The sequence below is a fragment of the Oceanicaulis sp. MMSF_3324 genome (assembly GCF_030733545.1).
Taxonomy (GTDB): domain Bacteria; phylum Pseudomonadota; class Alphaproteobacteria; order Caulobacterales; family Maricaulaceae; genus Oceanicaulis.
Genome location: NZ_JASHIU010000019.1, coordinates 1 through 40,595 on the forward strand (window position 1 = coordinate 1; position 40,595 = coordinate 40,595).

Genomic DNA, 40,595 nt, shown 5'->3' on the forward strand with positions numbered 1-40,595 from the left:
ACCCCTTACCGTCAAGGGCATGAGCGCTAAGACACCTGACATCAATGATCCGAGGATCGCCCGGGCGCGGGCGATGCGGGAGGCGGGGGGGCGGAAACCGCCAAGATCGCGCGCGCCTGCGGCGTGACGGTGAGCCGCCAGCGCCCCGCCTGCCCCGCCCTTGTGTCATCCCGGACGCGCAGCGCGCCGGGATCCGCCGGAAACGCTCTGTTCTGATCGCAGAGACGCCTGCACCAGATCCCGGCTCAAGGCCGGGATGACGGGTTCAGATATTAGGGATTAAACGGAAGCAAGCCGTTAGACAGCCTGGCTGGCACAGGAAGCCTCTTGGCGTTCAGGTGTTCCAGAATTTTGGCCTCATGATGAGGCGCCCAACCATCATGGTTGCCTGCCTCACACCGATCACAGACATAGATGTCATAGGCGTCTAACGAGAAGCCCTCATACCTATGCGGTCCAAATTGGTACTCCTCCCCGCATACAGGGCAGAGTTCCATATGTTTGAATGGCATTTCCATCTCGCATTCTTTCTGTTGCGTCTCAATTATGCTTCAGGCCCGTCCGGCGGGGCCCAGCCAAATCATTGTAAACGCCAGTCTGGAGTGTCTAACGGCTCGGGAGCCTGACATTCGCATCCAGGGTTGCTTTTCTGAGCGGGCGCCGTGCGTCCCTCTCCCCTTTTTTTAGGGGAGAGGACAGGTGAGGGGTGAGCGGCGGGTCAGGCCTGAAGCGCCGCGCGGTTGAAGCGCACCCCCTCACCCGACCTCTCCCCCTTGTCCAAGGGGGAGAGGGGAAAGACCGTCATCCCATTCTGAAGTCCCGAACGCGCGCAGCGCGAGCCGGGACCTCCATCAAGACACGGCGCCTCATGCGGAGGGAGGCCCCGGCTCAAGGCCGGGGTTTCAGTCCGAGGGGAAGCGCTATCCCCCACCCCGCCCTCACCCCCTATCCTCAAAGCCATGAGCGCTGAGACACCTGACATCAATGATCCGAGGATCGCCCGGGCGCGGGCGATGCGGGAGGCGGGGGCGGAGACCGCCGAGATCGCGCGCGCCTGCGGCGTGACGGTGAGCCACCAGCGCCCCACCTGCCCCGCCATTGTGTCATCCCGGACGCGCAGCGCGCCGGGATCTGCTGGACACGCTCTGGTCTGATCGCAGAGACGCCTGCACCAGATCCCGGATCAAGTCCGGGATGACGGGGGAATGATGCGGAGCTTGTCCCAACCTCTCGGCCTTCGGACTTGATCCGGAGGCGCATGCGGCGGATCGGCTGGGCTGGGTCCCCGGGTCAAGCCCGAGGACCGAGGGGAGAGTCTTATTCTCTTCCCCCAAGCACGCGGGGGGCCAGAGCCGGATGTGCTAGCGCGTGATGATCTCTGGGTCCCCGCCGGAGTTTACCCTCAACTCGATTGGGGGCAGGGAAAGAGGGAGAGAGTGAGCGAGCGCCGTGCGTCCCTCTCCCCTTTTTGAGGGGAGAGGACAGGTGAGGGGTGAGCGGCGGGGCAATGCCTGAAACGCAACGAGGGTGAAGCGCACCCCCTCACCCGGCCTCTCCCCCTTGTCCAAGGGGGAGAGGGGAAAGACCGTCATCCCATTCTGAAGTCCCGAACGCGCGCAGCGCGAGCCGGGACCTCCATCAGGATAAAGCGCCAGACGCGGAGGGAAGCCCCGGCTCAAGGCCGGGGTTTCAGTCCGAGGGGAAGACCTATCCCCCACCCCGCCCTCACCCCTTACCTTCAGGGGCATGAGCGCTGAGACATCTGACATCAATGATCCGAGGATCGCCCGGGCACGGGCGATGCGGGAGGCTGGGGCGGAGACCGCCGAGATCGCGCGCGCCTGCGGCGTGACGGTGAGCACCATCTATCGCTGGGCCGAGGCGCATGGCTTTCGCGTCCGGGATCTGGAGGCGGCGGCCTGGGACGCGGCGGGGCGGGGTTTGGGCACGGCGGCTGCCTCTCCCTGTCATTCACCGGTTTATCCGGTGAACCCATGCCGTGACCTGGCCTCCCCTCAACCGGAATGGATCCCCCGCACAAGGCGGGGGATGACAGAGGGTGAGGGTTTTGAGACGGCCCATGACTCCCCGGATCAAGTCCGAGGACCGAGAGGGGGAGTTTTCCCCCATGCTGAATTCCCGGCCCAGAAGCTGCTATCGTGCCGGGACCTCCATCAGGACACGGCGCCTCACGCGGAGGGAGGCCCCGGCTCAGGGCCGGGGTTTCAGTGTGGGATGACGAAAGAGGATGAAGCCCACGAAGACGCCCCCGAAATCACCGCCGAGCAATGGGGGCAGATGGCGCGGAACCTGAAACAGCGCGCGCTCGCTCTGACCGAGGCGGGGCGCTTGCGACAGGCCGAGCAGGCGCTGCGCCTGGCCGAACGCTATGACCGCATGCGCGCCAGTGCGCCGCCGCCGAAGAAAAACGACGGCGTGGACTATCATGCGCTGCTGGAAAAGAAGCTGACCCGCCTGCAGCAGCATCTGCGCCAGCAGGCCGGGCTGAAGGAGGGCGAGGATTTCAGCCCTGAGCAACGCGCCGACGCCCAGCGCGGCCTCCAGCCCAGACCCCGGTCCTGGTATGAGGATCGCAAGCGCGATGCGGATACCGGCAGGGTCCGGCGTCCGGACGCGTCGGGCGGCGGCGCTGCATAAAAGCTTAACACATTGTGAAAACGAGTTTTCAGGTCCGGAACTCTCCCTATAGTGGGTCTTGATCAGGGGCGCGCAATCTGGAGGGGAAGAATGCGGCATTCACTTATCAAGGTCGGGCTGTGCGCGTTTGCCATCAGCCTGTCGGGCGGTCTGGGCGCCTGGGCGCAGGACGACGCGTCAGCTGTCGCGCAGGCCGAAGCGGCCCGCCTGCTGGAGCTGCGCGCGCGGCAAGGTCTTGATGAGGAGACGCTGACACGCTTCGGGATGCGGCTGGAGACCTGCCGGCATGACGCCGCCGCGGCGTGCGCCCGGTTGCAGGCCGAGCTGGAAACCCTTGACGCATCGGGTGACGGCGCCCCGCCCCTGCGCCTGGTTCGCAGCGAAACCCGCCTCCTGCCCGGCTCGGATGGCGAGATTGCGCAGGCGGAGGCTGGCCGCTCCGAAGCGCAACGGGCGCACCCGCAAGAGGCCGACACCATTCGTCCGGTCGTGGACTTGCTGACCGCCACGCCGGACGTGCTCGATGTGGATGCAGGCCAGACCACCCTCCTGATCGATTACGTAGTCTCCGATGAGGGCGGGTCCTTCCTGGACCTGATGCTGCTGGATCTCGAGCACATGACCGACAGGTCCGTTCCGGACATTACGGGCGGGGTGTTCATGCCCACTGGCGCGCGCACATCGGGTCAGGCGCGGATCAATCTCGATGCCGGGGTCATTCCCGGCGACTATCGCGTCCGTCTGGTGGTGTTCGACGGGGCGGGCAACGGCAATGATCTGAGCCAGCCTGCGCCTGAAGTGACCATCATCAACTCAAGCGCTGACGCCGACGCTCCGGTGCTGGACTCCCTCACCATCACGCCCGATCCGCTGACGCTGGAGCAAGCCGACGGGGAATTGACCCTGTCCTATGAGGTGCGGGATGTGGGCTCCGCCGGGCTGGAATATCTCTCCTTTGGTCTCTACCAGATCGACAGCCCGACCTCTTCGGGGGCCGTCGCGCACACCTATGTCAACTTCACGGGCGAAAGCCAGGCGGAGGGCGAGTTGACGATGACCGTTCCCGCTGGCGCACGACCGGGCGAGCATTATGTGAGCGTCTACCTGAATGACCAGGCGGATAATCGGCTCTTCCTCAATCATGAGGACCCGGAGCCCTACCGCGTGCTGACCCTGATCAACGACCATGCCGACCTGCTGTCGCCCACCGTGAACCGGCTCACCGTGACGCCGGACGCCGTGGAGACCTCGGATCTGGGCTCCACCCTGCTCGTGGAATACGAGCTCGCAGATGAGGGCGGGTCCGGTCTGAAACATTTCTACATGACCTTGTCCCAGGCCGAGGCCCAGAAACGGCAGACCATCTACCGGTCCTCGCTCATCGAGTTTGATGGCGCACAGACCGCACGCGGCCAGTTCACCTTCCGTCTTCCGCCGAATTTTCCCACTGGCGCGTATTATGTGGGCGCCACGCTGCGTGACGAGTTGAACAATGCGGCCGGTGACGGGAACAGCATCGGCCTCGCAACCACCCAGCTGATCTGGGTGAACGAGCCGGGCAAGCGCGCGTTCGGTCCCTTCCCCAATGTCGTGGAGCCCGACGGCGAGGGCCGCGACATCTTCCGCGTGACCGGACTTGAATCCGGACCGCCCCAGCAGATCGAGGTGGCGTTCAGAAATCCCGAGATCCCCGGCTTTGACGGCGCTTTCAGCGATTGCGACCTGGCGGTCCAACCGTCGCGTCATTCCGGCGGCGAGTATCTGATCCTGGCTCATGAACTGGCGGCCTGCGGCGTCTTTGGGTCCGCAGACATTGTCTTCCAACTCACGCCGCACGCCTCAGACCTCAATCAGGACATTGACCTGCGACGCTTCCGGCTGAGCGAAACCGGCATGCTCAGCGATGTGGGATCGGATCGCGGCCCGTACTCTGACTGGCATGAGGGAAGAGGCGAAGCCGAGTTCGGACCGTTTGAATGGACCGAGACCCCCGGCAGCGGACGCCTGCACCAGTTCCGGGTGTCAGGCTTGTGGGAAGATCGCCCCCACAGCATGGAGATCGCCATCGCCAAAGCCGCCGTGGACGGTTTCTCCGGGGCGTTCACCGACTGCACGATCGACATCCCTCTCAGTGAGATCGATAACACAGCCTACACCTTCACCGGCGCCGATCTCGCCGCCTGCGGTGATTTCAGGCGTGCGGATCTCAGCTTCCGCTTTGTTGATATCGCCGATTATGGCGAGCCGATCACCCTGACCCGTCTTGTGACCACGGCCCAGGGATCGATCACTGACTTCTCCTTTGACCAGCTGACCGACACGCCGATCCAGCCCGTGTCTCTGTCCGGCGGGCGCGCCCAGGTCGAAGCCGGTCCGTTTGAATGGACGGGCGACGCGACCGCGCCGACCCAGAACCTGTTCCGGATTTCCGGACTGTCCGGAGACCCGCAACAGATCGAGGTCGCCATCAACAACGCCGCCGCCAGCGGTTATGACGGCGCCTATACCGACTGCAATCTGCAGATCCGCCCCAGCCGGGCCGGCGCTCATGACTACCTGATCAGCGCCGCGGACCTGGCCGATTGCGGCCCCTTCGTCCGCGGCGATCTCAGTTTCCGGATCACCGCCGCTGCTACGGACATGCCCGACGGCGTGCGCGTCCGACGGATCGCGGTTGGCGCTCATGGCGATTTGACCGACTTCAATTTTGATCACGCCTTAAGCTCCGCGGCGACGATCCGGGACAGCGGCAACGGCCAGTCAAATGTCGTTCTGGGTCCGTTTGAATGGACCGGCGACAGCACGGTCGGCACTCAGAACGTCTTCAGGATTACCGGCATTGACGGGCTCCCCACGCGGATACAGGCCGCTCTCGCTGACGCCACGTCAGAAGGGTATTCAGGCAGTTATCTGGATTGCGAACTGACGGTTCGACCGGGCCGCGCCAGCGAGAACGATTATGTCATCACCAGCAATGACCTGGCCGATTGCGGCGACTTCGTGCGCGCCAACATCACCTTCCGGGTCCATGCCAATACCGGACAGATCAGCACTGATGTCCGCATGCGGCGCTTCGCCGTCACACGCACCGGCGGTTTGACGGACTTCGGATTCGACAACCAGTAAGGCCTGGAGAGCCATAGCCCCTACGCCGGCAAGCTCACGCGCGCCCGCAGGCCGCCCAGCGGGGAGTCCTCGAGCCGCAGTTCACCGCCATGGGCGCGCAATGTGTCGCGGGCGATGGCGAGTCCGAGGCCCACGCCCTTGCGGTTGGCGTTGCGGCTTTCATCGAGGCGGGAGAAGGGTTTGAAGGCGTCCTCGCGCTGGTCGGCGGGGATGCCGGGGCCGTCATCATCGATGAGGATTTCCAGCCGGGAGCCATTGCGCCGCGCACTCAGCAGCACGTCCCCGGCATGGGCGGCGGCGTTGGAGACCAGGTTGGCGAGCGCGCGTTTCAGAGCGCTCTCGCGCGCGTGGACCAGAAGACCGTCTTCCACTTCGAGCCGCAGATCGACGCCCTCGCGGGCGGCGTCATCGGCGAGGGTTTCGCACAGGGCGGTGAGGTCGAGCGCGTCGGGCTCCTCGCCCGCCTGACCGCGCGCAAAGGCGAGATATTCCTCGAGCGCGGCTTCCATGTCCGCCAGATCGCGGCGGGCGGCGTCGCGCTCCTCGCTTTGCGGCATCAGGGCGAGCTGGAGCCGCAGGCGGGTGAGCGGGGTGCGCAAGTCATGACTGACACCGGCGAGCAATTGCGTGCGCTGTTCGATATGGCGCTTGAGCCGGCCGCGCATGTCGAGGAAGGCGGCGCTGGCGCGGCGGACCTCGCGGGCGCCGGCGGGCTTGAAGCGCTCCACATCCTGACCGCGGCCGAAGGCTTCAGCGGCTTCGGCGAGCTGGCGGATCGGTTTGACCTGGTTGCGGATGAACAGGATGGCGACGGTGAGCAGAAGGCCCGTGGCGAGGAACAGCCAGATCAGGAAGATATGCCCGGTGGTGGCGAACACCCGGTCGCGCGCCGCGATGAAGCGCAGCACGCCGCCCTCCACCTCGACGCGGATGTCCACATAGGCGGGGTAGCGGGTGGTGTCGAACCAGAAGGCGTTGTCCATCTCGTCGCCCAGCGCGGTCCTCAGGGTGCGATCGAGCGCCCGGAAGAAGGCGGTCCGGCGCGAGGTGGGCAGGGCATCGCCCTCGCGATACTCGACGCTGAGATCGGTTGTGGCGAAGGCCAGGTTCGCCAGCGTGTCAAACTGTTCGGGGCCTTCGCGCTCATAGAGCGCGGTGACCAGCGCCACCTCGCCCGCCACGCTTTCACTGAGGCGCGCCGTGGTGGTCTGCCAGTGCTGGTCAAAGAAGGCCCAGGTCACCGCCCCCTGCATCAGCGCCACGGGCAGGACAATGATCAGCAGCGAGCGCTCGAACAGGCCCTTGGGCAGATAGGGTTTCAGCGAAAAGCGCATCCGGCCTAGCCTTCAGCGCCGTCATAGACCGGCTCGGCGACCAGCTTGTAGCCCGAGCCGCGCACGGTCTGGATATAGAGCGGGGCCTTGGGGTCCGCCTCGATCTTGCGTCTGAGACGGGTGATCTGAACATCCACCGCCCGCTCGCCCGCGCCATTGGCGGCCTGTTCAGACAGCGATTGGCGCGACACCGCCTCGCCATTGGATTTGGCGAGCGCGGCCAGGAGCGCGGTCTCCCCGCCGGTCAGGCGCACCGATCGTCCATCCTCGCTCAACTGCCCGCTTTCGATCTCGAACCGCCATGGCCCGAACGCGACGGCTGACGGCCCGCGCGTCTGGGGCAGAGCCCGGCGCAGGATCGCCTGCACGCGCAGGACCAGCTCTTCAGGCTCGAACGGTTTGGCGAGATAGTCATCCGCCCCCAGGCTCAGCCCCTTGATGCGATCTTCGGGCTCACCGCGGGCGGTCAGCAGCAGGATGGGGGTGGCGTCGGTCTGGCGCACGGTTTCGGTCACCTCGAACCCGTCCGCGCCCGGCATCATCACGTCCAGAATGACAAGGTCAAAGCGCATCTGGGCCAGAAGCGAGAGCGCCTTCTGACCATCGCTGGCCGCCGTCACGCGCAGGCCGCGCGCCCGCAGGAACTTCGTCAGAAGATCGCGGATGCGGTCATCATCGTCGACAACAAGGATATGGGCGGCGCGCGGGTCGGTCATGGGAGTAAACTGCCCAAATCCGCCCGTTTTGACCAGTTGTCTGAGTGCGTCTGAAACCGTCGCTAACTCTTCTTGAACGGCGCCGAGATCGCGGTGCCGACAATGGCGACGAGAATGCGCGCAATGAGCGTGAAGAAGAGCAGCAGAATGGCGCCCTCCTCGATCAGCAGGTCGAGCCAGACCTTGTAGCGCACCGGAATGTCGGGCCGAACGATCAGGGCCTCCACTTCCTTGGCGCGTTGAACCATCCAGTCGAGCCCTTCGGGCCACAGCACGCCCATGGCGATGAGCATGATGTAGGACAGGACAAATGACAGAAAAATCGTGAAAGTCGCGTTGGTCGCGCGCGCAAAGATCAGGCCCATATCGGCCTCCCTCAATCCGTGGCGTCAGCCTCCCCACGGGCGACGCGACCGGACTTTAGCATCGCTCTCGCCGATGCGCAGTCCATTTTAAGACTTTATTGACCCTGACGGCGCTTGCGGAGCGCCTGCGCGCCCCGCGCTGTGTTCAGGACCGTCAGAAGGCCTCTTCAGAGGATGAAGACCACGGCAATGATGCCCAGGGCCAGCACTGCGCCGCCCAAGGATGCGTAAAGGACATGTTCTTGCCAGGTCCGACGCTCGCCTTGGCGGGCTTCTGTTTTTTCAGCACGAATAGTCATATCGCCTCCTTTGACTGTGAGTAACGTCAACTAAGGCGATTGGTTCCACGCTCAACGCTCGGGCGCCTGGGTTTCCGCCAGGGACATACGCGGCTTGAGCATATCCAAAGCAGCAACAAGCGCATTCAATTCCACGGGCTTGCTGAAATAGCCCTCGATATCCAGGCTCTCCACGCGTGACCTAGTTTCGACCGTGGCGTCAGCGCTGACGATATACACCGGCACGCGGGATTCACCCGCCTCCCCCGCCCGCAGCCGGCGAATGGCTTCTTCCCCGCCCATGCCCGGCATATGCAGATCCATGAGCACGGCGTCGAACTGCTCGTCGCGCAACAGGTTCAGCGCTTCGTCACCGCTTGCGGCCACGACCGGCTCATACCCGCCCTGACGGACCATTTCGGCGGTCACGTCACGATTGACCTTCTGGTCATCCACAACAAGCACGCGCTTGTCCCGGCCGCCCCGTTCAGAGCTCTGCTTGAGACGCGGCGGCATGGTGACCTGTGCAGCGTCCTCGCTCTTGGCGTCCGGAGCGGGGAATTCGAACCAGAAGCAGGCCCCCTCGCCGGATTCAGAATTCACCCCGATTGCGCCGCCCATCAGCGTGACCAGCTCGCGCGCAATCGACAAACCCAGACCGGACCCTTCATGGCTGCGCGAATGGGACATATCCGCCTGCTCGAACCGGCCGAACACACGTTTTTGCACGGTCTCGCTCAGCCCCGGGCCCGTATCATGCACCTCGACCCGCACCCGATTGTCCGCGTTCAGGCGGGCCTCGACCCGCACTTCGCCGGCATCGGTGAACTTGATCGCATTGCCCAGAAGATTGCTCAGAATCTGCCGCAGGCGGTTGGCGTCGAGCATCGCCAACCGATTCAGCTCGGGCGACAGGGTCAAGCGTAGCGGCAAGGCCTTGCGATCCGCTTCGGGCATATGAGCCTGAACCGTTTCCTCGATGACCTCGGACGGGCGCACCGGCTTTTTGACAAGCTTGAGCTTGCCCACCTCGATCTTGGACAGATCAAGGATGTCCTCAATGATGGATAGCAAGGCCCGGCCGGAGGAGCGGATCGTCTGTACGAATTCCTTCTGGCGGTCGTTGAGATCGGTCAGCGCCAGCAATTGCGCGATCCCCAGCACGCCATTGAGCGGGGTGCGGATTTCATGGCTCATATTGGCGAGGAACTGGGATTTCGCCTCACTCGCCGCCTCCGCGCGCGCCAGCGCGGTCTTGAGCGTGTCTTCAGCCCGCTTGTGGTCGGTCAGGTCCTCGACAATGCCGATCATCCGCACCGGGCGATCATGCTCATCCCGATCCACCACCCGGATGAAGACCTTGATCCAGACGGTGTAGCCCGCCGTGTTGATGATGCGGTGTTCCAGCACGAGCTGTTCGCACTCCCCCCGGACCAGGGACTGGGCCAGCATGTGCACGTCTTCGATGTCATCGGGATGCGTGAACCGGGTCAGCGCATCCACATGGGTTTCCTTGTAGGCCAGCTCCGGCTTGCCCAGGATGGATGCCAGCGTCGCATCCATCTGCAGCGTGCTGGTCTGGGATTCCAGCTCCCAGACGCCCAGCCCCGCCACACGCAGCGCCATCTGAGCCCGCAGGCCCGCCTGGCGCGCCTCCTGTTCAATCCTGAGCTTGTCAGTGATGTTGCGCAGCGTGCCGGATATGCGCGCAGGGCGACCGTCCTCATCGCACAGGACCTCGCCAACCCCCTCGACCCAAAGATAATGTCCCTCCGAGTGCTGAAGCCGGAAGACAAGGGTCTGCTTGTGCGGACCGGGACTGCCGGGCTCGATCACCGGGTTCTTCAGGGTTTGCTGGACGGCGGACAGGTCATCGGGATGCACGGCCGCCAGGAAATCGGCAATCCGTCGCACCCCGGCCGGCGCCGGATTGCCCGTCATCTGGTAATAGCCCGGTGACGCGAAGAGCTGATCGGTCTTGAAATCCAGATCAAAGACCGTCAGGTCCGACCCCTTGATGGCCACTTCGTACAAGCGCCTGTGTTCATTGGCTTCCTGCTCGGCCTTGCGCAAGGGTGTCTGGTCCGCCGCAATGCCGCTCATTTCTTTCGGACGGCCGGTCTCATCCCGGCGTATGACCGCGCCATCCACCTGCAGCCAGACCACTTCTCCATCCGGCCGGATGATACGGTGCGCCAGGCTGATGCGGCCGTCTTCAGAATTCAGCGTCTCATCCAGAGTCGCGGCCACGGTCTCGCGATCCTCGTGGACCATCAGCATCAGCATGTCGGCCCAGGGAAACGGCCTGTCGGTCAGATCCGGACGCCCTAGGAGCGCCGCGAAGCGCTGGTCGAGATAGATGACCTGCTCATCTGTGGTGTACCACCAGCGCCCCATATGGGCGCTGTTGATGGCCACTTCGGCGGTCAGTCGGGCCTTGAGCGCCCGCGATTCCGCTTCTGCGATCTCGCTGACATCGACCAGCGTGCCGACCATGCGACGAGGTGCGCCGGCTTCGGCCTTCTCCGCCTGTCCATGGGATTCCACATAGATCCAGTGCCCGTCCGTATGACGCACCCGAAGGCGTTCGCGGAGCGGTGTGCCATCCTCGAGATGGCGCCAGATCGCCGTCTGATACCGCTCCCGGTCGCCGGGATGCATGAAATCGAGCCCGGATTTGGAGGTGGGCGGCTGATAATCCTCCGGCAGGCCCATGATTTCCAGAAGACGGTCGGACCAGTACAGCGTCTCTTCGTCCGCATTCCATTCCCAGATGCCGGCGCCGGTGCCTTCAATCGCCAGCGCATAGCGCGATTCAGAATGCTCCAGTTGCGCCTTGGTCGCCCGGGCCGCCTCGTTCTGGCGCCGCGCCTTGATGAAGGCGCCGATCGTATTGGTGAGCGGGGTCAGGAATTCGGCGAGTTCGGCGTCATATCCACCCTCACGATTGGCGACCCCGGCAATGCCCAGCAATTCCTCCCCGCTCATCATCGGCAGCGCCATGAAAGAGCGCATGGCCGGGTGGCCGGGCGGCAGGTTCACATCCAGCGTCTGCCCCTTGGCGGCGTTGGCGATGACCGGCTTTTGATCATGCAGGACGCGCGCAAACAGCAGGTCGGGATTGACGAACTCCATCACCCCTTCCTGGCCGGACAGCTGGTACAGGGCGCGTGAATCCTCGTCCCAGCTGATATCGGTCATGGCCCAGGAACGCAGCCAGGGATTGACCCCATCCCCCTGACCGACGACCTCGCCGACAAAGCCGTATTCGGACTCGGTGATCTCCAGCAGGATGTGAAGCAAGCGATTGAACGAGGCGTGAGCGGTCTGCTCGCCCCCTATATAGATGGACTGAACATCTGAAATCGCTTCCAGAAGCTTGCGACTCCCAGCATCCGAAATCATGTCTCGCGCCATCCATCTTTCCCCGTACGGGCTAAGGCTGGTTTGCAGCTTGACCTAAGGGTGTCAATGACTGGTGAACTGCAAACCATCAGACTTTCTCTCGGGGCCGCATCGCGCTATATGCCTGCAGGCAGGCGCTTCAAGCGCTCGCTCTAGCTTCTCGAGAAGGATCGTCCCATGGCAGCTCTTGTCGCCCTCGGCCTCGCTTTCGGCATTTTCGCGCTTCTGAACCTGATCGACAACAAGCGTCTGGACTAGGGCTCCCGCGCGCCCGGCGCGCCGGAGACATAGGTCCCCATGCCCGACATTTTTCTGTTCAGCCTGATGGTGCTTGGCGGCATCGTCGTCCTTCTGACGGGCGGCGATATCCTGGTGCGTGGCGCGACCGCGCTCGCCAGCAAGGCTGGCGTGCCGCCGCTCCTGGTCGGGCTGACCATTGTCGCCTTCGGCACCAGCGCGCCGGAAATGGTGGTCAGCGCCGCCGCTGCGGTTGAAGGCGCGCCCGGGCTCGCCATCGGCAATATTGTCGGCTCAAACATCGCCAATGTGCTGTTGGTGCTGGGCCTGCCCGCCCTGCTGGCGCCCATCGCCTCCACCGCCAAGGGGGTCAAGCGCAACGCCCTGATCGCGCTTGCTTTCACCGCCCTGTTCATAGCGCTCTGCTTTGATGGCGCGCTGTCGCTGATCGACGGCGCGATTCTGGCGGCCGGGATTGTCGGCTACATCACCTTCCTCGCCCTGACGGCCAAGGGTCATCAGGACGACCCCATGCTCGCCGAGCTGACCGATATCGAGCATATGGACGGTCTGCCCCAAAAAGCGCCCATGGTGGCGCTCTTCCTGCTGGGCGGCCTGGTCATGCTGCCCATCGGCGCCCAGCTCATCGTGGATGGCGGCGTGGGCATCGCCACCCTGTTCAATGTGCCAGACGCGGTGATCGGGCTGACCATCCTGGCTTTCGGCACCTCCCTGCCCGAGCTGGCCACCGCGCTCGTCGCCGCCCTGCGCAAGCAGGCGGACATGGCGATCGGCAATGTGGTCGGGTCGAACATCTTCAATATCTGCGCCGTGGGCGGGATCACCGGCGTCGCCGCCAGCCTGGCCACGGGCGAACCGGCCCCCGTAGACGCCCAGTTCGTCCAGCTCGACTTCTGGGTCATGGCCGCCGCCGGCCTCGCCATCTTGCTGTTCGCGCTTGCGCGTCGCCCTATCGGACGCCTGTCAGGCCTTGTCATGACCTTGGCCTATGTGGGCTATATCGCGACGCTGGTGCTGATGAACCCGCTGACCCTGCCGGCCTGATCCGGCGCATCAGCCTTTCCTCCGACCTGCGAAAAAAATGGCCGACTGCGCGAAGCAGCCGGCCAGATGGGAAGGTTCATCCGCCTTGCGGCGGGCGCTCGGGGAGGAGCGAGGATCACTCTGGATGGACGCTGTGTCCTGAAAAGGACCGCAAAGCGGAAAGGTCGAGGCCTGAATAAGGCCCGCCTGCCGCAAGCCTGTCAGTGCGTTCATCTCATCAGATACAAACAGGGCCGGTCGCATCGCGACCGGCCCTGAAGCGCACGCCGGGGGAGCGTGCCGAGGGTGTGAAGCGCTGTGGCGATTAGTGCGCGTCGCCGTGGTCTTCAGCCGGCAGGGTCGCCGACCAGGCTTCGAACTCACCTTCGTCCAGGCCGCCGTCAGCATTGACGTCATAGGCGGCGAATTCGTCTTCGGTGAGCTCCGGCGCAACAGCTTGCGCTTCGGACAGGGTGATCACGCCGTCGCCATCGGTGTCGACCGTGTCAAACATCGGGGCTTGGGCGAAAGCCGCGCCTGCAAAGGCAGTGGCGGCGATCGTGGAAATCAGCACTTGGCGTTTCATCAGTCTCTCTCCTTGCTCTAGGCCAGTCCCTGACAAGGCGTCTGAGGGCCGCCTCGTCATCTGGCAGGATCGAATATGATGGGCGCTTGTGACCGCAGATGGCCGAAAAGAGGGAAATCTGGCGTGTTTTTAACGGCGTCTTCCCGCCGGAAGTCTGGCTAAATTGTGAACGTCTGTTCATTCACGGCGCAGGCGCGAGATGGGTCACCTTGGTCTGGAAGGCGTCTTCATTGCCCTCAAGAATCAACGGGAAGGCGCGCGCGATCGCGTCGAGCAGCGGGCCCAGCCACTCGCCCTCGGCCTTGGAGAAATCGCCCAGCACCCAGTTGGTCACCTGGTTCTTGTCGCCGGGATGGCCAATGCCGATCCGGCCGCGCTTGAAATCACCCGCAATGTGCGCCTTGGTCGAGCGCAGCCCGTTATTGCCGGCATGGCCGCCGCCGGTTTTCAGACGGAACTTGCCTGGCGCCAGATCCAGCTCGTCATGGAAGACCAGAATGTCGGCCGGATCGATCTTGTAGAACCGCGCCGCCTCCGCCACCGACCGGCCCGCCTCGTTGTAATAGGTCTGGGGTTTGAGCAGCAGCACCTTCTTCGGCCCCTGCCCGGTTTCCACCACGCCTTCCGCTGTCTGGCCCTGGAAGCGCGATTTCCAGGGACCCAGCCGCCAGTCCTCGGCGATGGCGTCCAGCGCCATGAAGCCCACATTATGACGGTTGCCGGCGTATTTCCCGCCGGGATTGCCCAGACCCACGATCAGATGCATGGCGCGCTCCACAAATGAAAAAGGCGGCTGGGACATGAGGTCCGCCAGCCGCCTTTTAAGTCCGTCGCGGACGAAGGAAAGAGGATTACTCCTCGTCGCCCTCGGCCTCGGTCTCTTCGGTGTCTTCACCCTCTTCGTCCTCGCTGGCGCGGGATGCGCGCGAGCTCTGGATGGTGGCGATGGTGAAGTCGCGGTCGGTGATCGACGGCGTCACGCCTTCAGGCAGGGTCACGGACGAGATGTGCACGGAATCGCCGATATCGTAGCCGGACAGGTCCACATCGATCTGATCGGGGATCGAGCCCGCCGGCACGTCCACTTCGATCGCGTGACGCACGACATTGAGAACGCCGCCGCGCTTGAGGCCCGGAGACTTCTCGTCGTTGTGGAATTGAACGGTCACTTCGACGGTGATGACGGTGCTTTCGTCAACGCGCTGGAAGTCGATGTGCACCGGCTCGTCGCGAACCGGGTGGAATTGCACGTCGCGGGTCAGCACGGACTGCTTTTCACCCTTGTGATCGATGGTGATCATCTGGGCGAGGAATTTGCCCGAATTGATCGCCTTGACCACTTCGTTGTCTTTCAGCGCAATCGCGACGGGACCTTGGTCGCCGCCATAGAGAACGCCCGGCACAAAGCCGTTGCGGCGGGTTTCACGTGCGCCGCCAGTACCCGTGCGCTCGCGCACTTCTACGGAGAGAACAATATCGCTCATGGTCCGGTCCCATACGAAATCGGTTTAAACGCAAGCGCCGCCGGTTTTGGCGGCGCGCGCTTCGTTCAGTCATTCAAGACTGAGTAAGAACTTTCGAGCCGCGGGCTATAGCGGATGCTTGCGGGGAGCGCAAGCGATCCGCTGACTCTTCCGCGGCGCGTCTCCAGCCTAGTCGAACAGCTTGGAGACAGACTCGTCATTGGCGATCCGCCGGATCGCCTCGCCCAGCAGCGGCGCCACGGACAGCGAGCGGATATTCTTGCCCGCCGCCACCTTGGCCGTCACATCAATGGAATCAGTGACAACCAGCTCCTTCAGGACGGAATTGGAGATGCGCTCCACTGCCTTGCCCGAGAGCACCCCGTGGGTGATGTAGGCGGACACTTCCTTGGCGCCCTGGTCCTTCAGCGCCGCAGCGGCGTTACACAGCGTGCCGCCGGAATCGATGATGTCATCAAAGATGATGCAGCGGCGGCCTTCGACATCGCCGATGATGTTCATCACCTCGGACACGCCTGCCTTGGGGCGGCGCTTGTCGACGATGGCGATGTCCGCGCCCAGGCGCCCGGCCAGCGAGCGCGCGCGCACCACGCCGCCCACATCCGGAGACACGATCAGAAGATCGTCCACATCGTAGTGCTTGCGGATATCATCCTCGATCACCGGCGTGGCGAACAGGTTGTCGGTGGGAATGTCGAAGAAGCCCTGGATCTGACCCGCATGCAGATCGATGGTCAGCACCCGGTGGGCGCCGGCCTCGGCGACCAGGTTCGCCACCAGCTTGGCGGTGATCGGCGTGCGGCCGCCGGTTTTGCGGTCCTGACGGGCATAGCCGAAATACGGGATGACGGCGGTGATCCGGTTGGCGCTGGCGCGGGCCAGGGCGTCCATGCAGATCAGCAATTCCATCAGATGGTCATTGGCGGGCTCGGAGGTGGGCTGGATGATGAAGACATCCTGGCCGCGCATATTCTCGTCGATGCGCACAAACAGCTCGCCATCGGCAAAGCGTTCGATCTCCACATCCGACAGAGGCGCATCAAGATAATCGGCGATGGCCTTGGCCAGTGGCCGGTTGGCGTTGCCGCACATCAGTTTCATGATCTGGCCTTTCCCGAGTTTTGAGCCGCGGCGCGCTCATAGCAGGATAAACGCGAGCGGCAAAGCGCCGGAGCGCCCGCTTCACTGTCATGATGATCAGGACGTGAACGGATCAACTCCCCCGACACGCGCACCGCGTATACCGGTACTGAAACACTCCCTTAAACAGAACCGCCGAGGCTGGCAGGTGAGCCGGGCCAGTTCAGAGGTGTTCATGCAATCGCTTCACGGCTTTATGCCCCATGGAATGTGCTATCTCTGGCGCGTGGACATCCTGCTCATGCACGTCACTGCAGATGTGCTGATCGGCCTGTCTTATTTTTCCATCCCCGTCGTGATCTGGCTGATTGCCCTGCGTCGCCCGGACATCCTGTTCCGGCCGGTCGCCTATCTCTTCATCCTGTTCATCATCTTCTGCGGCGCGACTCACCTGTTCTCGATCTACACGATCTGGACGCCCGCCTATTTCACCGAAGGCGTGCTCAAGCTGGTCACCGCCATCATCTCGGTGGCCACCGCCGTCACGCTCTGGCCCCTGCTGCCCAAGGCGCTCGCCATGCCCAGCAGCGCACAGCTGAAACGGAGCAATGACTCATTACGCGACGAAGTGAGCCTGCGCATCGGCGCAGAGCGTCAGCTGAAACAATTGACCAATTCGCTCGAACGCCAGGTCAAGCGCCGCACCGCCGATCTGGAACGCTCCAACGGCACGCTGAGGGACTTCGCCGCCGGCGCCTCGCACGACCTCAAGGCCCCCGCCCGACAGATCTCGCTTCTGACGGATCTGGCCCAGCGCGAGCTGGGCGCGAACTCCAACGAGAAGGTGCTGGGCTATCTTCACGACGTGAAGTCCAAATCGCGCGACATGCTCATGCTGATCGATACGCTTTTAAGCTATTCCGATCTTGTGGAGACCAAGGCGGTGTCGAGCGCCGCGCCGCTGCGCCCCCTGCTCGAGAAACTGCTGGACGCCTATTATCCCAAGACGCCCATCCGGCTGAACATCAAGGAAGACCCCGTTCTGGTCGGCGACGAGACCTTGCTCTCTCACCTGTTCCGCAATCTCGTCGACAACGCTGTCAAATATTCCGACAAGTCGGAGATCCATCTCACCGTTGACGCTCGTAATACCCAGGAGGGCCTGCTGGTGCGGTTCGCGGATAACGGGCCCGGCATTCCCGAGACCCAGATGGACGGCGTTTTCAAGATGATGCAGCGTTATCGCAGCGACGTTCCCGGCTCTGGCGTCGGCCTCGCCTTCTGCGCCCGCATCATGGAAGCCCATGACGGCAAGATTTCGGTCGACCGCCATTACGAGGGCGGCGCGCGATTCCTGCTTCACTTCCCCCCAGCCGAGGAGCCCGCCGATGACGAGCCTGATCATTGAGGACAGTCAGATTGACGCCACCCTGATCACGAGCGCCCTGGAAGCGCGCGGATATGGCGATCTGAAAGTCTTCGAGCGGGCTGAGGACGCGCTGGCCTTTATCCAGGGCGATTCGCCGCGTCCCGATTTCTGTCTGGTGGACAGCCGATTGCCCGGCATGTCCGGCGCGGATTTCATCAGGCTTGTGAAAAGCTGCGCCAAGATGGTCGGGGTGCCCTGCATCAGCCTGTCCACCTCCAATCTCAAGGACGAGATTCGCGTTGCGCTCGATGCGGGCGCGGACGGTTATTTCATCAAGCCCTCAGACCTGGACGCCTATGAGCAGGTGATCGCAGACATCATCAGCGCGCATCTCAGCGCGCCCGCTTGAACGGCGCGATCCCCGGCGCAGGCGGCAGGCCTTGGGCGCTGAAGGCGGCGAGCTTGAACAGCGCTCCCATGTCCTCGGGCGAGACAAGACGATGCATCTGGCGTTTCAGCTTGGCCTGACCCGCTTCATCCACCGACCGCGCCAGCACCGCGGCGCGCTGCTCGATGCCCAGCTCGGTCAGGAAATCGCCCTGGGTCATGGGCCCGAAGGCTGACAGCCCCGCATCTTCCCCCAGGCGCAACAACCGGTCAAAATCCACCCAGGCCGTCAGGTCCGCCGTGCCCGGCGCGTCCAGCGGGTCCACCTTCTGATGGGCGCGAAGCGCCTGCAGCGTGTCCCCGGTCTCCGGCTTTGAAGACCCGTAATCGACAAACAGGGCATAGCCCGGATCACGCGCAAAGCGGGCCGCAAGCTGCTCGACCTGTTGCTGATCGCCGGGGCGCAACTCCACCAGCACACCATCCGCCGCCTCGCGCAGCTCCGGCGCCATGAAACCGATATCGCCTTCGCCCAGCACGGGGCCCAGCGCAAAGACAAAGCGGGTCTCGTCCTCAGGGTCGAGCGTGACCACGCGCTCGCGCCACTCGCCCTTGTGACGGATGGCCTGGCGCACGGGCAGGCAGTCAAGAAACTCATTGCCGATCACCACGGCCGGACCGGACGGGGCCTTGTCAAAGGACTTCGCCCAGCTGATCGGAACCTGCGCATTGGCCAGGGTTTGCCCCTGCACCATTTTCAGCGCGGGGGACGCCTCGACCAGGGTCACGTGCACGGCGTCCAGAAAGCCGGGCGCGGCGCGGCCGGCGCGCAGCATGTCGCTCATCATCCGCCCCGTGCCCGGACCCAGCTCGATCAGCTCAAAGCGCGAGGGCGCGCCCATCTGCATCCAGCATTCGGCCGCCCATAGCCCGATCAGCTCGCCGAACATCTGGCTGATCTCGGGCGCGGTGATGAAGTCATTGGCGGCGCCGAGCGGGTCTTTCGTGGCGTAAAACCCCGCCATGGGATGAAACAGGGCCTCGGTCATGAAGGCGGCCACCGACAGCGCGCCTTCCGAGCGGATGCGGTCACGCAGGCGCTCGGAGATGATCTGCGCGGGGCGAAAGTCGTCATCGCTCATGGGTCAGTCCTTGTCGTGGGCTCAGGCCGGGCGTTCGCCCACCGCCGGACGCTGGCGGGCGCGCCAGATCAGATAGGCGCCCAGCGCGATCATGGGAATGCACAGCACCATGCCCATTGTCACATAGCCCTGCAGCGCTTCGGGCATTTGCCGGTCCGGCTCGCGGAACAGCTCCACAAAGGCGCGGAACACGCCATAGCCGGCCAGGAAGGCCCCGGTCAGCAGCCCCGGTCGGCTGAGCGCACGGAAGCGGTAGATCAGGACGGTCAGGATGACGAACAGCACCAGGCCTTCCAGCGCCGCCTCGTAAAGCTGGCTGGGATGGCGCAACTGACAGGTCGGATCGGCGGCGAATCGCATGGCCCAAAGCAGGTCCGGCGCCGGGCGTCCATACAGCTCGCCATTGATGAAATTGGCCATGCGGCCAAAGAACAGGCCGATCGGCGTCGCCGCCGCCACCGCATCAGAGACCCGCAGGAGCGGCGCCTTGTGCGCCCGCGCGGTCAGCACCATGGCCAGCGTCACCCCGATCAGGCCGCCATGAAAGCTCATCCCGCCATCGGAAATGCCGGTGACGACCCGGACCGGCGTCTCCCAGATCATCGAGGTGTTGTAGAACAGGACATAGCCCAGCCGGCCGCCCGCTATGACGCCGATCATGATCCACAGCACCAGATCGTCCACGAAGGCGCGGGCATAGGGCGGTGTCTGGGTCTTCGGCGTCGTGCCCCACAGCCGGCCCTGCTTGATCAGGTGCAGCACCCAGAACAGGCCGCCGAACAGGCCGGCGATATAGGCGAGCGCATACCAGCGGATCGGGAAGGGACCGAGGATCCAGACCTTGGGTATGGTGAACAGGACCGGATCTATGAGGTCAAAACTGGCGGGGCATGCGCCTATCATGAAAGGCTCCAGAAAAATAATTTGGCCGACAGGACCGGCTGTTAACTGTCAGGCGACGCGGCGCCGCATTGCTAAGCCGGCCCGTCGACGCCTATATGGGTCTTCATAGCAGAGCACACGGTGATGTCATGCAGTCACGCAATCCCATGTTCGCAGATCTCGCAGATCTGATGACCGACGCTTTCAGCGCCGCCCAGGCGGCCGGCGACGAAGCGCGCGCGGTGTTCCGCGCCCAGGCCGAACGGATGGCGTCCGAACTTGATCTTGTCAGCCGCGACGAGTTTGAAGCTCTGCGCGCCGAAGCGGACGCCAGCGCCGCCCGGCTCGAATCGCTGGAGGCCCGCCTGGCCGAACTGGAAGCCCAATCGGTGAAAAAGCCGAGCCGGGCCAAGTCCACGGCCAAGACGTCCACAGCAAAAAAATCCGCTGAATAAACCACTTATCAAATCCCCACCGCAGAGCGCTTGCACCCCGAGGACGGGGCGGCATACCGTCCGACATGGGCGGCGAACTGAGTCGCCAGGCGCTGCGAGGGGCTAGAGGACCACATGGATCTCACCACCCAGGAAACCGTCATTGCGATGGATCCGCTGGAAAGCATCGAGCAAGCCGTTCTGACGGCGCAATACGCCTATGAGCGCGATGACCTGGAACTCCACATGGCGGTGCCGGGCTCCTGGCGCGATCATCAGATCTGGTTTTCCTATCGCCCGGACCTCGACGTCATTCACATGTTCGCGGCCCTCGATCTGAAGGCGCCGGACAGCCGCTACAAGGATGTCTGCGAACTGGTGGCGCGCCTGAACGAACGCCTGTGGATCGGCCATTTCGAGATCTGGCACGAGGACGGCACGCTGGTCTTCCGCCACGCCCTGACCCTGCCGGAGGCGGAGAATGTCTCCGTCGCCCAGGCCGCCACCATGATCGAGGCGGCCAAGGAAGCGGGCGAACGCCTGTATCCGGCGTTTCATTATCTGCTGTGGAGCGGTAAAAGCCCGCTCGAAGCAGTGGCCGCCGCCATGTTCGACACGGCCGGCGAAGCCTGAGGATACGGACCCCCGACATGGCAGACACACAGGGCCGGATCGGCCTGCTCGGCGCAGGCCGCATGGGCTCCGCGCTGGCTTCGGGCTGGCTGCGCAAGACGCGCGGCGGCGTCAGCGCCGACAAGATTGTTCTGATCGACCCGCGCCCCGGCGTCGGCGCGCAAGCGCTGATCGAGCAATACGGCGTCACCTGCGCCCCGGCCCTGACCGGCGATATCGCCAGCACGCTCGACACGCTGGTTGTTGCGCTCAAGCCCGATCTGGTGCGCACGGCGCTGTCCGCCATCAGTGACGACCTGCCCGCTGACGCGCTGGTGGTTTCCATTGCGGCAGGCGTGCCCCTGCGCACCCTCGCCGCCGCCCTGCCCGGCCGTCCCATCGTGCGCGCCATGCCCAACACGCCCGCCGCCATCGGCGAAGGCGTTTCGGTCTGCGTGGCGAACGAAGCCGCCGACACCAGGGCTCTGATCCGTCAGAGCGAGAAACTGCTCAAGCCCGCCGGGCTGGTGGAGTGGATTTCCGACGAGCGGATGATGGATGCGGTCACCGCCGTCTCCGGCTCGGGCCCGGCCTATGTCTTCCTGTTCACCGAAGCGCTGGCTGCGGCGGCGGAAGCCGAAGGCCTGCCGCGCGCGCTGGCGGTGACGCTGGCCAAGCAGACCGTCATTGGCGCCGGCGCCATGATGAAAGCAGGGCTGGGCGAACCTGATGAGCTGCGCCGGAACGTGACCAGCCCGAACGGGACCACCCAGGCGGGTCTGGATGCGCTGATGAGCGGCGGCGGCCTGCCGGGGCTGGTGCGCAACGCCGTTGCGGCCGCCGAACGCCGGGGCCGCCAGATGGGCGCGCAGAGCGCAGGCGATTAGGCCCGCGCTGCGCCTATCCCTACAGATAGTTCAGCAGGCTGATCTGGCTGAGGCGTGAGAAGGTCTGGGCCGAGACCTGCACAGCGGTCTGGGCCTGCTGGAAACGGGTGGCGGCTTCGGCCATGTCCGCATCCTCGATGTCCGCAACCATGATCTGCAGATAGTCCGAGCGCTTCTCGTGCCCGGTGATGGAGCCTTCGATCTGCTTCTGACGCGCGCCGTTTTCCGCCATCGCCGTGTTGATGGTGTCGAAAGCGTTAATGATGTTGGCGAGTTCGGTTTCCAGGAAGGTCTGCTGCGCATCGGTGATCTGACCATCGAACGGGCCGTTCGGACCGGCATTGAAGTCGGCGATCCGCTCGATCGAGGCCATCAGCTCGGTCCCCACCTCCGACGCCGTCGAATTGAGATCGATGGTGATGGTTTCCTCGATCTTGGTGGTCTGACGATCCGCGGCGTTCTGGAAGGTCGCGGAGACATCGGGAACCGCCGCCTGCAGATCGGCGATGGAGTTCGCGGTGAACGGCACGGCATCCGTGCGCCGACCGCCGAACAGGAAAGAGCCGTTAAAGCGCATGTTCAGCGCCGCCGAGGCCCGGTCGAACACTTCCTGGACCTTGTCCATCATGAACGAGCCGTCATTGGTGGTCAGCGCCGTCCGCAGATCGGTGGCGGCGGTCGTCAGCTCCTGATAGGCGAGATCCTGAACCTCGAGCCGGTTCAGAACACGCTCGTTCGCCCCGACAAAGGATTCGCTGCGCGCCTGCGCGGCGCGGGCGGCGATGATCGTCTCCGCGGAATTGGCGTAGCCCTTCAGGTCCGGCGCCTTCTTGCCGCTGGCGAGCTGTTCGCGGGCGTCATAGGCTTCTCGCTGGGCCCGCATCAGATCGCTCAGGGCGGCCTGGTTTGCGGCCTGGGTGGATATTCTCATTCTAAGCTCCCTTCCCGACCTAAACGATGTTGAGCAGCGTATCCGACATTTCGCGGGCGGCCTGCAGCAGGCGCGCGGACGCGTTGTAGGATTGCTGGAACTGGATCATGCGGGCGAGCTCTTCATCGAGACTCACCCCTTCCACGTCTGACCGCTTGATGTCGGCGGCCTCCTTGACGGATTCCGATGCGGTCTGGGACCGCTCGGCGGCGGCGGCGACAGAGCCGACCTTGCCTGCGACCCGGGCGCCGTATTCGACCAGGGTGGACATGCCCCCTGTCATGCTGCCGGCATCGTCAAAGCTGCGCTTGACCTGCCCGGCCGAGGCCAACTCCTGGCCGCCGCGATTGTCACCGGCGGTGACCACGATATCGCCCGGCGCCGTGCCGCCATCCACATCCAGCTTTGCCATGGAGAGCAGGGTGGAATCCGACCGGATCTCCGGGCTCACCTCAAAGCCTTCGGAGCGGCTCATGCGCGCGCCGTCAGACAGGCCGAAAATCGTGGTGAAGGACTTGCCGGTGCCGGTGCGCACGCTGGTGTCGCCCGTGACGACCACCTCATAGCGCTCGAACCCGGCATTGGGCGTGAAGCTGACCTCGCCATTGCCGTCCATGGCGAACGAACCGTAAGCGCCCAGGCCCGTACCGGCAGCGTTGAGCGCATTGAGCTGGTCCTGGATGCTGGCGCCGGCCACGTTCACATCGATATCGGCCGTGCGCGCCCCGTTCGGGCCCAGCACCTTGAAGCTCATCACCCCGCCCGGGGCGAGGCCGTGGGCGCTGGTCGCGGTCAGACCGGTCTCGAAGAAGGCCGGGCGGTCGGAATCCACAATGTCATTCAGGCCGAAATAATGCGAGAAGCCCCGGCCGCCGATCGAGGACGGGTTGGTGCTGTCCTGGGCCAGGGCAATGCCGTGATTGGCGTTCGCCGCATCAATGCTCAGTCGGCCATTGGTAAAGCTGGCGGTGCCGTTCGCGCCCAGCGCGGTGTTCAGCTCGTTGACGAGATCGGTGATCGAGTTCGCCGCATTGCCGTCAACGGTGAAGCCGGCGCCGGTCACGGTGATGTCGATGTTCTGGACCAGCGTGCCGTCATTGTTGACCACAGCCAGGCGCGCCGCGCCCGAGCCCTGCAGCACATCCGCGCCGACCAGGCTGGTGTCACGTCCCGTCAGGGTGTTGGGCGGCGGATAGGCGCTGGCGTCATTGTGCGCGGCGTTGAGCGCATCGGCGGCGCCGGAGGCATATTCCGCCAGCGAGGCGGCGAGTTGAGGCAGGTCTTCATCACGCAGGTCAATCAAACCGCGCAATTCGCCCGACGTGATGTTCTGGGTGAGGTCCACCCGCGCGCCGGAGGCGGACACGACCGCCGTGATCTCACCATAGTCGAGCCCGTAATTGCCGGTCCCGGCAGGCGTGTATTCCAGCTCCAGCCGGGAATTGTCCAGCAGCGCCACGCCATCGGCCGTGGAGACGAAGATCCGGCCATCCTGCTGACGCTGGGTGCGCACATCGATATAGCTCGACAGCTCATCCATCAGCTCGACCTGACGGTTCGCCGCACCGCTGGTATCCGCCGAGCTGGCGTTCAGCGACTGGGCCTGCACGTTCAGATCCTGCATTTCCTCCAGGATCTCGTTGATGCGGCCAATGCCCGCGCCGATCTTGTTATCGGCTTCGTTGCGCAAGGTGCGGATCTCGACCGACAGGCGCTCGGCCTCATCAAAGAAGCTTTGCAGCTCGGACGCGGCGCTGAGACGCGATACCGCCTCGGCGCTGTCCGCCGCGGCGGCGCTGAGCGAGTCAAAGGCGGTGTTCAGGCGACCGAAGAGCGAACCTTCATCGCTGGTGCTGCCGAACTGGGCCTGCAGACGGTCCAGCGAGGAATAGCGGGCTGACGCTGCGGAGAAATCGGAATTGGCGCGAATGGAGGCGGCGAGCAGGTATTCGTCTGTAATGCGCTCGACGCCGCGCACGTCCACGCCCATCCCCTGCCCCGCAACATTGCGAGAGGTGATGGCCAGTTCGGTGCGCGCATAGCCGGGCGTGTTCACGTTGGCGACATTGTTGGACGCCGTGCGCAAACCCAGTTGCGACGCCTTGATGCCGGACAAGGCGTTGCCGATGACAGAATTGAGCGCCATGTGCGCCTCCAATACCGCTCCGCCGGGGCGTTTTTGCCCATAAGGCGGCAGAATTTTCCTAGCCAACACCTGGATAGCGATACTGTCAGCCCGACCGCGGTTCCCAATAAATACCTTTATTTTAAAGGCTTTTCTTGGCCCTGCCGGAATGACGCCTGTTCGCGCCTGCCTGCTGGCTGTGTGTAGACCCGCAAGCAACGGGCCAAACGTAAAACCGCGCCCGGCGCCCGGCAATTGTGTCATCCGGCATGGGGGAGAATCTGCCGGTCGGCGCCGATTTCAAACCCTAACAACAAGTTTACTTGCTGAATTAATTGACTTTTTTGATTTCACTGAATTGGCACGCCCTTTGAAGGGAAAGCGCGACCACATGGCTGGACAAAACGTCCCGCCCCTTCGACGCAGCAAAACGCGGCGCATCAGCTTGATGATTTGCGGAGCCCGACGCTCATGCCGCTCGACCGTCTGCCCCCGGCCCCTGCGCCGACTGCCCCCAGCCCGAAACGCGCCCCACGCGCGTCGAGCGAGGGTGCGCAGGCGTTCAACCTGCCCGAGGCTGAAAACCGCAAGTCTGCTTCACCCTCCAGGTCCGAAGCCAGCAAAAGCGACGCCGCCAAGTCATCCCAGAGCCCGTCCAGAGAGGGCTCCGACGCCAAGGCGCGCGAAGGCGCGGCGGATGCACAGGCGCAACAGGCCCAGGCGGCGGAGGCTGCCGCTCAGGACGGTCGCGAAGCCGCGCTGACGATCAATGACCTGTTCAGCCAAGCGCTCAAGGGCGACTCCAGTGCGTCGCCAGACGCTACGAGCGGATCGTCTTCCCAAGCCGCCCCGGCGGTTGGCGATGCGTCTGCAGATGCCGCCGGCTCCAAAGCGGGGGCAAATGGCAAGGCGGCGGAAGCCGCAGCCAAGGCTGGCGCTGAGGCCCAGCCCGCTCAGGGTGACTCCAAGGCCGGGGCTGACGGCGCCAAGGCTGACGCCAATGGAGCCCCCAAGGACGCCGCATCCACGACCGGCAAGCCGACCGAGGCTCAGGCGGCGACGGCCGCCCCTGCATCTGCATCTTCAGCAGACCAGTCCGATATTGCGCCTGAAGAGACCGTCGCCGTGAAACCGGCCGCCAACGCCAAGTCCGAGACGACGGCCCAGGGCAAGAGTACAGAGACTGTAAACCAGGGCGCGACCGCCCAGCGCCCGGTAACTGACGCACAGTCCGGCGCTGCGGACGATGACGCGGCACAGGATGTCGAAGTCAGCGCGACGCGCACGCGGGCGAACGCCGAAGCGCCAGATACCGGCAAGGCGCAATCGTCGACGACCGAGACCGAGACGCAATCATCTTCCGAGACCGGCAAGGCCCGAGGCGAGCAGGATGCGTCCGCCAAGTCCCGGAGCGAAGAGCCCAAGGCCCAGCCAGCCGCGACGCCCTCAGCGAGCCGCGAGGCTGAAGCCCAGGCCCAGGACGCCGCAGCCGCAAAGCCGCGCCCACAAGCGGAGACCCAGGGACAGACACAGTCTGCCAGCGTTGCAGCGGATGAAGCTCAGGCCGCTGCCGCCGCACAGGCCGCGTTCAAGGATGGAATGCGCGCAGACCGTCGCCCTGACTCAGACCGGGCGCCGGGCATTCAGAACAAGATCCGAAACGCCGACAAGAGCGAGGCCGGATCGAGGCCCGCTGCGCCCCAGGGCGGCCCTGAAGCCAGCGCGCCCAAATCCGCGAACGTGGAAACCGGCGCTGCGCCGTCCGCCAACCGTTCCGTTCAGCCGCCTTTCGCGACCCTGGCTGCATCCGCGCCTGTGGATCCGTTGTCCTGGCTGCTTCAGGACAGCCTGATGACGGGCGAGGCGCCGGTGGAAGCGCCGAGCGACACCTCTGACGCCGAGCTAGACATGAGCACGGTGCGGGCCGAGCCGCGCCTGGAAGCCGCACGGCCGTCCCAACACCCTCAAGCGCATGCGGCCTCACGCTTTGCGCCCACCACCACCCAGACGCTGGCCGCCCAGATCGCCCGCAAGTTCAACGATGGCGGGCGGGTGTTCGACATCCGTCTTGATCCGCCCGAGCTGGGCCGGGTCGAGGTGCGCCTGGAGCTGGGTCCGGACAACAAGGTGTCCGCCGTACTGAGCGCAGAGCGCGCCGACACCCTGTCCGAGCTGCAACGCTCCGCCCGCGATCTTGAGAAGGCGCTGACCGATGCCGGCCTCGAGCTTGGCGAGGACGGGCTGTCCTTCTCGCTGAGCGAGGACAATGGGGCGTTTGACGGCTTCCAGCAGGAGTCGGACGGCTCCGCTGACGGCTTCTCCGCCCGCAACCAATTCACGCTGGAGGTCGAGACCGACCTGCCCGGCGCCCCCCTCACGGACGCGTTGTACGGCTTCGCCGTTAGCCAGCGCGCCGGCGTCAATCTGATCGCCTGAGCAGAAGAGCGAGATCATGACCGAAGTCAACGCAGCCGCCCAAGCCGCCCAGGCGCAACAATCGCAAGGCCAATCCAAGCTTGCGACCGCCGACCTTGCGGAAAATTTCGACACCTTCCTGGTGCTCCTGACCGAGCAGCTGAAGAACCAGGATCCGCTGGATCCGCTGGAATCGGAGCAATTCGTCCAGCAGCTGGTCCAGTTCTCCTCGGTGGAGCAGCAGATCGCCTCCAATGAATCGCTGGAAGCGCTGCTGTCCCTGCAGCAGAGCGACGCGCAGCTCAAGGCGCTCGAGTTCATTGGCAAGGACGCCACGGTGAACACCCGCTACAACCTGCTCAAGGATGGTGAAGCCACCTGGGAGTATGGCCTGGCTCAGGAAGCAGACAGCGTGGAGCTGCTGATCTTCAACGAGCGCGGCGAGCAAGTTCGCCGCCTGCAGGGTGAGACCAGCGAGGGCGTCCATGAAGTCGTCTGGGACGGCAAGGATGAGGGTGGAAACGCTCTGCCTGAAGGCGTCTACGAGATCGAGGTCATCGCCAAGGACGCTGATGACAACGCTATCGATGCCGCCACGCGCATCAGCCACCGGGTCACCGGCGTGGAGATGAGCGGCGGCGAGGCACAGGTCAGCTTCGGCCGCGGCGAGCTCGTCTTGCCCGCCAGCCTGGTGACCAGCGTCCGCGAGGCCGCCAACACCGCCGCCAACACGAACAACGGCTCACCGGACGAAGAGTCCGAGGCCGCCGCTTAACCCCGATAACGGGGAAACCGGAGCCCGAACCGCTCCGCAACAAAATCGAGGCTCTCCGCCAGAAGGACCGGGAGCCCTGGCTAAAACGATGGGAAGCAAATCATGAGTATCAACTCAGCCATGGCCGCCGGTGCATCCGGCCTGATCGCCAACTCTTCGGCGCTCGCGGCGATTTCCGACAACATCGCCAATGTGAACACCGTCGGCTACAAGCGCGTGGATACGATCTTCACGCCCAACTACAAGATCGGCGGCGGCGGCGAGACCCGCTACGCCTCTTCGGGCGTGAGCTCGAACTCGCGTCTGGACGTGAACTCGTCCGGCCTTCTGACCCCGGGCGTGAACGCCACCGACATGGCGATTGACGGCGACGGCTTCTTCGTCGTGCGCCCCAGCCCGACGGCAGGCGGCTCTTCTGACGCCGTACTGTTCACCCGTTCGGGCGGCTTCCAGACCGATTCCTCGGGCTATCTGCGCAATGACGCCGGCCAGTATCTGTACGCCTGGCCTGTCGCGGCAGATGGCACCGTCAACCAGAACCCGTCCAATGTGGACACGCTGGAAGCGGTGAACCTGTCCAATATCGGCGGCACCGCCAACGCCACCTCCAGCGTGCGCATCAACGCCAACCTGCAGGCCAGCACCACGGCGTCCGCCGCGGCGGCGACCTATGACGCCACGGCCTCGGGCACGAACATGGCTTCGGGCACGGTGACGCCGGACTTCCAGCGCACCATCCAGATCTACGACACCCAGGGCGGTGTCCGCTCTGTGACCATGTCCTTCCTCAAGCACGCCACCAACGCCAACCAGTGGCATGTGGAGCTGCACGTGCAGCCCGCCTCTGACGTCACCACGGGCGCGCCCCTGATTGATGGCCAGATCGCTACCGGCATCGTCGCCTTTGACACCAATGGCGAGATTGTTCCCGGCGCTCCGACCACCCTGCCCACCACCTTGCCGTTTGAATCCTCGGACGCTGCAGGCGCTGTCGGCGCAGGCGCGGTGCGCTGGGCCGCATCAACGGGTGTTGGCGCGCAAACCATCGACCTGGATCTGGGCACAGCCGGCACGCCGGGCGGCATCACCCAGTTCAACTCGCCTTCCAACCTCGACTCCACCGTGGTGGATGGCGCGATCTTCGGCGCTTTCGCCGGTGTGGAAGTGAGCGATGACGGCTTCCTGTCCGCTCGGTTCACCAACGGCGTGGTGCGCCGCGTCTATCAATTGCCGGTCGCGACCGTGTTCAACCCGAACGGTCTGGCCTCGGTCGGCGGCGCGAGCTTCCAGATCACCGAGGACTCCGGCGCCTTCACCCTGAACGCCCCCGGCTCGGGCGCCTCGGGCACCATTGCCGCGAAGACGGTCGAGAACTCCAACGTCGATATCGCGACCGAATTCTCCAATCTTATCATCACCCAGCGGGCCTATTCGGCCAGCTCCCGGATCATCACCACGGCCGACGAAATGCTGGCCGAGGCGATCCAGATGAAGCGCTAACCCACCGCCGTCCCACCGGCCGACTGACACCCCGGCGCTTCGGCGTCGGGGTGAATTTTTTCTAAACAACTGATTTACCGCACTTTTACCCTGCGCTTTAGGCTCACCTTAAGAGGCCTTCGCTATAACCCTCCTCATTAAGGACCCGCGTTAGACGGGTCTTCTTACAAGGATGGGTCGGATGGAACGTCGAGCGAAGAAGGAAAACTATGTCATCGGTCCAGATGGCAGCCCTTTAACCGTGGCCGATTTGCCGAGCCCGGATACCAAGCGTTGGGTTATTCGCCGAAAAGCTGAAGTGGTCGCCGCCGTACGGGGCGGACTTCTCAGCCTGGATGAAGCCTGTGATCGCTATCGGCTGACCGTGGAGGAATTCCTCTCCTGGCAGCGCTCAATCGACCGGCATGGCCTTGCCGGACTGCGCACCACGCGCATTCAGCAATACCGCCAATAGGCGGTTCGCCCCCCTCTCTTTCAGGCCTGCTTTCAGCGCGGCGAGCTTCAGTTCGCCGCGCTGATCGTGTTTTTTGATTCAACGCGTTAAGACCTCGTTTACGCGGATAGTGGGAAAAACTTGCCTAGCCGCTACAGGGAGCGGCGTTTTCCTGATTCGGAAATCAGCAAGGGCCCAGCGTGAACGCGTTACTGGAACAGCTTTCTCGATTCGGAGTCGGTCGACTGGCCGCCATTCTCGGCCTCACCGCCGGTGCGGCCGCGGCTCTGGTGTTTTTCACCATGAGCATGAACTCCAATGGCCAGGCGCTGCTGTTCTCCGGGCTCGGCCCGGCGGACGCAGCGGCGGTCAGCGAGCGCCTGGATCAGGCCGGCATCACCTATGAGCTGCAGGAAGGCGGCTCGGCGGTCTATGTCAGCACCGACCAGGTGGACGAGGCGCGCATGCGGGTGGCCTCGGGCGGCGCGCTGAGCTTTGGCTCGGTTGGCTATGAGATCTTTGACGAGACCGATGCGCTGGGCACCACCAGCTTTGTCCAGAACGTCAACGCCAAGCGCGCCCTGGAAGGCGAGCTGGCCCGCTCCATCAACACCCTGAACACGGTATCCGCCGCCCGCGTGCACCTGGTGCTGCCCGAACGCCGCCTGTTCTCCCGCGAGCAACAGGATCCGTCCGCCTCCGTCGTGATCAGCGTGCGCGGCGATCTGCCAAGCTCCCAGATCGCGACGATCCGCAATCTCGTCGCTACCGCCGTGCCGGGCTTGCAGGCCAACCGCATCACCCTGGCCGATGACCAGGGCCGCCTGCTGGCTGCGCCCAGTGATGCGGAAGGCGATGTCATCGGCGCCATGCTCGATGATCGCCAGAACGCCATCGAACAGGATCTGCAGGAAAAGATCCGCGATCTCGTGGAAGGCATTGTCGGTCCCGGCGGCGTGCGCGTCGCCGTCACCGCCGAACTGAACCGGCAGAGCCAGACCCGCACCCGGCTGGAATATGACCCCAACGGCCAGGTCGAGGTGAGCCGCCGCGCCGTGGAGGAAAGCCGGGCCGAGCCCGTCACCTCCGGCGGCGTCTCGGTCAGCGAGAACACGCCGGACGCCGAAGCGGGCGCGGATGGCGAAGCCCCGCTCATGGCCACCAGCCAGAGCTCGACCACCGAACGCAATTACCAGAACACCCAGGAAGAAACCGTCTCCATCATCCAGGCGGGCGATCTGGAGCGCCTCGCGGTCTCGGTTGTCCTCGACGAAGTGGCGACCGTGGACGAGGAAGGCAATCTGACCTTCGAACCGCGCAGCGAGGCCGAGCTGACCCAGATCCGCAATCTGGTCGCCGCCGCCGTGGGCTTTCCCACCGGCACGACGCTGACCGATGGCGACCAGATCCTGGAAGTCACCTCCATGCGCTTCAATCGGCCCGACCTGACGCTGGGCACCCCGGCGCCGGAAGGCTTCTCGCTGGCGCGTCTCGACTTCATGCGCATCGCCGAAATCGTCGTGCTGTTCGTGACGGCCCTGCTGGTGATCCTGCTGGTCGCCCGGCCGCTGGTGCAGGGCGCGATCGGCAATGTCAGCAGCCGCCCCGCCCTGGCGGGCGCTAGCGCTGGCGGAGGCGGCATGCCGGAAAATGTGCAGGCGCTGCTGGGCAATTCCGAGGGCGGCCAGATGATGCTGCCCGAGGGCGAGTCCGCCGATGACCATATCGACGTGGCCCAGATCGAGGGTCAGGTGAAGAAATCCTCCGTGCGCAAGGTCGCCTCACTTGTGGAACAGCATCCTGATGAATCCATGAGCATCCTGCGCACCTGGATGCACGACGGGGAGGGTTGAGATGGCTGAAGCGCCTGCTCCTCGTGGTCGGAAGATCGACGATCCCGCCAATATGAGCGGGGCTGAAAAGGCCGCCGTGATCCTGCTGGCGCTCGGCGACGAGCAACGCCAGCTGTGGGAAATGATGGATGACGAGGAAATCCGCGTCGTCTCCCAGGCCATGGTCAATCTGGGCAATGTGACCTCGGGCGCGGTCGAAAAGCTGATCATGGAGTTCGTCGGCTCCATGTCGTCCACCGGCTCCATCGTCGGCTCGGTCGATCAGGCCCAGCGCCTGCTGTCCTCCTTCCTGCCCGAGGACAAGGTCGACCAGATCATGGAAGAGCTGCGCGGTCCCGCCGGCCGGACCATGTGGGACAAGCTCGCCAATGTGAACGAGGTGGTGCTGGCGAACTATCTCAAGAACGAATACCCGCAGACGGTCTCGGTGGTGCTCTCCAAGGTGCGTCCCGATCACGCCTCGCGCGTGCTGGCCGCCCTGCCCGAGGATTTCGCCATGGAAGTGGTGACCCGGATGCTCCGGATGGAGCCCGTCCAGCGCGAAATCGTGGAAAAGATCGAAGAGACCCTGCGTTCGGAGTTCATGAGCAATCTGGCGCGCACCTCAAAGCAGGACAGCCACGAGCTGATGGCGGACATCTTCAACAATTTCGACCGCCAGACCGAGAACCGTTTCCTCGCCTCTCTGGAAGAGCGCAATCGCGATTCCGCAGAGAAGATCCGCTCGCTCATGTTCGTCTTCGAAGACCTGGGCAAGCTCGATCCGCAAGGTGTTCAGACCCTGCTGCGCGGCGTGCCCAAGGACCAGCTGGGCCTGGCGCTCAAGGGCGCGTCCGACACGCTGCGTGACCTGTTCTTCTCCAACATGTCCGAACGCGCGGCGAAAATCCTGCGCGAGGACATGGCGTCCATGGGCCCGGTGCGCCTCAAGGACGTGGATGGCGCGCAACAGGCCATGGTCAACCAGGCCAAAGACCTCGCCGCAAAAGGCGAAATCCTGCTGTCCGAAGGCGGCGGCGAAGACGAGCTGATTTACTAGGAGCCCATGGCGAATGACTGACGGCTTCAAGAAATTCGACTTTGACCGGGAGTTTGACTCCGACGGCCGCATTCTGCGTGAAGGCGACACCTTCAAGCGCGTCTATACCGAGGACGAGATGCAGATGGTGGCCGAGCAGGCCGCCGAAGCCGCGCGCCAGGTCGCCGAGATCGAGGCCCAGGAAGCCGCTGCTGAAGCGGCCGGCCAGGTCGTGCATCAGGTCGCCGGACTGCTGGGCCGCCTGCAGGCGGAATCCGAAGCCATGCGCCAGGATGCAGCGCGCCTTGCGCTGGCCTCGGCCCGCATCATCGCTGGCGCTGCGCTCGAGCAGTATGGCGAGGAAACGCTGAAGGACTGCATCACCGAAGCGCTGGCCGATCTGCGCAGCGAGCCGCGCGTGGCCGTCCGGGTGAACCCGTCCATGTCCGACGCGCTGGCGGAGATCCTGGAAGGCGAAGCCGCGCAGAACGGTCTCGAAGGCGCGCTGATCGTTCGCGCCGACAGCGACATCGCCCGCACCGACTGCGTGCTGGAATGGCGCTCGGGCGCCATTGAACGCACCACCGCTGACATCGAATCCCGCATCGAGCAAGCCGTGAAGAACTGGCTCGCCCAGCCCCGAGAGGGCGATGCGGATCTCACCCCCGATCAGGCCGCCATGGGCGGTCAAGCCTCGGCCTGAAGGAGTTAGACCATGAGCGACGACGATCTGAACCTCCCCGATCTGTCTGACGGCCCGGATGTGGTGAACCCCGATCCCGAGCCGATGAACGAGCCCGAAAACGGCGCGGCCCAGGCCCTGATCGACGAGGAGGTCCGCACGGCGGTGGACCTGGCGCCCGTCTTTGACGTGCCGGTCAACATCTCCGCCGTTCTGGGCAAGGCCCATGTGGATGTGAACTCGCTGCTGCGCCTGACCTCGGGCTCGGTGCTCGAGCTCGACCGCAAGGTCGGCGAAGCCATCGACATCTACGTGAACTCTCGCCTGGTGGCGCGTGGCGAGGTCGTCGTCGTGGACGACCGGCTGGGCGTGACCATGACTGAAATCATCAAGGACGGGGACACCGGCTGACCCCGGCCGCCCATAGGAAAGGAAACGAACGATGCGCGTTCTGATCGTTGGAAGCCTGGGCGGCCAGTTGTCCGCCGCCACCAAAATCGCCATGGACCGCGGGGCGAAGGTCGCCCATGTGGACACCATCGCGCAAGCGACCGCCTATTTGCGGGCCGGCAAGGGCGCCGACCTTCTGATGGTGGACGTCAATCTGGATGTGGGCAGCCTGATCGCCGCCAACGAGGCCGAACGGATCATCGTTCCGGTCATCGCCTGCGGCGTGAATGTGCGCCCCGAAGCCGCTGCCGGCGCCATCAAGGCCGGCGCCAAGGAATTCATCCACCTGCCGCCAGAGCCCGAGCTGATCGCGGCCGTGCTGGAAGCCGTCTCCGACGATGACCGCACCCTGATCGCGCGCGATCCGGCCATGCTGGACGTGGTGCGCCTGGCCGAGCAGATCGGCCCGTCTGACGCTTCGGTGCTGATCACCGGCGAAAGCGGGGTCGGTAAGGAAGTCATGGCGCGCTATGTGCACAAGAAGTCCAAGCGCGCGTCAAAAGCCTTCGTCTCGGTGAACTGCGCCGCGATCCCCGAAAACCTTCTGGAATCCGAACTGTTCGGCCATGAGAAAGGCGCCTTTACCGGCGCGCTGGCCCGCCGGATCGGTAAGTTCGAGGAGGCCGATGGCGGCACGCTGCTGCTCGACGAGATCAGCGAGATGGATGTGCGCCTGCAGGCCAAGCTGCTGCGCGCGCTGCAGGAACGCGAGATCGACCGGGTGGGCGGCTCCAAGCCCGTGAAGGTCAATATCCGCGTGCTGGCCACCTCGAACCGGGATCTGCGCGAGGCGGTCAAAGAGGGCCAGTTCCGCGAAGACCTCCTGTTCCGCCTGAATGTGGTGAACCTCGCCATTCCGCCGCTGCGCGAACGCCCCGAGGACACCCTGGCGCTGGCCGATCATTTCCTGAAGAAATACGCCAAGGCCAACGGCGTGGACTATCGCCCGCTGTCTGACGCCTCCAAGGCCCAGGTCGTCGCCCGCGCCTGGAAAGGCAATGTGCGTGAGCTGGAAAACGCCATGCACCGGGCCGTCCTGCTAGCCAGCGGGGACGAGATCGAACCTGAAGCCATCCGCCTGCCGGACGGCTCGCCCCTGCCCGCCAGCTCGGCCGGCGCCTCCATGGCGCGTCAGGCGGCGCAAGCGGCGGACGAAGCGATCAATCTTGTGGGCAAGACCGTGGCCGAAGTGGAGAAGGATCTGATCCTCGACACGCTCGACCATTGCCTGGGCAATCGCACCCATGCAGCGAACATTCTGGGGATTTCGATCCGCACGCTGCGCAATAAGCTCAAGCTTTATGGCGAACAGGGGGAGGATATCCCCGGACCGGGCGAGTCCCGGGTCGCCGGATGACGCAAAGCCCGGTTCTGAACGGACCGGGCGCTCTCGAAACGCTTTTGACGTGATGAGAATCCGGGCACTCAAATCCCAGGGCGGGGCGCAGAAGCGGCCAGCCTGTTAACCTTACCAGAACGGGCCCTTTTTATATGGCTGACGCCAACGCCTCTTCCCAAAGCGGGGTCGACTTCGCCCAGATCGCCAAGCGGCTGGCGCGGGGCGATATCGCGATGGGTCTGGGGGTTCTGGGCCTTCTGGTCATGCTGATCCTGCCTTTGCCCAAGGCGCTTCTGGACGTGATGCTGGCGGTGTCGGTGAGCTTTTCCGTGCTCATCCTGATGACAGCGCTGTTCATCAAGTCGCCGCTGGAATTCACTGCTTTCCCGGCCATCCTGCTGGTTGCGACCATGCTCCGACTGGGGCTGAACGTGGCTTCCACCCGCTTGATCCTGTCGGAAGGACAAAGCGGCACGGCGGCGGCGGGCGACATCATCGAAGCCTTTGGCAGCTTCGTGATGCAGGGCAATTTCGTCATCGGGATCATCGTGTTCATCATCCTGGTGATCGTGAACTTCGTGGTCATCACCAAGGGTTCGGGGCGGATTGCGGAAGTCGCCGCCCGCTTCACCCTGGACGCCATGCCCGGCAAGCAGATGGCGATCGACGCCGACCTGTCTTCGGGTCTAATCAACGAGGATGAAGCCCGCAAGCGCCGCAAGGAGCTCGAAGAGCAATCGAACTTCTTCGGGGCCATGGACGGCGCCAGCAAATTCGTGCGCGGCGACGCCATGGCGGGCATCCTGATCACCTCGATCAACCTCATCGGCGGCATGATCATCGGCGTCGCCCAGTCGGGCATGGATTTCGGTTCGGCGGCGAACACCTTCTCGACGCTGACCATCGGTGACGGCCTGGTCTCCCAGATCCCGGCGCTGATCGTGTCGCTGGCCGCGGGCCTTCTGGTTTCCAAGGCCGGCGTGGACGGGGCCGCGGAAGAAGCGGTGTTCGGCCAGCTTTCGGCCAACCCCGCCGCCATGGGCATGGTCGCCGGCACCTCGCTGGCCATCGGTCTGCTGCCCGGCATGCCGCTCATTCCCTTCGGACTGATGGCGGCGGGCGCCGGCGCACTGGCCTGGACGAGTTCGAAGAAACGCGACAAGGCGGTCGAGACCGAGGCGCGAGAGGCCCTCGCCGAGGAGGAAGCCGCCGCGCAAGCGCCCGACCCCGCCGATGCGCCGATCGAGGACACGCTGCATATCGACGAGCTGAAGATCGAGCTCGGCTATGCCCTGCTGCCGCTGATCAATGATGTGGAAGGCCGTCGCCTGACCGACCAGATCAAGGCTCTGCGCCGCAATCTGGCGCAGGACAGCGGCTTCGTGCTGCCCAGCGTGCGCATTGTCGACAACATGCAGATGCCCGGCGAACAGTATGTGCTGCGCGTCAAGGAGATGGAGGCCGGCGTCGGCGAGCTGAAGATCAACCAGATCCTCGCCATGAACCCGTCCGGCGCCCAGGTCGAGCTGCCCGGCGCCCACGTCAAGGAGCCCGCCTTCGGCCTGCCCGCCACCTGGATCGACGAGAGCAATCGCGAGGAAGCCACCTTCCGCGGCTATACGCTGGTGGACCCGGCGGCCGTGCTGGTCACCCATCTGACCGAAATCCTGCGTGACAATATGGCCGAGCTTTTGAGCTATTCGGAAACCGAGAAACTGCTCGACGCCCTGTCGCCCCAGCATCGCAAGCTGGTGGACGAGATCACACCGGGTCAGATCACCCGCGCAGGCATCCAGCGCGTATTGCAGAACCTGCTCAAGGAGCGCGTCTCGATCCGCGATCTTGCCGCCATTGTCGAGGGCGTGGCCGAAGCGTCGGGCGCGACCAACAATCTCGACGCCATCACCGAGCATGTGCGCACCCGCCTGGCGCGCCAGATCTGCTATTCCAACCGCGGCCCGGACGGCAATCTGCCGGTCCTGTCGCTGAGCCCGCAATGGGAGCAGGCCTTCGCCGAAGCCCTGATCGGGGAAGGCGAGCGCCGCCAGCTGGCGCTGGCGCCGAGCAAGCTTCGCGAGTTTGTCGAGGTCGTGCGCGCCGCCTTTGACCGGGCAGGGATGAGCGGGGATGTGCCGGTGCTTCTGACCAGCCCGCATGTACGCCCCTATGTGCGCTCGCTGACCGAACGCTTCCGCCCGCAAACCGTGGTGATGAGCCAGAACGAGATCCACCCCAGCGCCCGGCTCAAGACCGTCGGCCAGATTTAACGTCCTGAAGGAGAGACGGCGCGATGCGCCTGCGCACCTACACCGGAGACAGCCTGAGCCTAGTCATGGAGCAAGTGCGCCGTGAGCTGGGTCCTGATGCGGTGATCATCTCCACGATGGATTCGCCCGAAGGCGGGGTGCAGGTGCGCGCCGCCGCCGAGCGCGGCGCGGTCCAGCCCAAGCCCGAAACGCCCGAAGCCGCCCTGGCCAAGCGCGATCAGGCGCGCGCCACGGCGCGGGGCCAGGCGGATGAAGGGCTGACGCGCATCGCCCGGGCGCTGAGCTGGCATCTGCCGCCCGAGCGCGCCTCCGAAGCGCTGATGGACAGCGCCATGGCGCTCGAGGACGGCGAAGCCACCGCCACCCTCGCCCGTGCGCTCGACCAGCGCTATGGCGTGCATCCGCTGGAAGCTGATCCCGGTCGCCCGGTCCTGCTAGTGGGACCGCCGGGAACCGGCAAGTCCTCCGCCCTCGCCAAGCTCGCCGCCCGCGCCGTCGCCCAGGGCCACGCCCCGGTGCTGATCAGCGCCGATGTGCGCGCCGGCGCTGCAGAACAGATGACGGCCTATGCCGATGCGCTGGACCTGCCGCTGGAATGCGTGACCGGGCCGCGCGAACTCAGGACCGTGCTGGAGCGCCTGCCCGCCGGACCGACCCTGATTGATGTGGCGGGCCTGAACCCGTTTGATCTGGACCAGCTTGATGACATTGCGGCCCTGGCGGACGCCTCTGACGGGGAGATCGTCGCGGTTCTGGACGCTGGCATGACGCCGGGCGACGCCGAGGACGCCGCCGCCCTGTTCAGCTCGATCGGCGCGGGCCGGGTCATCGCCACCAAGCTCGACATCGCCCGTCGCCTGGGCGCTTTGCTGGCGTTTGGTGAAGCCGGACTCGCCTACGCCCAGATTTCCGCCTCCCCCTTTATCGGCGACGGCCTCGCGCCCGCCACCGCCCTGCGCCTGTCCAGACTGCTTCTGGAAGACCCCGGAGAGGAGCTCCCGGCATGACCAATTTCGCCACAGACGCCACGACGGCGCTGAGCGCGCCGCGCCGCGCCGGACCGCTGCTCGCCATCGCGTCAGGCAAGGGCGGGGTCGGCAAGACCACGCTCGCCATCGCCATGGCCCATGCCTTTGCCCGCCGGGGGCAGCGCACCTTGCTGGTGGACGCCGATCTGGGCATGGCCAATGTGGATGTGCAGCTGGGCGTCAGCGCCCATAGCGATCTGGCTTCAGTCGTCGCGGGCGATCTGAGCCTGGCCGAAGCGGTCAATTCCGCCGGCGAGGACAGCTTCGACCTGATCGCGGGCCCCTCCGGCTCCGCCGCGCTGGCGGGGCTTGATCTGGAGACCGTCAACCGGCTGGCCGCGGGCGTCACCGCCGCCGCCATGGCCTATGATCGCACCCTGATCGATCTGGCCGCCGGCGCCGAACGCTCCACCATTCGCCTCGCTGCGGCCGCGGATGATGTCATTGTCGTGCTCAATGACGAACCGACCTCGCTGACCGACGCCTATGCCTTCGTGAAGACGCTGCGCATGCGCGATGAAGGCGCGAGCCCGTTCGTGGTCGTCAACAATGCGCCGGACCACGCTTCGGCCCAGACCGCCTATCAGGGCTTCGCCAAGACGTGTGAGAGCTTTCTGGGCTTCCGTCCGCCGCTGGCGGGGATTGTGCGCCGGGATGCGCACGTGCCGCTGGCGGTGCGCGCACAGACCATGCTGGAAAAGCGCTATCCCGCCTCCGACGCCGCCTCTGACATCGCCAAGCTCGTCCGGGCGCTGGAGCATGGCGTTCCGGTCAAGTAAGATGGCCCACGCCCTGGGGGGCGGACGATGACACGGCCGCATACATGCGGTTGGAACGGGGGGAACGATGGCGGGCAATGACGCCTGGAGCCTGTTATGGGCCGGTTTCACATTCTTTGATCTGTCTTTCATCCTGATGGCGGGGATCGTCGCGGCGCTGGCCATGCGCCGATGGCGGCAGCTGACGGCGGCGGCCCTGATCGCCTACGCCATCGATGTGCTGTTGCGCTTTACGCTGGAATTCATGAGCGCCGGGGACATGCCGGCCAATTTCGCCATGGATCTCGCCTTTGCGCGCATGGACATGCACGCCCTGTCCGCCATGCTCCGCCCGTTCTTGTATTTCGGCACGATCGCCATCCTGTTCGGGATCAAGAAACGCTATGGCGGATAACAGTCCGCTCTGCATCCAAATCACGGCCTGACCGCATCCTGATCTGAAAGCGGCGCCATCGGGGCGCCGCCACAGACAGGTTTGCCATGCTCAACGCCCTCCTCCTCGCCACCGCCATGCTCAGCCCTCTCGCCCCAGACGTACAGCTGGGCGAGAGTGAAGCCGCAAATGCCGCCGCATTGCAGGCGCTGTGCGCGTCACAGACCCGCCGCGAACTGGACCCGGCCGAGTTGCCGCTCGCCCAGTCCAGCCACGTCCAGATCGATTGTGACGGCTATGTCTTCATGGATGCGCACCGCCGGGCCGAATTCGTGTTCGCCGATGACCGACTGACCCATGTCTGGGTGCTCGTCGAAGCCGACGAGCTCGATATGCTCGATGCAGCCTTCACGGAACAATACGGCCCCGCCAGCGTGCGCACAGAGGGTTTCAGCGCCTATTTCGACGCCCGGGCGGCGGTGCGCCGGGATATCCCAGAGGCGCTGTACTACGCTTCAGATGCGGCGCCGCTCTTTGAGGCCTGGTTCAGCAACGCCGGCTGACCCCCGAGATCGGCAGAATCAAAAAGGGCGCGTCCGGC

General features: G+C 64.7%; 35 protein-coding genes and 1 pseudogene. 23 read left to right on the plus strand and 13 right to left on the minus strand.

Annotated elements, in window-relative coordinates; translation table 11 throughout:
* Positions 1-1,746 precede the first annotated feature (1,746 nt).
* The 3 genes and pseudogenes from RBA95_RS14540 to RBA95_RS14050 form a co-directional block, all read left to right on the plus strand.
* Positions 1,747-1,860: pseudogene (locus RBA95_RS14540) on the plus strand (hypothetical protein); the annotation flags it as partial.
* Between the two features lie 375 nt (positions 1,861-2,235).
* On the plus strand, positions 2,236-2,658 hold the full coding sequence (locus RBA95_RS14045) for a hypothetical protein (RefSeq protein WP_306017504.1): 423 nt from the start codon (positions 2,236-2,238) through the stop codon (positions 2,656-2,658).
* A 90-nt stretch (positions 2,659-2,748) separates the two neighbouring features.
* Positions 2,749-5,784: a hypothetical protein gene (locus tag RBA95_RS14050; RefSeq protein ID WP_306017505.1), complete on the plus strand. Its 3,036-nt coding sequence runs from the start codon at positions 2,749-2,751 to the stop codon at positions 5,782-5,784.
* 20 nt (positions 5,785-5,804) lie between these two features.
* On the opposite strand, the gene RBA95_RS14055 is transcribed toward RBA95_RS14050, so the two are convergent.
* The 5 genes from RBA95_RS14055 to RBA95_RS14075 all read right to left on the minus strand — a co-directional run bounded on the left by RBA95_RS14055 (position 5,805) and on the right by RBA95_RS14075 (position 11,882).
* On the minus strand, positions 5,805-7,118 hold the full coding sequence (locus RBA95_RS14055; RefSeq protein WP_306017506.1) for an ATP-binding protein: 1,314 nt from the start codon (positions 7,116-7,118) through the stop codon (positions 5,805-5,807).
* Positions 7,119-7,123: 5 nt separating this feature from the next.
* Positions 7,124-7,834: a response regulator gene (locus tag RBA95_RS14060; protein ID WP_306017507.1), complete on the minus strand. Its 711-nt coding sequence runs from the start codon at positions 7,832-7,834 to the stop codon at positions 7,124-7,126.
* Between the two features lie 62 nt (positions 7,835-7,896).
* A complete protein-coding gene (locus RBA95_RS14065; protein WP_306017508.1) occupies positions 7,897-8,199 on the minus strand; it encodes a hypothetical protein in 303 nt (100 codons plus the stop codon).
* A 167-nt stretch (positions 8,200-8,366) separates the two neighbouring features.
* Complete coding sequence (locus RBA95_RS14070; RefSeq protein ID WP_306017509.1) at positions 8,367-8,498, minus strand: hypothetical protein; 132 nt, start codon at positions 8,496-8,498, stop codon at positions 8,367-8,369.
* A 51-nt stretch (positions 8,499-8,549) separates the two neighbouring features.
* A complete protein-coding gene (locus tag RBA95_RS14075; RefSeq protein ID WP_306017510.1) occupies positions 8,550-11,882 on the minus strand; it encodes a PAS domain-containing protein in 3,333 nt (1,110 codons plus the stop codon).
* A gap of 297 nt (positions 11,883-12,179) precedes the next feature.
* On the opposite strand from RBA95_RS14075, the gene RBA95_RS14080 reads away from it, so the two are divergent.
* Positions 12,180-13,184: a calcium/sodium antiporter gene (locus tag RBA95_RS14080; protein ID WP_306017511.1), complete on the plus strand. Its 1,005-nt coding sequence runs from the start codon at positions 12,180-12,182 to the stop codon at positions 13,182-13,184.
* A gap of 304 nt (positions 13,185-13,488) precedes the next feature.
* On the opposite strand, the gene RBA95_RS14085 is transcribed toward RBA95_RS14080, so the two are convergent.
* The 4 genes from RBA95_RS14085 to RBA95_RS14100 all read right to left on the minus strand — a co-directional run bounded on the left by RBA95_RS14085 (position 13,489) and on the right by RBA95_RS14100 (position 16,334).
* Complete coding sequence (locus tag RBA95_RS14085) at positions 13,489-13,749, minus strand: hypothetical protein (RefSeq protein WP_306017512.1); 261 nt, start codon at positions 13,747-13,749, stop codon at positions 13,489-13,491.
* Between the two features lie 181 nt (positions 13,750-13,930).
* A complete protein-coding gene (gene pth, locus RBA95_RS14090) occupies positions 13,931-14,515 on the minus strand; it encodes an aminoacyl-tRNA hydrolase (protein WP_371933619.1) in 585 nt (194 codons plus the stop codon).
* Positions 14,516-14,600: 85 nt separating this feature from the next.
* The gene (locus tag RBA95_RS14095) at positions 14,601-15,233 is read right to left on the minus strand and encodes a 50S ribosomal protein L25/general stress protein Ctc (protein WP_306017514.1); all 633 of its coding nucleotides are present in this window, start codon (positions 15,231-15,233) and stop codon (positions 14,601-14,603) included.
* A gap of 168 nt (positions 15,234-15,401) precedes the next feature.
* Entirely contained in the window at positions 15,402-16,334 is a 933-nt protein-coding gene (locus RBA95_RS14100) for a ribose-phosphate pyrophosphokinase (RefSeq protein ID WP_306017515.1), read from the minus strand.
* 214 nt (positions 16,335-16,548) lie between these two features.
* Here RBA95_RS14100 and RBA95_RS14105 point away from each other — a divergent pair, with 214 nt between their 5' ends.
* Complete coding sequence (locus RBA95_RS14105; RefSeq protein WP_306017516.1) at positions 16,549-17,721, plus strand: ATP-binding protein; 1,173 nt, start codon at positions 16,549-16,551, stop codon at positions 17,719-17,721.
* A complete protein-coding gene (locus RBA95_RS14110) occupies positions 17,702-18,091 on the plus strand; it encodes a response regulator (RefSeq protein WP_306017517.1) in 390 nt (129 codons plus the stop codon). The genes RBA95_RS14105 and RBA95_RS14110 overlap by 20 nt, the downstream gene beginning before the upstream one ends.
* Here RBA95_RS14110 and RBA95_RS14115 read toward each other — a convergent pair.
* Both RBA95_RS14115 and lgt read right to left on the minus strand, forming a co-directional pair.
* On the minus strand, positions 18,075-19,211 hold the full coding sequence (locus tag RBA95_RS14115; RefSeq protein WP_306017518.1) for a class I SAM-dependent methyltransferase: 1,137 nt from the start codon (positions 19,209-19,211) through the stop codon (positions 18,075-18,077). The two genes, RBA95_RS14110 and RBA95_RS14115, sit on opposite strands and share 17 nt — an antisense overlap.
* Positions 19,212-19,232: 21 nt before the next feature.
* Positions 19,233-20,114 carry a prolipoprotein diacylglyceryl transferase gene (gene lgt, locus RBA95_RS14120; RefSeq protein ID WP_306017519.1) on the minus strand — a complete coding sequence of 294 codons (882 nt, stop codon included), beginning with the start codon at positions 20,112-20,114 and terminating at the stop codon, positions 19,233-19,235.
* A 128-nt stretch (positions 20,115-20,242) separates the two neighbouring features.
* On the opposite strand from lgt, the gene RBA95_RS14125 reads away from it, so the two are divergent.
* The 3 genes from RBA95_RS14125 (at position 20,243) to proC (ending at position 22,026) form a co-directional block, all read left to right on the plus strand.
* Positions 20,243-20,548: an accessory factor UbiK family protein gene (locus RBA95_RS14125; RefSeq protein ID WP_306017520.1), complete on the plus strand. Its 306-nt coding sequence runs from the start codon at positions 20,243-20,245 to the stop codon at positions 20,546-20,548.
* Positions 20,549-20,662: 114 nt separating this feature from the next.
* Positions 20,663-21,160, plus strand: a complete 498-nt coding sequence (locus tag RBA95_RS14130; protein ID WP_306017521.1) for a YbjN domain-containing protein — start codon at positions 20,663-20,665, stop codon at positions 21,158-21,160.
* 17 nt (positions 21,161-21,177) lie between these two features.
* Complete coding sequence (gene proC / locus RBA95_RS14135; RefSeq protein WP_306017522.1) at positions 21,178-22,026, plus strand: pyrroline-5-carboxylate reductase; 849 nt, start codon at positions 21,178-21,180, stop codon at positions 22,024-22,026.
* Positions 22,027-22,045: 19 nt separating this feature from the next.
* On the opposite strand, the gene RBA95_RS14140 is transcribed toward proC, so the two are convergent.
* Both RBA95_RS14140 and flgK read right to left on the minus strand, forming a co-directional pair.
* Positions 22,046-22,957 carry a flagellin gene (locus RBA95_RS14140; RefSeq protein ID WP_306017523.1) on the minus strand — a complete coding sequence of 304 codons (912 nt, stop codon included), beginning with the start codon at positions 22,955-22,957 and terminating at the stop codon, positions 22,046-22,048.
* A 19-nt stretch (positions 22,958-22,976) separates the two neighbouring features.
* Positions 22,977-25,103: a flagellar hook-associated protein FlgK gene (flgK, locus tag RBA95_RS14145; protein WP_306017524.1), complete on the minus strand. Its 2,127-nt coding sequence runs from the start codon at positions 25,101-25,103 to the stop codon at positions 22,977-22,979.
* 450 nt (positions 25,104-25,553) lie between these two features.
* Here flgK and RBA95_RS14150 point away from each other — a divergent pair, with 450 nt between their 5' ends.
* The 14 genes from RBA95_RS14150 (at position 25,554) to RBA95_RS14215 (ending at position 40,557) form a co-directional block, all read left to right on the plus strand.
* A complete protein-coding gene (locus tag RBA95_RS14150; protein WP_306017525.1) occupies positions 25,554-27,518 on the plus strand; it encodes a flagellar hook-length control protein FliK in 1,965 nt (654 codons plus the stop codon).
* Positions 27,519-27,534: 16 nt separating this feature from the next.
* Positions 27,535-28,272, plus strand: coding sequence for a flagellar hook assembly protein FlgD (locus RBA95_RS14155; protein ID WP_306017526.1), 738 nt, complete (start codon positions 27,535-27,537; stop codon positions 28,270-28,272).
* 102 nt (positions 28,273-28,374) lie between these two features.
* Complete coding sequence (locus RBA95_RS14160) at positions 28,375-29,772, plus strand: flagellar hook protein FlgE (protein ID WP_306017527.1); 1,398 nt, start codon at positions 28,375-28,377, stop codon at positions 29,770-29,772.
* 181 nt (positions 29,773-29,953) lie between these two features.
* Positions 29,954-30,226: a DUF1153 domain-containing protein gene (locus RBA95_RS14165; RefSeq protein ID WP_009803057.1), complete on the plus strand. Its 273-nt coding sequence runs from the start codon at positions 29,954-29,956 to the stop codon at positions 30,224-30,226.
* A 179-nt stretch (positions 30,227-30,405) separates the two neighbouring features.
* Positions 30,406-32,058: a flagellar basal-body MS-ring/collar protein FliF gene (gene fliF, locus RBA95_RS14170; protein WP_306017528.1), complete on the plus strand. Its 1,653-nt coding sequence runs from the start codon at positions 30,406-30,408 to the stop codon at positions 32,056-32,058.
* A 1-nt stretch (position 32,059) separates the two neighbouring features.
* Positions 32,060-33,097: a flagellar motor switch protein FliG gene (fliG, locus tag RBA95_RS14175; protein WP_306017529.1), complete on the plus strand. Its 1,038-nt coding sequence runs from the start codon at positions 32,060-32,062 to the stop codon at positions 33,095-33,097.
* Between the two features lie 13 nt (positions 33,098-33,110).
* A complete protein-coding gene (locus RBA95_RS14180) occupies positions 33,111-33,779 on the plus strand; it encodes a FliH/SctL family protein (protein ID WP_306017531.1) in 669 nt (222 codons plus the stop codon).
* Between the two features lie 84 nt (positions 33,780-33,863).
* A complete protein-coding gene (gene fliN / locus RBA95_RS14185) occupies positions 33,864-34,169 on the plus strand; it encodes a flagellar motor switch protein FliN (protein ID WP_371933620.1) in 306 nt (101 codons plus the stop codon).
* A 31-nt stretch (positions 34,170-34,200) separates the two neighbouring features.
* Complete coding sequence (locus RBA95_RS14190; RefSeq protein WP_306017533.1) at positions 34,201-35,565, plus strand: sigma-54-dependent Fis family transcriptional regulator; 1,365 nt, start codon at positions 34,201-34,203, stop codon at positions 35,563-35,565.
* A gap of 134 nt (positions 35,566-35,699) precedes the next feature.
* Positions 35,700-37,814, plus strand: coding sequence for a flagellar biosynthesis protein FlhA (gene flhA, locus RBA95_RS14195; protein WP_306017534.1), 2,115 nt, complete (start codon positions 35,700-35,702; stop codon positions 37,812-37,814).
* A gap of 23 nt (positions 37,815-37,837) precedes the next feature.
* Positions 37,838-38,821, plus strand: a complete 984-nt coding sequence (locus RBA95_RS14200; RefSeq protein ID WP_306017535.1) for a flagellar biosynthesis-like protein (FlhF) — start codon at positions 37,838-37,840, stop codon at positions 38,819-38,821.
* Entirely contained in the window at positions 38,818-39,621 is an 804-nt protein-coding gene (locus RBA95_RS14205) for an AAA family ATPase (RefSeq protein WP_306017536.1), read from the plus strand. The genes RBA95_RS14200 and RBA95_RS14205 overlap by 4 nt, the downstream gene beginning before the upstream one ends.
* Positions 39,622-39,688: 67 nt before the next feature.
* The gene (locus tag RBA95_RS14210; RefSeq protein ID WP_306017537.1) at positions 39,689-40,015 is read left to right on the plus strand and encodes a hypothetical protein; all 327 of its coding nucleotides are present in this window, start codon (positions 39,689-39,691) and stop codon (positions 40,013-40,015) included.
* A gap of 86 nt (positions 40,016-40,101) precedes the next feature.
* Positions 40,102-40,557, plus strand: coding sequence for a hypothetical protein (locus RBA95_RS14215; RefSeq protein WP_306017538.1), 456 nt, complete (start codon positions 40,102-40,104; stop codon positions 40,555-40,557).
* The last annotated feature ends 38 nt before the right edge of the window (positions 40,558-40,595 follow it).

Bases quoted from the DNA above. Each gene is read 5' to 3' on its own strand.
- RBA95_RS14055 (WP_306017506.1), bottom strand. From the start codon at position 7,118: ATGCGCTTTTCGCTGAAACCCTATCTGCCCAAGGGCCTGTTCGAGCGC.
- RBA95_RS14050 (WP_306017505.1), top strand. From the start codon at position 2,749: ATGCGGCATTCACTTATCAAGGTCGGGCTGTGCGCGTTTGCCATCAGC.
- RBA95_RS14110 (WP_306017517.1), top strand. From the start codon at position 17,702: ATGACGAGCCTGATCATTGAGGACAGTCAGATTGACGCCACCCTGATC.
- proC (WP_306017522.1), top strand. From the start codon at position 21,178: ATGGCAGACACACAGGGCCGGATCGGCCTGCTCGGCGCAGGCCGCATG.
- RBA95_RS14125 (WP_306017520.1), top strand. From the start codon at position 20,243: ATGCAGTCACGCAATCCCATGTTCGCAGATCTCGCAGATCTGATGACC.
- flhA (WP_306017534.1), top strand. From the start codon at position 35,700: ATGGCTGACGCCAACGCCTCTTCCCAAAGCGGGGTCGACTTCGCCCAG.
- RBA95_RS14085 (WP_306017512.1), bottom strand. From the start codon at position 13,749: ATGAAACGCCAAGTGCTGATTTCCACGATCGCCGCCACTGCCTTTGCA.
- RBA95_RS14180 (WP_306017531.1), top strand. From the start codon at position 33,111: ATGACTGACGGCTTCAAGAAATTCGACTTTGACCGGGAGTTTGACTCC.
- RBA95_RS14065 (WP_306017508.1), bottom strand. From the start codon at position 8,199: ATGGGCCTGATCTTTGCGCGCGCGACCAACGCGACTTTCACGATTTTT.
- RBA95_RS14160 (WP_306017527.1), top strand. From the start codon at position 28,375: ATGAGTATCAACTCAGCCATGGCCGCCGGTGCATCCGGCCTGATCGCC.
- RBA95_RS14140 (WP_306017523.1), bottom strand. From the start codon at position 22,957: ATGAGAATATCCACCCAGGCCGCAAACCAGGCCGCCCTGAGCGATCTG.
- RBA95_RS14080 (WP_306017511.1), top strand. From the start codon at position 12,180: ATGCCCGACATTTTTCTGTTCAGCCTGATGGTGCTTGGCGGCATCGTC.
- pth (WP_371933619.1), bottom strand. From the start codon at position 14,515: ATGCATCTGATCGTGGGTCTGGGCAATCCCGGCGGGAAATACGCCGGC.
- flgK (WP_306017524.1), bottom strand. From the start codon at position 25,103: ATGGCGCTCAATTCTGTCATCGGCAACGCCTTGTCCGGCATCAAGGCG.
- RBA95_RS14060 (WP_306017507.1), bottom strand. From the start codon at position 7,834: ATGACCGACCCGCGCGCCGCCCATATCCTTGTTGTCGACGATGATGAC.
- RBA95_RS14130 (WP_306017521.1), top strand. From the start codon at position 20,663: ATGGATCTCACCACCCAGGAAACCGTCATTGCGATGGATCCGCTGGAA.
- RBA95_RS14100 (WP_306017515.1), bottom strand. From the start codon at position 16,334: ATGAAACTGATGTGCGGCAACGCCAACCGGCCACTGGCCAAGGCCATC.
- RBA95_RS14205 (WP_306017536.1), top strand. From the start codon at position 38,818: ATGACCAATTTCGCCACAGACGCCACGACGGCGCTGAGCGCGCCGCGC.
- lgt (WP_306017519.1), bottom strand. From the start codon at position 20,114: ATGATAGGCGCATGCCCCGCCAGTTTTGACCTCATAGATCCGGTCCTG.
- RBA95_RS14095 (WP_306017514.1), bottom strand. From the start codon at position 15,233: ATGAGCGATATTGTTCTCTCCGTAGAAGTGCGCGAGCGCACGGGTACT.
- RBA95_RS14105 (WP_306017516.1), top strand. From the start codon at position 16,549: ATGCAATCGCTTCACGGCTTTATGCCCCATGGAATGTGCTATCTCTGG.
- RBA95_RS14045 (WP_306017504.1), top strand. From the start codon at position 2,236: ATGACGAAAGAGGATGAAGCCCACGAAGACGCCCCCGAAATCACCGCC.
- RBA95_RS14155 (WP_306017526.1), top strand. From the start codon at position 27,535: ATGACCGAAGTCAACGCAGCCGCCCAAGCCGCCCAGGCGCAACAATCG.
- RBA95_RS14200 (WP_306017535.1), top strand. From the start codon at position 37,838: ATGCGCCTGCGCACCTACACCGGAGACAGCCTGAGCCTAGTCATGGAG.
- RBA95_RS14075 (WP_306017510.1), bottom strand. From the start codon at position 11,882: ATGATTTCGGATGCTGGGAGTCGCAAGCTTCTGGAAGCGATTTCAGAT.
- RBA95_RS14210 (WP_306017537.1), top strand. From the start codon at position 39,689: ATGGCGGGCAATGACGCCTGGAGCCTGTTATGGGCCGGTTTCACATTC.
- fliG (WP_306017529.1), top strand. From the start codon at position 32,060: ATGGCTGAAGCGCCTGCTCCTCGTGGTCGGAAGATCGACGATCCCGCC.
- RBA95_RS14165 (WP_009803057.1), top strand. From the start codon at position 29,954: ATGGAACGTCGAGCGAAGAAGGAAAACTATGTCATCGGTCCAGATGGC.
- RBA95_RS14070 (WP_306017509.1), bottom strand. From the start codon at position 8,498: ATGACTATTCGTGCTGAAAAAACAGAAGCCCGCCAAGGCGAGCGTCGG.
- fliN (WP_371933620.1), top strand. From the start codon at position 33,864: ATGAACGAGCCCGAAAACGGCGCGGCCCAGGCCCTGATCGACGAGGAG.
- RBA95_RS14115 (WP_306017518.1), bottom strand. From the start codon at position 19,211: ATGAGCGATGACGACTTTCGCCCCGCGCAGATCATCTCCGAGCGCCTG.
- RBA95_RS14190 (WP_306017533.1), top strand. From the start codon at position 34,201: ATGCGCGTTCTGATCGTTGGAAGCCTGGGCGGCCAGTTGTCCGCCGCC.
- RBA95_RS14150 (WP_306017525.1), top strand. From the start codon at position 25,554: ATGCCGCTCGACCGTCTGCCCCCGGCCCCTGCGCCGACTGCCCCCAGC.
- RBA95_RS14215 (WP_306017538.1), top strand. From the start codon at position 40,102: ATGCTCAACGCCCTCCTCCTCGCCACCGCCATGCTCAGCCCTCTCGCC.